The following is a 57,671-nucleotide window of genomic DNA, read 5'->3' as shown; positions in this document are numbered from 1 at the left end:
CAAGCCCAACGCACGACCCTGAAGTTTTTTATTGAAATAAATCAATACATTACGACATGAAATTAATTGAGTTTCCGAGAACACACTGTCGGTGGCCAGGCTGTGATCGGCGAAGGTCACGTTGTCGCACAGGCTCTTGTCGAAAATCGCATAACCATAGGCCGCCGTGTAGTAATCGGCGAACGACCGCTGACCACCCGCCTGTTGGTAGTTGTGAGTGTAGGCCCGTACGTTCTCCAGGGAGAAAATCCCCTGCCGCGCTTTATCCAGCGAGTGCGGGTTGATGTCGGTGGCATAGAGGATGGTGCGATCCAGCAGGCCTTCTTCGCGCAGCAGAATCGCCATCGAATAGACCTCTTCGCCAGTGCTGCAACCGGCGATCCAGACCTTGATCGACGGATAAGTCTTGAGCAGTGGCACCACTTCCTGACGTAGCGCCAGGAAATGCGAAGGGTCGCGGAACATTTCACTGACCGGAATCGTCAGCAATTGCAGCAATTGCATGAACGCGGTCGGATCATGCAGAACCTTCTCTTGCAGCGCCGAGATGGTTTTGCACTCGAACTGACTCAAGGCGTGATTGACCCGGCGTTTGATCGACGCGCTGGAGTAATCGCGAAAATCGTAGCTGTACCTGAGGTAGATCGCCTCGATCAATAAGCGCAATTCGATGTCGGTGTCGCGCTCCACTAGATTCGTTCCATCTTCGGTAACCACACACGAATCAAAGAGAACAGGCGATCCAGGTCGATAGGCTTGGCCAGGTAGTCGTTGGAACCGGCCTGCAAGCAGCGTTCCTGATCGTCCTTCATCGCCTTGGCCGTCACCGCAATGATTGGCAGCTTGCGCCAGCGCGGGTCCTTGCGGATTTCGAGGGTGGCTTCGAAACCATCCATTTCCGGCATCATCACGTCCATCAGCACCAGGTCAATGTCCTCGACTTCATTCAATTTCTCGATCGCCTCACGGCCGTTGCGACCAATGACCACGATTGCGCCTTTTTGCTCCAGCGCGCTGGTGAGGGCGAAGATGTTGCGTACATCGTCGTCCACCAACAGCACTTTGCGGCCCTCGAAAACCTTGTCGCGGCTGCGGGCGATCTTGAGCATCGTCTGACGTTCCTGGGACAAGCGGGATTCGACCTTGTGCAGAAAAAGTGTCACTTCGTCCAGCAACCGCTCGGGCGAGCGCGCGCCCTTGATGATGATCGAACGCGAATACTTGCGCAGCTCGGCCTCTTCGTCCCGGGTCAGGTTACGTCCGGTATAGACGATCACCGGCGGGAACGAGCAGATATCCTCGGTGGACATGCGTTTGAGCAAGTCGTTGCCAAGCATGTCTGGCAGCTTCAGGTCGATGATCATGCAGTCGAAAATCGTGGTGCGCAGCAAGTCCAGTGCATCCTGCGCCAGGCCGACAGCGGTGATTTCAATGTCCTCGTCGCCGATCAGCCGGGCGATGCTGTCGCGTTGCACGTCGTCGTCTTCAACCAGCAAGACCCGTTTGACCTTCTGCGTCAGTTTGGCTTCGAGGCGGGCAAATACCTCCTTGAGCTCCTCGCGGGTGGTGGGCTTGACCGCATAACCGATGGCGCCCATGTGCATGGCCGCCTCGACCCGGTCTTCGACCGAAATCACGTGTACCGGGATGTGCCGGGTTTCAGCATGTTCTTTCAGGCGCTGCAATACCGTCAGCCCGGAATGATCCGGCAGGCGCATGTCCAGCAGAATCGCATCAGGGAGGAACTGCATGGCCAGGTCATAGCCTTCGTCGGCGCCATGGGCCACCAGGCACTGATAACCCAGTTCATGGGCCAGATCGTAAAGAATGTGCGCAAAGTTGGGCTCATCCTCGACGACCAGGATGCAGCGGGTAGCGAATGGCGCCTTGTTGCGATCATCATTGAAACGCGGAATAACGGCGGCAATCAGCGGCCCAGGCGCAGCAACCATGGCGCTTTTGGGCATGACAACCGGCGTGGCTTCCATCGTCTCGACAGGCGCGTCGCCCGGCTCGACGTAATGCTGCGGCAGCACCAGGGTGAACACACTGCCCTGCCCAGGCGTACTGGTCACACTGATCGAGCCGCCCAACAAGGTGGCCAGATCACGCGAAATCGACAAACCCAGGCCGGTGCCGCCGTAACGACGATTGATGGTGCCATCGGCCTGACGGAAGGCTTCGAAAATGCTTTCCTGCTGATCCGGCGCGATACCGATGCCCGAATCGCGGATGATAAAGGCAATGCCATCGCCCGGTTGAGCAGCGACGCTCAGGCTGACAGCGCCTTTCTCGGTGAACTTCACGGCGTTGGACAGCAGGTTCTTGATCACCTGCTCCAGGCGCTGGCGGTCGGTGAACAGCATCAGGGGTGCATCGGCCAGCAATTGCACCTGGAAATCCAGGTTCTTTTGCGCAGCCAACGGCTGGAACATGCCACGCAGGCCTTCCACCAGACGCGCGACACTGGTGTTTTCCGCTCGCACCTCAAGCTTGCCGGCCTCGACCTTGGAAATGTCGAGAATGTCGTTGATCAGGTTAAGCAAATCATTGCCGGCGGAATAGATCGACTCGGCGAACTTGACCTGCTCGGCACTGAGATTTTCCTGCGGGTTTTCCGCCAACAGCCTGGCCAGAATCAACGAACTGTTCAGCGGCGTGCGCAGTTCGTGGGACATGTTGGCGAGGAATTCGGATTTGTACTTGCTGGAGCGCTGCAACTCTTCGGCGCGCGCTTCGAGTTCAATCTGGACACGATTCAGTTCAGTGTTCTTCTGGTCCATGGCATCGCGTTGCGCGGCCAGGATCTGCCCCTGCTCGGCGAGTTGTTCGTTGGTTTGCTCCAGCGCTACCTGCTGGGTTTCCAGGTGGCCCTGGGATTCCTTGAGAATCCGCGACTGCTCTTCCAGCTCCTCGTTGGCGCTCTTGAGTTCTTCTTGCTGAACCTGCAGCTCTTCGTTGAGTTGCTGGGCTTCGGCCAGCACCTCCTGCAAACGTTGACGATAGCGAGCGGCTTCGATCGAGGTGCCGATGTTGCCGGCAATCAATTCGAGCAGTTCAACATCACGATCCGTCAGCGTGCGCAGGAACCCCAGTTCGATCACACCGTTGACCCGATCGTCATCGCTGGTCGGCACCACCAATACGCTATGCGGTAAACCTTCGCCCAGGCCGGAACTGACTTTGAAGTAGTCGCCTGGTACGTCATCCAGACGAATCAAACGCGCCTGTTGCGCCACCTGGCCGACAATCCCTTCGCCACTGTAGATCTGCTGTTCAAGCGCTTCCTGTTCCCGGGAGAAACCGTAAGACGCGATACGCTTCAGGCCACCATGATCCTCACGGACATAGATCGCCGCGACAGCCGTGCCTAAATATTGCGCGCAGAACTGCAAAATGTTGCGCCCCAACACATTGAGAGATAGCTGTCCCAGGACTTGCTCGGCCAGTTCGGTCTGGCCGTTGCGTAACCAGGCTTGCTGTTCCAGGCGTCGGGCACTGGCCTGTTGTCCGGCGAGATTGGTGCTGTAACTTTGCGACAGTTTGAGCAAGTCCCGACGGCCAATGTAGGCCAGCAACCCGCTGATAGCGGCCACGAACAGCAGATAAAGGGCGATGCTCCAGATCGTGGTTTGGCGCACTTCCTCGTTGCGTGTAGCACGCAACTGCTGCTCCAGGTCGATAACGTCTTCGAATTGCTTGCGGATCTCATCGGTCAGCCGCTTGCCACGCCCGGCCTTGACGGCGCCACGGTAGTCGCCGCTGGCGCGCTGCAAATCGATCATCGCTTGCGCGTAATTGGCCCATTCCGTCTGCAAGGCCTGGAGCCGGCGCAGACGATCAGTCTGGACCGGATTGTCGGCAGTCAATTCGAGCAAGGTATTGAGCGCGACAGCGATTCTCGGCTTGGCCGTCTCGTAGGGATCGAGGAAATGTTCGTCGCCACTGAGCAGGAACCCACGCATGCCGGTTTCCAGATCGACGGTCAGCTTTATAGCCTCATTGGCATTATTGATCACCCGGTCGGTGTGCTGGACCCACTGAATCACCGACAGCAGGTAGGTGATCAGCGAAACGAAGAAAACCGCACTGATGACGCCCACACCCAATGGCAGGCTGACGTTGCGGCTCAGGAGTTTACGGAATCGTTGCTCATCAACCGAAGACGCAGAGGTCATGGGGAAGCCTTGTCGTGCTGTTGAAAAGCATCGAGTCTGCCCCAAAACGGCCGGGCTCATCCATTTTTCTGACATGTTTTTCGGCAAAAACCTGCATTTAGCTGCTCTGGGACAAAGGAGCGGTTATTCTCTGCGGCTCTTGTGCGGCTATTGTTTTTGTAGCGCGTCGGGAACCTGTCGTGATTCATCACTCAATCACGCAAGAACCCGGCGGTTTCGATTGTCCGGCAACCGCGAATTCAACCTTTGAGAGCCCCACTATGCCCGCTGACCCCTTCACCATTCTAGTCGTCGAAGACGATGCCATCGTACGCACGCTGATCGTCGATGTGCTGGAGGAGCTCGAATTCGAAGTACTCGAGGCGGATGGTAGCGAACAGGCCCTGGAGTTTCTAAATGACGAAGACCAGGACATCGACTTGCTGATGACGGATGTGGGGTTGCCGGTCATGGACGGTCGGGAACTGGCGAAGCAGGCGCGCATGCTGCGTCCCGAATTGCCAATTCTGTTCGCCAGCGGCTATGCCGAAAGCATCGAGGTGCCTGACGGCATGCATATCATTGGCAAGCCGTTTTCCATTGATCAGTTGCGGGACAAGGTCAAAGGCATGCTGGTCTGAGAAAGTTGACTGGGGTTGTGGCCCCCACCACTTCTGCATAAACCGACGTAAGGCTGCATTTTTCGGCGTTTTTCGGCTCAACCTGTCAACTCTGACAGTAGAAAAGGCCGCCCGCCTGGCGTTTGATTGGACCGGTGATTCTCACTCATAAGGAACCGGGTCCATGCCGAATCAAACCGAATGCTATGCACGTTATTTGAAAATCAGCGGATTGTTGCTAATGCTCATCGCCGGATATGGTTGCCAGTCAGCCTCTTCCGACAATCCGCAGCACTGCTTTGAACAGAACGGACAAGCGTTCAGCGAAGTATTGAACTGCTATCGCAAAGCCCAAGCGACGCAACCGCTGCACTACATCAGTAAGGGACAAGAGCAACAGCCCGGCGTCAACATCCGGCGCTTCGAACTGATGTCACAGTCCTGGGGCCAGGGCGGTCAAGTCGCCCCGGCAGACTGGACCCATGGAGTCGACCTGTACATTCCCGACAACGTCAAGGGTACGCGTGCCGTGCTGGTCGCCAACGACGGCGTCAACCAGCCTTTGCCCGGTGAGTCTCCGGGAGCACCCAACAACTTTTCGCAGCACACATTACTCAACATTGCCCGGCAAACCGGTTTGATCGTAGTGGCTGTCAGCAATGTCCCTAACCAGTATTTGACCTACAGCGATGACGGCGTGCCGCGCACAGAAGATGGCAGCGTTGCCCACAGCTGGAAACTATTCATGCAGGCGCCGGAACAACAACCCTTTATGTCGCTGCATGTGCCGATGATGGAAGCGTTGGTCAAGGCCATGGACCTGACACAAAAGGAAACGCAGCCAGGCCAGGTGGTGAGTTTTCTTGCCACCGGCGCGTCGAAACGCGGTTGGGCGGTATGGCTGTCCGCCCTTTCGGACTCACGCGTCGATAGCATCGTGCCGTTTGTCATAGACGTCTTGAACACGGACAAAGTGTTCGACCAGACGTTTCTGGCTTACGGCGGTAACTGGCCTCTGGCGTACATCGACTACTACTTGCAAGGCGTGATCGCCCAACGCAAGAGCGAGCCGTTCAAGAAGTTGCTGCAAGTCGAAGATCCGATGAACTATCGAAATCTATCCGGCTACATCGACCGCTTGAAGATCCCGAAATACATCGTCAACGCCAGTGGCGATGATTTCTTCATCCCGGATGCTTCGCGCCAGTATCTTGCGGATCTGCCGGGTGACAATACACTTCGGGTCATTCCCAATGCCGCCCACGATGTGCGGGCGTTTGTTGAAGCGAACCTGATTCCTTACATCAAGCGGCGGCAGACCGGCAATACCGCACCGAGGTTAAAGGCACAGGAACAGCACCTGGACGCCACATCAACCAAGTTGCAGCTGACCTTGTCCGAAATGCCAATCAGGATGACCCAGTGGACAGCCCACAACCCAAAGGCCCGGGACTTCAGGTATAACTGCGGCGTGCGCTACACCGCAGCACAGTTGCCGGCCTCAACGGAAGTCCATACAACTCTCCGTGCTCCCAAGGTGGGTTGGAGCGCAGAGTTCTTCGAGGCTGAGTACGCAGACGGCGTTGTCGAAACGACATTGGTCAAGATTCTTCCGGATACATATCCGGATAAGGCACCACCCGCCGATGAGGCGTTTTGCAGAACGCTACCCGCCACCCTGGGTCAGTGAATCAAGACACGACAATCTCGACCGTTTTGCTCAATGGGGTGGCTCTCAACAATTGGACGTTAGTCCACTCCTGAATCTCGCCAACGGCAAGATGTCCATGGGCCTGCCGAGTTTTCCAAATACCAACTACAACAGCTCCATGGCGTTTAAAAATGCCGACTCGTTTGCATTGACGACATCGCTGCTAAGCCAATTAAAAACCAACAAGCAAGCGTATCAGCAGAATATAGCGACCATGAAAGCGGCACTCAAAAATGCCAACCATGGATACATCAGTGGGCAGACACTGGTAAAAATCAACATCCTCCAAGTTTCAGACATACCGAGTTACCGATACCGGGCGCATGCGACCACTACTGTACTGTGGTTTAATTGCGCCCTTTTTGCCTCCTCGCTTGCTGCAAAGGATCACTATTCATGACCCACCCCCGCGCAAACAAAGTCCTGGTGATTGGTTACGTCTGGCCCGAGCCCCGCTCTTCTGCGGCCAGTGGGCATGTGATGCAGATCCTCGATATGTTCCTGCAACAAGGCTGGGACATCACCTTCAGCAGCCCGGCCGGCACCGGTGAGCACCGTGCGGACCTGACCGCGTTGGGCATCCGCGAAGTGCCGATCGAGTTGAATAACAGCAGTTTCGACACCTTTGTCAGTGAACTGGCACCGGATATCGTGTTGTTCGACCAGTTCATGATGGAAGAACAGTTCGGCTGGCGAGTAGAGAAACACTGCCCCGACGCCTTGCGCGTGCTGGAGACCTCCGACCTGCAAAGCCTGCGACATGCCCGGCATCAGCGACTCAAGGTGCGCTTGAAGGCCAGTGATGACGGCAATGATTTCAGTGAGTTGTTCGCCCCTGCATTGCGCGAAGAGTTCGAGCTCATGGCCGAAACCGATCTGGCAAAACGGGAGATCGCCGCGCTGTATCGTTGCGACTTGAACCTGATGATCTCCGAAGTGGAGATTGAATTGCTGGTCGAGCAGTTCGGGTTGCCGCAACAACTGCTGCACTGGTGTCCGTTGATGGTCGAACCGCTGACCACCGCATCGCCAGTTTTTGAAGACCGTGCGCATTTCCTCAGTATCGGTAACTTCCGCCACGCGCCCAACTGGGACGCCGTGCTCTGGATGAAAACCACGATCTGGCCGCTGATCCGTGCGCAGCTGCCAGAGGCGCAACTGCATATCTATGGCGCCTATACGCCGCCCAAAGCCACCGCCTTGCATAATGCGGCCCAAGGGTTTCACGTGATGAACTGGGCAGAAGATGCCTTGCAAGTCATGTCCGCGGCGCGGGTATGCCTGGCGCCGTTACGCTTTGGTGCCGGTATCAAAGGCAAGATTGTCGACGCCATGCTGTGTGGCACGCCCAATATCACCACCCCGATTGGCGCAGAAGCGATGCACCGCGAACAGCCGTGGCCGGGCGCCGTGACCCGAACCGCGCGCGAGTTCGCCGATTGTGCAATTCGTCTTTATAAAGACAAAGACCTCTGGATGAGCGCCCAATCCCATGGGCAGACGTTATTAGCCGAGCGTTATCAGCCGTCGATACATGGCCCGGCGCTGATCGAGAAGTTGTTGTATTGCCAGCAACACCTGGCACAACTTAGAAGGGATAACTTCACCGGCAGCATGTTGCGTCACCATCAACATAAAAGTACTCAGTATATGGCACAGTGGATCGAGGCAAAGAACCGAAATCAATAACCAGGCTTTCAACCGCCTTCAACTAAAGAACATATAAACCACATACCCTGCATCAATCCAATGCTTGACCACTTACACTTTCACATCTCATTGGTGGTTCGATCTCGCCAAACGCGATTGGGCTACCCACTGCAACATCATCAATGTCGATTTCATTGAAGAGTCAAAAATAGTTTCTTGTTGCCGAGCCGCGAGCTTGATAAAAGCGAACAACAAAATCAAACAGTCCCACTCCGACGCGCCATCAGTTAGCTATATTTGTGGAGATATTTCTATCGCTGGCAATACTGCCGAGCACTCCTATGCTGGTTTCTGAACTTGTCTTTATGACAGCCTGACAATCCGGACGCAGCCCTTCGCCGCTTCCGGTCATTAACCACTTCGCCCCACGGACGGGGCGAAATTAACGCACAAGGAATAATCATGACTCACAGTGCAGCAGGAACGCTCGACAAACAGAAATGGATGAGCAACGTACTGGATATCGATCAGTTGAAGCTGACCGACATAGTCTGGCCCGGCACGCACAATGCCGGCATGGACAAAAAAGCCCCCAACTATGAAGTGGTGGTCGGCAACTGGACAACCTGCCAGAACGATTCATTTGCCTGGCAACTGGCCAATGGCGCGCGGGCTTTCGATCTGCGGCTTGGCTACACATTCGGTCCTGTAGAGCCGGTGTTTTACTTTCATCACAATGGGTTTCAATCCCATCGGATCCTCGATGAACTGATCGATGCAGTATCAACCTTTCTCGATCGAAATCCGGATGAATTCATCGTGCTGGACTTTCATCAACTTGGACTTACGGGCAAACCCTTCGACTATCGGAAACTCAACGACGTACTGGTGCGTCGCCTTGGGCTGCGAATCATCCCGCACAGCGACGCATTGAAAACCGTGGGCGAACTCAAGCGTACCAGCTCACTGCGCCGCATCGTCATGGCGGCCCAAGGCGCGTCGGGGCTGGACAGCAAGTACTTCTGGCCGCGCATACCGCACAAGTGGCACGACCAGGCATTCACTGATACCAGCGAGCTGCGTGACCATATCGCTACAACCCTTGAAGATGCGCCCTACGAAACGTTTCTCTGGTCGCTGTCGGCGACCACCTATTCACTATTGGGCGGCCCGCAACATATAAAAAGCCAGATCAATGACTGGTTCAATACCACCCGCGACTGGGTAACCCGTTGCAGCATCATTAGTATCGATTTTTTCGACGAGTGCGAGATTGTCCGCTACTGCTGGAGCGCGTCCAGCATGAAAGCCGTGTATGGCCGCTCGTTGCATGAGCCGGCATGAGCGATCAGTGTTGCAGGCTGGCACAGAGAGCCTGGAAAGAGGCATGATCAACGGGCGATAACAATAAAAGTGTCCTGACATGAGCCGACCAGCCAGAGTTACCGATCCTTCCTACGAATTGATGGACGACCATAACGGGTTGTCCATCATCTATCGTCAGCATGGCTTCCCCTGCCCTTTGGTGCGCTGGCATTTTCACAAGGAATACGAACTGCACCTGATCATCGCCAGCTCCGGCAAGGTGTTCATCGGTGACTACATCGGCAACTTCTACCCGGAAACGCTGTTCCTGACCGGCCCCAACCTGCCCCACAACTGGATCAGCCAGGTGGCCGAAGACGAAGTGGTGCCCAAGCGCGACATGCTGGTCAATTTCACTGACGAACTGTTCGAAAGCGGCCATCAGGTGTTCGCCGAGCTCAAGACGCTTGCACCCTTGCTGGAGCGCGCGCAGTACGGCATCGAGTTTCGCTGCAAGCGCACGATTCGCCAGGCCATGACCTTGATGCAGCGCATCGCTGATACCAAGGGCATGACCCGGCTCGGGCATTTTTTCATTCTGCTGGAGTTGCTGGCAGCATCCGATGACTATCAGTTGCTGTCCGGTGCCACGACGCCGCAATTGGCCGATGAACACAATATCGACCGCACCAACCGGGCGGTGGATTACATCTTTGCCCATTACGCCCGGGAACTGCCGCTGGAAGAAGTCGCCGAGCACCTGGGTCTGAAGCCAACCTACTTCAGCCGAGTGTTCAAACAGGCCACGGGGCGCTGCTTCATCGAATTCGTCAATCGCCTGCGCATCAGCAAATCCTGCGAGCTGCTGGCCGATGGCGACAAAACGGTGACCGATGTGTGTTTCGAATCGGGCTTCAATAATATTTCCAACTTCAACCGGCGTTTCCAACAGCTCAAGGGCATGACGCCGTCGCACTACCGGCGGTTGGCGGTGCAGCGTTTGACTGAGCAAAACCACGGATAAAAGCAGGATCAAAAGATCGCAGCCTTCGGCAGCGCCTACAGGGATCGCGTGATTCTGTAGGCGCTGCCGAAGGCTGCGATCTTTTGATTTTCGGCCGTATAAACCTGTACGGATTCAATCGGGGTTAACCGCTAAAACACCGTCCTCTGTGCTTCCCGCATTGAACCCCAGTGCAAAAAAGTATCGGTCACAGTGCGATGGATGATTTGTCACCCCATCAATTGAAGGCTGTAATCAGTGCACATTCTTCCTGCGCAGGAAGACACAAAAACAATAACTGTCCTTCTGTAACCCGCCGGGTGCAGAAAAGGAGTGCACGATGCAACCTTCTGTAAAAGCTCTGCTTGCTCTCACCTGCATGACCCTCAGTAGCGTCAGCCTCGGCGCCCAGACCCTGACCATTGCCACCGTCAACAACAGCGACATGATCCGCATGCAAAAACTCTCGAAAACCTTCGAGGCCGAGCATCCGGACATCAAGCTCAATTGGGTGGTGCTCGAAGAGAACGTCCTGCGCCAACGCCTGACCACCGACATCGCCACCCAGGGCGGGCAGTTCGATGTGTTGACCATCGGCATGTACGAAGCCGCACTCTGGGGCGCCAAGGGCTGGCTGGAACCGATGAAGGACTTGCCGGCCAGTTACGCCCTCGACGACGTGTTCCCTTCAGTCCGGGAAGGCCTCTCGGTCAAGGGCACGCTCTATGCCCTACCGTTCTACGCGGAAAGCTCCATCACCTATTACCGCACCGACCTGTTCGAGGACGCCGGGCTGACCATGCCCGAACGCCCGACCTGGACCCAGATCAGCGAATTTGCCAGCAAACTCACCCATAAAGACAAAGAACAGTACGGCATCTGCCTGCGCGGCAAGGCGGGCTGGGGCGAGAACATGGCGCTGATCACCACCGTCGCCAATGCTTACGGCGCACGCTGGTTCGATGAACAGTGGAAACCGGAATTCATCGGCCCCGAATGGAAAAACGCGCTGAACTTCTACGTCGACACCATGAAGAAATCCGGCCCGCCGGGCGCCTCAAGCAATGGTTTCAACGAAAACCTGGCGCTGTTCAACAGTGGCAAGTGTGCGATCTGGGTCGATGCCAGCGTCGCCGGCTCGTTCGTCACCGACAAGACCCAAAGCAAGGTCAGCGATCACGTCGGCTTCACCTACGCACCGCATGAAACTACCGACAAAGGTTCGGCCTGGTTGTATTCCTGGGCGCTGGCCATTCCGACCAGTTCCAAGGCCAAGGACGCGGCGAAAACGTTCAGCGCCTGGGCCACTTCCAAGGAATACGGTGCGTTGGTCGCGGAAAAAGACGGCATCGCCAACGTGCCGCCAGGCACTCGTGCTTCGACTTACACCGAGGCCTATATGAGCGCCGCGCCGTTCGCCAAGGTAACGCTGGAATCGCTGAAGGCTGCGGACCCGAGTAAACCGTCCCTCAAGCCCGTGCCCTATGTCGGCATCCAGTTGGTGACCATTCCTGAGTTCCAGGCCGTGGGCACCCAGGTCGGCAAGCTGTTCTCGGCAGCGCTGATCGGCCAGACCACGGTCGACCAGGCTTTGACCGCCGCCCAGTCAACCACCGAACGTGAGATGAAGCGCGCCGGTTATCCCAAAGTAACCGCGCAATAACAACTGTGGGAACAGGCTTTTGTGGCGAGGGAGCGTGCTCCCGCTCGGCTGCGAAGCAGTCGCAAAGCTTTTGGGGCCGCTTCGCGACCCAGCGGGAGCAAGCTCCCTCGCCACACAAACCTGTTCCCACATTGGATCTTCATTTGTCTGTTCTTAATCGGTTTTAACACCATGAATATTTCAACTGTCAAAGCTCACATGGACATTGCCCAGCCGGTGCGTAAAAGCCGGTTGACCAACCCCGGCTGGTTTCTGGTCAGCCCCTCGGTGGCGCTGTTGCTGCTGTGGATGATCGTGCCGCTGGGCATGACCGTCTACTTTTCAATGATTCGCTACAACCTGCTCTACCCCGGTGAAAACCAGTTCGTGGGGTTGGAGAACTTCAGCTACTTTCTGAGCGACTCGGGCTTTCTGCCCGGCGCCACCAACACCCTGTTGCTGGTGGGCAGCGTGCTGCTGATCAGCGTGGTGTTCGGCGTGTTGATCAGCGCGTTGCTGGAGGCCAGTGAGTTTCTCGGTCGCGGCATCGTGCGGGTGATGTTGATCTCGCCGTTCTTCATCATGCCCACCGTCGGCGCGCTGATCTGGAAGAACCTGATCTTTCACCCGGTCTCGGGGATTCTCGCCTACATCTGGAAGCTGTTCGGCGCGCAGCCGGTGGACTGGCTCGCGCATTACCCGCTGCTGTCAATCATCATCATTGTCTCGTGGCAATGGCTGCCCTTCGCGATCCTGATTCTGATGACCGCCATGCAGTCCCTCGACCAGGAACAGAAAGAAGCCGCGCGCCTGGACGGTGCCGGTCCCATCGCGATCTTCTGGCACCTGACCCTGCCGCACCTGGCCCGGCCGATTGCGGTGGTGGTGATGATCGAAACCATCTTCCTGCTGTCGGTGTTCGCCGAAATCTTCACCACCACCAACGGTGGCCCCGGTTATGCCTCGACCAACCTCGCCTACCTGATCTACAACCAGGCGCTGGTGCAGTTCGACGTCGGCATGGCGTCCGCCGGTGGTTTGATCGCGGTGTTGATTGCCAACGTCGCGGCCATCGTGCTGGTGCGGATGATCGGCAAAAATCTGACAGACAAAGCCTGAGGCCTGCGCCATGACTCTTCAACAATCCCGCCGCCTGCAAAGCCTGCTGCTCGGCACTCTGGCCTGGGCCATCGCGATTCTGATCTTCTTCCCGATCTTCTGGATGGTGCTGACCAGTTTCAAAACCGAAATCGACGCGTTCGCCACACCGCCGCAATTCATCTTCACGCCGACGCTGGAGAACTACCTGCACATCAACGAGCGCAGCGACTACTTCAGCTTCGCCTGGAACTCGGTGGTGATTTCCTTCAGCGCCACGGCCCTGTGCCTGCTGATCGCGGTGCCGGCGGCCTACTCCATGGCGTTCTACGAAACCCAGCGCACCAAAGGCACGCTGTTGTGGATGCTCTCGACCAAGATGCTGCCGCCGGTGGGCGTGTTAATGCCGATCTACCTGCTGGCCAAGAGCTTCGGCCTGCTGGACACGCGCATCGCGCTGATCGTGATTTACACGCTGATCAACCTGCCGATCGTGGTCTGGATGATTTACACCTACTTCAAAGACATCCCCAAAGACATCCTCGAAGCCGCACGCCTGGACGGCGCAACGCTGTGGCAGGAAATGGTCCGGGTGTTGCTGCCGATCGCCAAGGGCGGCCTGGCTTCCACGGTTCTGCTGTCGCTGATCCTGTGCTGGAACGAGGCGTTCTGGTCGCTGAACCTGACCTCGTCCCAGGCCGCGCCACTGACCGCGTTGATCGCCTCGTACTCAAGCCCCGAAGGTTTGTTCTGGGCCAAGTTATCGGCGGTGTCGACCCTGGCCTGTGCGCCGATCCTGATCTTCGGCTGGATCAGCCAGAAACAATTGGTCCGCGGCCTGTCGTTCGGCGCCGTGAAATGAATCAAAAGCAAAAGATCGCAGCCTGCGGCAGCTCCTACAGGGGCACCGCATCGGCCGGACGTTCCGTGTAGGAGCTGCCGAAGGCTGCGATCTTTTGATCTTAAAAAACAACAATCGGAGGCCCATCATCATGGCCAACCTGAAAATCAAAAATCTGCAAAAAGGCTTCGAAGGTTTTTCCATCATCAAAGGCATCGACCTGGAAGTGAATGACAAGGAATTCGTGGTGTTCGTCGGCCCGTCGGGCTGTGGTAAATCCACCCTGCTGCGGCTGATCGCCGGCCTTGAAGAAGTCAGCGGTGGCACCATCGAACTGGATGGCCGCGACATCACCGAAGTCAGCCCGGCCAAACGCGACCTGGCGATGGTGTTCCAGACTTACGCCCTGTACCCACACATGAGCGTGCGCAAAAATATGTCGTTCGCGCTGGACCTGGCCGGTGTAGCGAAAGCCGAAGTCGAGAAGAAAGTCGGCGAAGCGGCGCGCATCCTTGAACTCGGGCCGATGCTGGAACGCAAGCCCAAGCAACTGTCCGGTGGTCAGCGTCAACGCGTGGCCATCGGCCGGGCGATCGTGCGCAACCCGAAAATCTTCCTGTTCGACGAACCGCTGTCCAACCTCGACGCCGCCCTGCGGGTGCAGATGCGCCTGGAACTGTTGCGCCTGCACAAAGAACTGCAAGCCACGATGATCTACGTGACCCACGACCAGGTCGAAGCCATGACCATGGCTGACAAAGTCGTCGTCCTCAATGGCGGCAAAGTCGAACAAGTCGGTTCGCCGCTGGACCTGTATCACCAGCCGGCCAACCTGTTTGTTGCAGGCTTCCTCGGCACGCCGAAAATGGGCTTCCTCAAGGGCAAAGTCACCCGCGTCGAAAGCCGGAGCTGCGAAGTGCTGCTGGACGCAGGAACCCGCATCACGTTGCCGCTGAGCGGCGCCAACCTGAGCGTCGGCGGCGCGGTGACCCTGGGCATTCGCCCGGAACATCTGCAGCTGGCGCAACCCGGCGACTGCACCCTGCAAGTCACTGCCGACGTCAGCGAGCGTTTGGGCAGCGACACTTTCTGCCACGTCCTGACGTCGTCCGGCGAAGCGCTGACCATGCGTGTTCGCGGCGATCTGGCCAGCCGTTATGGCGAAACCCTGAGCCTGCACCTGGATGCCGAACACTGCCATTTATTCGATGCCGACGGCATGGCGCTGACCCGCCCACTGCGCGCCGCAGCCTGATCCGAGAGCATGCGATGAAACTGAATAGACAGAACCTCAACCGCCTCGCCCCCGAGGTGGCCCTGCCCGCCTACACCCTGAGCGACACCCGCCAAGGCATCGCGCACATTGGCGTCGGCGGTTTCCACCGTGCGCATCAGGCGTACTACACCGATGCCTTGATGAATACCGGCGAAGCGCTGGACTGGGCCATTTGCGGGGTCGGCCTGCGCGCTGAAGATCGCCGCGCCCGGGACGATCTCAAAGAGCAGGATTATCTGTTTACCCTGTTCGAACTCGGCGACAGCGACGACGCTGAAGTGCGGGTGATCGGCGCCATCCGCGACATGCTGCTGGCCGAAGACAGCGCCGAAGTGCTGATCGACAAACTCGCCCATCCAGATATCCGCATCGTCTCGCTGACCATCACCGAAGGCGGCTATTGCATCGATGACAGCAACGGCGAGTTCATGGCGCACCTGCCGCAGATCCAGCACGACCTGGCTCACCCGAACGCACCGAAAACCGTGTTCGGTTTCCTCTGCGCCGCACTGGCCAAACGTCGTGCAGCCGGTACACCCGCGTTCACGCTGATGTCTTGCGATAACCTGCCGCACAACGGCGCCGTGACCCGTAAAGCCTTGCTGGCATTCGCCGCCCTGCGCGACGCCGATCTGCGCGACTGGATCGAGCACCATGTCAGTTTCCCTAATGCGATGGTTGACCGAATCACGCCGATGACCAGCACCGAGCATCGTCTGCAACTGGCCGACAAACATGCAGTGGATGACGCTTGGCCGGTGGTTTGCGAGCCGTTTGTGCAATGGGTGCTGGAAGACAAATTCGTCAACGGTCGCCCGGCCTGGGAAAAGGTCGGCGTGCAGTTCACCGACGACGTCACGCCTTACGAAGAGATGAAGATCAAACTGCTCAACGGCAGCCATCTGGCCTTGACCTACCTGGGCTTTTTGAAGGGTTACCGCTTCGTTCACGAAACCATGAACGACCCGCTGTTCGTGCGCTACATGCGCGCCTACATGGACCTGGACGTGACGCCGCAACTGGCGCCGGTGCCGGGGATCGACCTGACCGAGTACAAAAGCACCCTGGTGGCGCGCTTCTCCAATCAGGCGATTGCCGATCAGCTGGAGCGGGTATGTTCGGATGGCTCGTCGAAGTTTCCGAAATTCACTGTGCCGACGATCAATCGCTTGATTGCTGATGGCCAGGAAACCAAACGTGCGGCGCTGGTGGTGGCGGCTTGGGCGCTGTACCTCAAAGGCGTGGATGAGAATGGCCAGACCTATGCAATTCCGGATCCACGGGCGGCGTTCTGCCAGGCGCTGGTGGCCGATGATGTGTTGATCACGCAGCGGTTGTTGGAAGTGGAGGAAATTTTTGGGACGGCGATACCGCGTTCACCGGAGTTTGTCGCTGCGTTCGAGTGGTGCTGTAACAGCTTGCGCGATGTTGGGGTGACACGGACGCTGGAGCGGGTTTTGGCGTAAGTGCGGTGCCGAATTGGCTGCCGTCATCGCGAGCAGGCTCGCTCCCACAGTAGATCTTCAGCGAACACAGACTCTGTGTTCGACAACGATCCAATGTGGGAGCGAGCCTGCTCGCGATTGGCTTCACTGAGATCGACCTGACACACCAAGGATCTTCCATGGCAAACCAACAATTATTCCTGGGCATCGATTGCGGCACCCAAGGCACCAAAGCCGTGATCCTCGACGCGCACAGCGGCCAGGTCCTCGGTCAGGGCGCCGCTGCCCACAGCCTCATCAGCGGCGCCAATGGTCGTCGCGAGCAAGACACTGTCCAATGGCAGGAAGCCTTTACCCTGGCCACCCACCGTGCATTGCTCGCAGCGAATGTAGACGGTCAGGCCATCCTCGGCATCGGTGTTTCCGGCCAGCAGCATGGCCTGGTGATGCTCGACGATCGCGGCCAGGTGTTGCGCCCGGCCAAGCTCTGGTGCGACACCGAGTCCACGCCGGAGAACGACCGCTTGCTCGCCCATCTGGGCGGCGAAAAAGGTTCCCTGGAACGCCTCGGCATCGTCATCGCGCCGGGCTACACCGTGTCCAAACTGCTCTGGACCAAAGAACAACATCCGCAAGTGTTCGCCCGGATCGCCCGCATTTTGCTGCCCCATGACTACCTCAACTACTGGCTCACCGGGCGCAGTTGCAGCGAGTACGGTGATGCCTCGGGCACCGGGTATTTCAACGTGCGCACCCGCCAATGGGACTTGCAACTGCTGCGCGACATCGACCCCACCGGGCGCCTGCAAGCCGCGCTCCCGGAGCTGATCGATGCCCACCAACCGGTCGGCACAATCCTGCCGAGTATCGCCGAACACCTCGGCATCAACCCGCACGCACTGGTCTCCAGCGGCGGCGGCGACAACATGATGGGCGCCATCGGCACCGGCAATATAAAGCCTGGCGCGATCACCATGAGCCTCGGCTCCTCGGGCACGGTTTACGCCTATGCCGAACAAGCAAACGTCAGCCCGGACGCCTCGGTCGCGACGTTCTGCTCCTCCAGCGGCGGCTGGCTGCCGCTGATCTGCACGATGAACCTGACCAACGCGACCGGCGCGATTCGCGAGTTGTTCGAATTGGATATCGAGGCGTTCAACGGCTTGGTCGAGCAAGCGCCGATCGGTGCCGACGGCGTGTGCATGCTGCCGTTCCTCAATGGCGAACGCGTCCCTGCCCTGCCCCATGCCAGCGGCAGTCTGCTGGGGCTGACCATGACCAACCTGACCCGGGCCAACCTGTGCCGCGCCGTGGTAGAAGGCACCACCTTCGGTTTGCGCTACGGGCTGGACCTGCTGCGCCAGAATGGCTTACAAAGCCTGCGCATCTGCCTGATCGGCGGTGGTTCGAAGAGCCCGGTGTGGCGGCAGATCGTCGCTGACATCATGAATACACCCGTGATTTGTACTGAACAAAGCGAGGCCGCGGCCCTCGGCGCAGCGATTCAGGCGGCGTGGTGCAAATCCTGGGCAAACGGTCACGAAGACAGTCTGGCGGACTTGTGCGAGCGTTGCGTAAAGCTCGATCTGGCCAGTGAAACCTTACCGATTGCAGAAAATGTAGCGGCCTGTCAGCAGGCCTATGAACGCTATCGACAGCATGTCGCAACCCTTTAAAGAGCGAGAAACTATGTATCTGGTATGTGGCGAAGCACTGTTCGATTTCTTCAGCGAAGACGATGCCAGCGGCCTGGCATCCAAAGTGAATTTCAAGGCGATTGCCGGCGGCTCACCGTTCAATGTGGCCGTAGGTTTGCGCCGCTTGGGCGTGGACGCGGCACTGTTTGGCGGGCTATCGACCGATTACCTCGGCCGACGTTTGCAACAAGTGCTGCAGGATGAAGGTGTGCGCCCGGACTACCTCGTGGACTTTGCCGCGCCGACCACCTTGGCGATGGTCGCGGTCGGTGCCAATGGCTCGCCCCACTACAGCTTTCGTGGCGAAGGCTGCGCTGATCGGCAGTTGAGCCTGGCGCATCTGCCAGAGCTGGGGCCTGAAGTGCGCGGTTTGCATGTCGGCTCGTTTTCGCTGGTGGTTCAGCCGATTGCCGATACGTTATTGGCATTGGTGCAACGGGAAAGCGGCAAACGCCTGATCAGCCTCGATCCGAACGTGCGCCTCAATCCCGAGCCGAACATCGAGTTGTGGCGCTCGCGGATTGCCACGCTGGTGGAGCTGGCCGACCTGATCAAGGTCAGCGACGAAGACTTGAGTCTGTTGTACCCCGAGCAAGATCCTCAGCGCGTCATCGAAGGCTGGCTGGAGCATCGCTGTCAGGTGGTGTTCCTGACCCGTGGCGGCGAAGGCGCAACGGTATTCAGCCGTGCCCACGGCTCGTGGTCGGTACCGGCCTGTTCAGTGAAGATTGCCGACACTGTGGGGGCTGGCGATACGTTTCAGGCAGCGTTGATTACCTGGCTGACCGAGCAGCAGTTGGATTCGGTTGAAGGTTTACAACAGCTGAGCCGTGAACAGATCGACGGGATGCTCAGGTTTGCGGTGAGCGCAGCGGCGCTGACGTGCAGCAAGACAGGGCCGGATTTGCCGTATCGGCAGCAGTTGGAAATGCGCTGAATGTGAGGGCCTCTTCGCGGGCAAGCCTCGCTCCTACAGGTCCGGCGTTGGCATGATCAATGGCTCGCCACAAATCCTGTAGGAGAGAAGCTTGCCCGCGAAGGCGGCCTACCGGTTGCACACCGAAAAATTGTAACTCCGCAATCAACGGCACAAGCCCATATCCATTGCTCGAAACCCTCTAGACAAGGGTTTCCCCTATACAGCTTGCCCTCCATATTCGTCTTGAACATGGCACTTTAATACTGCACCATCCGCCCCTGCTTTTTCAAAGGACGGAACTCAAGGCATGCTGGACGCAAACGCAATCCATATCTCCCTCACACTCGAAGGTGTTTCCGTCGACCTGCAGGTCCTCAGCTTCGTCGGTCGCGAAGCCCTCAACCAGCCGTTCTGTTTCGACATCGAACTGGTCAGCGTCCGCCCCGACCTGAAACTCGAAGAGCTACTGCACAAGCCCGGTTGCCTGACCTTCGGCGCCACCGGCCAGGGCAAAATCCATGGTCTGGTCTACCGCATCGAGCAAGGCGACTCCGGCAAGAGCCTGACCCGCTACAGCATCAGCCTGGTGCCGCAACTGGCCTACCTGCGGCACAACCACGACCAGCAGATTTTCCAGCAGTTAACCGTACCGAAGATCATCGCCCAAGTCCTCGAGGCCCGCGGCATTCTGGCCGACGCCTACAGCTTCCAGCTCGGCGCCATCTACCCCGAGCGTGTGTACTGCGTGCAGTACGACGAATCCGACCTGCACTTCATCCAGCGCCTGTGCGAAGAGGAAGGCATTCACTTTCATTTCCAGCACTCGGCCAGCGGCCACAAACTGGTGTTCGGCGATGACCAGACGGTGTTCCGCAAACTCGCGCCGGTGAGTTACCAGCAAGACTCCGGTATGGCCACCGAGAAACCGGTGATCAAGCGCTTCAACCTGCGCCTGGAAACCCGTACCACCCGCGTCAGTCGCCGCGACTACGATTTCGAAAAACCGCGCCTGCTGCCTGAGGGCGCGGCCAAAAGCGCGTTCGCCCCGGACCTCGAAGACTACGACTACCCCGGCCGCTTCACCGACCGCGCACGTGGCAAGCAACTGGCGACCCGTGCCCTCGAACGCCATCGCAGCGACTACCAACTGGCCGAAGGCAAAGGCGACGAACCGACCCTGGTCAGCGGCCACTTCATGGCCCTGAGCGAACACCCGCGCGCCGAGTGGAACGACCTCTGGCTGCTGCTGGAAATCGTCCACGAAGGCAAGCAGCCGCAAGTACTCGGCGAGAACATCACCAGCGACGTCACCGATAACAAGGACGACTTCCACCAGGGCTACCGCAACCGCTTCCTCGCCACGCCGTGGGACGCGCATTACCGCCCGGCCCTGGAACACCCGAAACCGAAAGTGCTGGGCAGCCAGACCGCCATCGTCACCGGCCCGGCGGGTGAAGAAATTCACTGCGACGAATACGGCCGCGTCAAAGTGCAATTCCATTGGGACCGCGACGGCCAGGGCCACGACACCAGCAGCTGCTGGCTGCGCGTCGCCACCGGCTGGGCCGGCAACGCCTACGGCGGCATCGCCATCCCGCGAGTCGGCATGGAAGTGCTCGTCACCTTCCTCGAAGGCGACCCCGACCAACCGCTGATCACCGGCTGCCTGTACCACAAGGAAAACATCGTCCCCTACGACCTGCCGGCAAACAAAACCCGCAGCACTTTCAAGACCCTCAGTTCACCGGGCGGCAAGGGCTACAACGAGTTTCGCATCGAAGACAAGAAAGGCGCGGAACAGATCTACCTGCACGCCCAGCGCGACTGGGATGAAAACATCGAGCACGACCAGAAAATCCGCATCGGCAACGAACGGCATGACACGGTCGAAGCCAACGCGTTCAGCGAGTTCAAGGTGGAAGAGCACCGCCTCACCCACCTGGATCGCAAGACTGAAGCGCGGGCGGATGATCACCTGACTGTCGGCGTGACCCGGCATGTGAAAGTGGGGACGGCGCAGTTTGTTGAGGCCGGGTCGGAGATTCATTACCACGCCGGGGAGAAGGTGGTGGTTGAGGGTGGGATGGAGCTGACGGCCAAGGCTGGCGGGAGTTTTGTGAAGATTGATGCGGGTGGGGTGACGATTAGCGGGGCTGAGGTGAAGGTGAATTCCGGCGGCGCTCCCGGCGCCGGTACGGGAATCCAGATTCTCGACCCGGTAATCCCATGGGCCGCCGCCAAAGACAAGGCCGGCGCCCTGCTCGTCCCGGCCGCCGTGCAAATGGCCATGGCCAAAGCGGCCCGGGCAGCCGGTGATATCCGCTGCCCGATTTGCGAAGCCTGCCGTGAAGGAAAATGTGATTTGGGGGCAACAGCATGAGCGACGCACTGAACAACTGGCTCGGCGAGCAAGCTAAACTCAATCGCGTCCTGATCCTGGCCCTCGACAGCCTCGCCGAACCGAACCCGGTCACGTCGCTCTACAGCGCCGGCCTGATGCAGCACTCAGTGCAACTCTATCGACGCACCCAATACGCCGAGTTCGCCGCCATCAGCCCTTGGCTGACCGAACTGCACAATCCCGGCGCCGATGCCTTCCGCAAACTGCTGGACGACCCACAGCGCAACTGGGGCTGGATCGGCAGCATGGACAAGGCTGATCTCGACAGCCTGACCCTACACTGGCAAGCCCGAATGGTTATCGAGGAAGATGGCGAACGTTCGTTGTTCCGCTTTCAGGATAATCGCGTGATTGCTCGCTGCCTTGCCAACCTGAGCGAGGCCGAACGCTCCTTGCTGTTAGGTCCGATCAGCAGCGTGTTGTATTGGGATGAGGAGAAGTGGAAAAGCGCAGATAACGCCAGGCCCGGCAGGTACCCAGTACCAAACCCCGCGCCATGGTTACGAATTCCAAACTCGCCGGAGCGTACGCGCAACATCTTACGCGAGAACCTGAAACGCTGGTTGCTGGTGTACCACGTCGAGGCCGCCGCCAAACTCTCCGAAACCCGCAATGTCCGCGAATGGCTGGAAGAGCAGATGGACCTGCTTGAGGCCTGGCAATGGAACACGCCGGAACAGCGTGAGTTCATGCTCAGCCTGAGACTTGCTCCGCAGTGCGCGGACGATATGGCTTGGCAGCCTCTGCCGGGTGAGACGCCGGAGCAACATTTTGCGCGGTGCCAGCGGGTGTTTGATGCGCAATTAGGGCAGTCAGAGCGTGGGTGAGGTTGAGGTGTCTAACGCGACCTTTTCGGGATGTATGCTTTGGTTGTTCGCTGTTGCTGGTGCAATGGCGGCTTCTGGCTGTTCGGCCATCAAGTCTACTGACAGCTTTACGTTGCTGACGGAGTTGCCACCGGGGTTCAGCATTAAAGGTGAGGCGTCTTATGTGCCTAGAACGGGAGAGGCTTGTACGGTTCCTCCTCGGAAAGGCAGGAACTATCCGGGCTTGAAGTTTTTTGAGCAGAAGCTGAGTAACGATGCACAAACGGCGCGTTTCGAAGTTCCGCTGACGAGCAAGGAAGGTGGCTGTCCTTTGGTGCTGGATAGCTTTGGCTATGAGGTTGACGCAAAGTATGGAGCTGCACGGCTCGATTTAGGTAGGGATTACACGGGCATTGCCTTTCAGGATGGAACTGCAGACAGTCAAAACTCTTCCTCACCCATGACATTGCAGAAGCAGTGCGAATGGTTTTTTCGCACAATAGGGCCTGATCGTTACATCGTTAAAATTCTGCAATGTAAATCGGTGGCAACTCCCGAACAGGCAAATGGTTCTGTGGCAAAGGGTCCGTTGCAACGTGCTCAGTTGGCGGGCAAGACGTTAAAAGTAGTTTTTGATATTTCAAACGAGGAGAAACCGGCTGTTGGTGACAACTGGGTAAAATTTCCCACTGGCTGGAAACGCTGCATGGGCGATAGCCTCGAGGCCCCCTATGCATTTTGTGATGGAAACAAAACAGATTTTAAACCCTTCAAAATGCCGGATGGGCGTGATTGCACCGTTTATCCCAACTGCACTGAATAAGGACTTTATCATGGATACTCGCGACTTTTTCCGTTGCATTGCCCGCGTTGCAATCCTCAGTTTTGGAACGTTTGGGGTTACAGGTTGCTCGACGGCTCAACCTGACAGTTTCACGCTATTAACTGAACTCCCGCCTGAGTTCCGCTTGAGGGGTGAAGCGTCATATGTCCCTCGCACTGGAGAAACATGCACTGTTCCACCCCGCGAGGGAAGAAACTACCCGGGCTTAAAATTCTTTGAGCAAGAGCTTAACAAGGATGCGCAAACTGCCAACTTTGAGATCCCCCTAACCAGCAAGACTGGAGATTGTCCTTTAGTATTGGATAGTTTTAGTTTCGAGGTTCAAGGCAAATATGGCGCAAAGCGACTGGATATCGGGAGAGACTATGCAGGTCTTTCATTCCAAGATGGAATCGCAAACAGCCAATCGCTCACGTCGCCAATAGTATTTCAGAACCAGTGCCAATGGCTATTTCGTACTATCGGAAAAAAGAATTACATTACAAAGATACTTAAATGCAAAACGGCAACTGATGAAAGTCAGACAATCAGTCCAGTTGTCGGCGGATCTCTGCAACGTGACCAGCTCGCAGGAAAGACAGTAAAAGTGGTGTTTTCACTTATGAAGGAAGAGCGTCCATACATGGGTGACACATGGATTAAATTTCCCGAAGGGTGGAAACGATGCATGGGGGAAAGCATCGAAGATCCCTATGCATTCTGTCGAGGAAATACTACCAATTTCAAACCTTTTAAAATGCCGGATGGACGTGACTGCACCGTTTATCCCAACTGTACTGAATAAGGATATTTTTTATGGAGTCAAAGGCACCTTGCAAGCCACTTTTTGGCGATAAATCACAAGCCTGTCCACTTCGTGGCGACTGGATCAGTTTCCAGGTAGTAGACGAGACTGGGGATGGCAAACCTTATGCCGGACTTTCCTATGTCCTTCAGGATAGCGCACACCAAAAATACCCAGGGGTACTGGACAGTGACGGTTCAGCAAAGGTTTTCAACCATTATCAAGGACCTGTGGTTCTGACTCTAGATGCCCCTTACACAGGACCTGTTGATTTATACAGCACCCTTTCGCAAAGAGATAATTATCCGCTGCCCATCACTGAACTACAGGTCAAAGCGGAACAAACCCGCTTTGTTCGAAAAGATGGTTTACGCGTTGAAAACAATCCTGCAAAAGCGAAAGCTGATCAATTCTTTCACGTTGAGGTGCGAGATTTAGTAAAAAACAGTGCTCATCTACCGCCTGAGTCTCCAAGAAAATACCCCCCGAATCAAAACTTACTTAAAATGATGGGCGACCTCGGCTTTGGACCAGATGAGTCGGAAATGCGGGGTATTGCCTTACTTCCAAATAAACACACCGTCCTCGAAGTTCGGCCATTGCGCGCTTTCCGACCTATGTTTTCAAAAGATAACAAGTTCAGCGCCTTGAATTTGTATCAGCTTTCCTTGTTTGCCTCTTTGAGCTACTGCAACTTTGGCCAAGAACCAGCCGAAAAACCCATCGACAAGGTATCATTCCCATTAGACCCGAGCGTCGGCTATATGTTTGGCAACAGCCTTACCAGCTTTATAGAAACTTGGAAAGTCAACAAAGACCAAACAACCGCTTATTATCCGCTTTATGAAGATGTACCTTATTCGAAGCGTTTCGAGATCCTGCCATTCGACCCTTTGTTGTACAAACAAAACAAGCCAGACTTGGGTGTAAAACAAGAGCACCCCGCCAAATGGCACTTCTTCGATGATGGCAAGATCAAAGGTGGCAGTGATACCCAGGCGTTCATAACTCACCACGACGAAATCATTCTGATCGCCATCCGAGGAACCTTGGAAGGCGCGGACTTCTTACGGGACACTGACGCAGAGCAAGTTCCATTTGTGGAAGGTGTAGGTAAAGCACACCAAGGCTTTTACGACGCATTTAAAGCAATGAGCGAATTCATCAAGGTCTACCTCGATCAGTTTTACGCGGGCCAAAAGATCATCGTCTGTGGGCATAGCCTTGGTGGGGCGATCGCTACCTTACTAGCCGAAGCATTACGACGTGATCCCAACGAATACGACGTCCTTCTCTACACCTACGGCTCCCCAAGAGCCGGCGATGCCGACTTCGTCAACGGCGCTGCAGAACTGGCCCATCACCGCATGGTCAACAACAACGACCCGATCCCAAGTGTTCCGGCGCCTTGGATGAATACTCGCAAAAGTATCTGGGTGCCCGGCGTTATCATCAGTTTTGTCACCGCCCCTTTAGGCGCACTTATTTTCGCTATAGGCCTGTCGCGAACGGGCGGTTCGCCATACGAGCACCACGGTAATTTGCACCATTTCATGCCCGTCCAGTTTAAAGGACGTGAGCAATCCGCCGTTCTCTGGGATCCAGGTTGCGACTCCATCGAAGAGGCCGCCTGCACCAAGGCATTGAAAAAGTTCGGAGACTTGCCCGACCGTGCCGCTTTTGTGCAGCAACTGTTCCACATGAGTGATCACTACATGGTGCCCTCCTACATTCCGTACGCCTGGGCAACATTGCGCCGCTGGCAGCAAACCCAGGAAAGCGGAACCACGGTGGTGACCAAGACTGAGTACGATCAGGTCTACTACCAACTGCAAGAAATGCAGGACCGTTTGAAGACGAAGGAAGCCGAACTGAACAACGCCTTTCAATATGACCGTCAGGCAAACCAGCGAGAAGCAAGTTTACTGAGAGCGGAAATAGGTCGGTTGAATACAGCCCGGCAACGGCTGCATGCCTTGAGTTTCCTTAAACTGACCCCCGAAGATATTTACGGCTCTGCCACCCAGTCGCCGGAACATAAAATCAACGTCGATCGCTGGATGGCGAAAAAAGAAAACAAAGTCGAGGTCCAGCTGGCGATGATTCCTCGAACGAGTAGCAGTGAACTGAGAACGGCTTAAATTTCAGCGCGTCCCGAAAAACAAGCCAGCATCCACGAGAGACTGGCTTGTGCGCCGCTTTTCACTGGAAGGTGGCGTTCGAGGAACGGATGTATCGTTGGCATAGTCATTACTCGATTATTTGTAAGTAACCGCCAGCACCGTGACCAAAAAAGCCCGGCCTGCCAACGGTAGCGTCTCGAAGATCGCTATCGCCGGCAGGCCGGGCTCCTAAAGCAAATGCCGCTTAAATGTTTCGCATCAACAGCACTTCGGTCCCGCCTTGCTGCCGTAACGAGCTTCCTGACGTTCCCGAAAGAACACTTCATAGCTCATCAGCGGTTTGTCCGGGTGTTTGGTTTGCATATGCTCTACGTAAGTGTCGTAGTCGGGCATGCCGACCATCAGGCGTGCAGCCTGACCGAGGTATTTACCGAGGCGACTCAGGTCATTGAACATGGGCACCCTCCTCCATCAAGCATCCGGCAAAGCCTGGAACGGCGCTTCTTTATCCGTACGTTCTTTGGTGCCCCAGGCGGCTATACCGACCTTGAGTGCAAAGAACAGGATGCTGAACACCACGAGCAAAAACAGCGCGGTCAGCGTTGCGTTGGTGTAGGCGTTGTAGATGACGTGCTGCATCTGCTCGATGCTTTTGGCCGGCGCGAGGACCTGGCCGTTGGCCAAGGCGTCGCTGTACTTTTTCGCCAGCGCCAGGAAGCCGATTGCCGGGTTGGCGTCGAACAGCTTGATGAAGCCTGCCGTGGTGGTGCAGATCAGCAGCCACACCGCGGGCAGCATGGTGACCCAGACGTAGCGTTGGCGTTTCATTTTGATCAGCACCACGGTTGCCAGCATCAGCGCGATACCCGCCAGCATCTGGTTGGAGATGCCGAACAGTGGCCACAAGGTGTTGATCCCGCCCAGTGGGTCGATCACGCCTTGATACAGCAGGTAACCCCACATCGCCACGCAACCGGCGGTTGCGATCAGGTTGGCGGTCCAGGATTCGGTGCGTTTCAACGCTGGCACGAAGGAGCCGAGCAAATCCTGCAGCATGAAACGCCCGGCACGGGTACCGGCATCCACCGCCGTCAGGATGAATAGCGCTTCGAACAGGATCGCGAAGTGGTACCAGAACGCCATGGTGTTTTCACCCGGCAGAAGTTGGTGCAGGATCTGCGCGATACCGACCGCCAGGGTCGGCGCACCACCGGCCCGGGCCAGGATGGTGGTTTCACCGATGTCCTTGGCCACTGCTTGCAGCGCTTCCGGCGTGATCGCAAAACCCCAGCTGCTGACGGTCTGAGCCACCGAAACAGCATCGGAGCCTACAAGGGCTGCGGGGCTGTTCATGGCGAAGTACACGCCTGGCTCGATCACCGAAGCCGCCACCATGGCCATGATCGCCACGAAGGATTCCATCAGCATGCCGCCATAACCGATGTAACGGGCATGGCCTTCACTGGCGAGCAGCTTCGGCGTGGTGCCGGAAGCAATCAGTGCGTGGAAACCGGACACCGCGCCACAGGCAATGGTGATGAACAGGAACGGGAACAACCCACCTTTCCATACCGGCCCGGTGCCGTCGATGAACTGGGTCAATGCCGGCATTTTCAGGTCGGGCATGGTGATCAGAATGCCGATCGCCAGCGCAACGATAGTGCCGATTTTGAGGAAGGTCGACAGGTAATCACGCGGCGCCAGAATCAGCCACACCGGTAGTACTGCGGCGACGAAACCGTAGCCAATCAGCATCCAGGTGATCTGGATTCCAGTGAAGGTGAACGCCTTGGCCCACACCGGGTCAGCGGCAATCTGCCCGCCCAGCCAGATCGAACCCAGCAGCAACGCCACGCCGATCACCGAGATTTCACCGATGCGACCCGGGCGGATGTAGCGCATGTAGATGCCCATGAACATCGCGATCGGGATGGTCGCCATCACCGTGAAAATACCCCACGGGCTTTCGGCCAGGGCCTTGACCACGATCAGCGCCAGCACCGCGAGGATGATGATCATGATCAGGAAGCAACCAAACAGCGCGATGGTCCCGGGGATGCGGCCCATTTCTTCACGGACCATGTCGCCCAGGGAGCGACCGTTGCGGCGGGTGGACATGAACAGGACCATGAAGTCCTGAACCGCACCGGCCAGCACCACCCCGGCAATCAGCCACAGCGTACCGGGCAGGTAGCCCATCTGCGCCGCCAAGACCGGGCCTACCAGCGGCCCTGCGCCAGCGATCGCTGCAAAATGGTGTCCGAAGAGCACGTGTTTGTTGGTCGGCACGTAGTCCAGACCATCGTTGTTGAGTACGGCGGGAGTGGCTCGATTGGGATCGAGCTGCATCACCTTGGTGGCGATGAACAGGCTGTAATAGCGGTACGCGACCAGATAAATAGCGACTGCTGCGACTACGATCCAGAGGGCGTTGATGGCTTCGCCGCGGCGCAGGGCCACGACACTTAGCGCAAACGCTCCCAGGACAGCCACGGCAAACCAGGCGAGGTGTTTAGCCAGACGGGGCATAGCGTGTCTCCTGCCGACAGCCAGTGGCTGCGGCGGTAATTATTATAATTGTGTCCGCATTGCGGAGCGGGCCCAATATCCGCCCATGCTGTCGACAAATAAATCCGCGTTACTACGTACGCAGCATCTACGTAGTTCTACGTAGATGACGCAAAACCTGTGGGAGCGAGCCTGCTCGCGATAGCGGACTGACATTCAGCGTCGATGTTGACTGTGCCACCGCTATCGCGAGCAGGCTCGCTCCCACAAGGTTTGGCATTTCGCAGGTCATTCTGTCCAGCATTGCTACTGGAGGCGCGTATCTTTGGCATATGATGCCGGGCCTTCGCCTTCCCTCGGTCTGGCCAGGAGTAGAGATGCAGCTCAAACACAAAATCGTCGCGCTCGGGATTCTGCCGCTGGTGTTAGCGATCGCGGTCATCTGCGCGCTGGTGATTTCCCTGAACCGGCAACTGGGTGATCAACAGGCGCAACTGATCGAAGACAGCATTCTGGCCAGCAAGCGCGCAGAGCTGAAAAACTACGTCGAAATGGCCCAGAGCCTGATCGCACCGCTGTACGACAACGGCCGGGGTGACGCGCGCGCGCAGCAACAAGTGCTCGAAGAACTGCGCAAGCTCAGCTTTGGCATCAACGGCTACTTCTTCGTCTACGACCGCGAAGGCCGCAGTCTGATGCACGCGCGCCAGTCAGAGCTGGTGGGCAAATACCTGTGGGACATGACCGACCCTCACGGTCTGCCAGTGATCCAGGCGTTGCTCAAAAGTGCGCAATCGGGCGAAGGGTTTCAACGTTACGCCTGGAACAAACCCTCTTCCGGCCAAGTGACCGACAAGCTCGCTTACGTGGTGATGCTGGACCGCTGGGGCTGGATGCTCGGCACCGGCATTTACCTTGAAGACGTCGAACGCGCCACCCAACAAGCGCGTGCCGAGGTGGCTCAGGGCATCCGCAAAACCATGCTGGCGATTGCCGCGGTGGCCCTTGTGGCGGTGCTGTTTGTCTTCGCCAGCGGCATGACGCTAAACGTCAGCGAACATCGCCTGGCCGACAAAAAACTCCAGCGCCTGACTCAACGCATCGTCAGCCTGCAGGAGGAAGAACGGTCGCGGGTTTCCCGAGAGCTGCACGACGGCATCAGCCAGCTACTGGTGTCTATCAAGTTTCAGTTCGAACTGGCCAGCCATGTGCTGGAGAATGGGCAAGACAAGGGATTGAGCATTTTAAGAGATGCCACGGAGCGCCTCGGGGATGCGATTGGCGAAGTTCGCAGCCTCTCTCACGACCTGCGCTCGTCGCTGCTCGACACCCTCGGCCTGCCGGCAGCAATCGGTCAACTCGCCGCAGAATTCGAGCAGCGCAGTGGTCTTGTCGTGACTTTCAACGATAACGAATTCGACTGTCATCTGGTCGATGGCGCCGCCGTCTCGTTGTTTCGCATCGTGCAAGAAGGCCTGACCAATATCGAACGCCACGCACAAGCAAAAAACGTCATCATTACCCTGCACGGTTCTGAAAAGTCCGTACGTTTGACAGTGGTCGATGACGGTATCGGTTTCAACGTCACCCAAGTCGAACGTCGTCACGCGGGCATTGGCCTGCGCAACATCCGTGAACGTGTCGAGCATTTTGGCGGTCGATTCGACCTGACCTCGATGCCGGGAAGAAGTGAGCTGGACGTGCTGCTGCCGATGAAACTGCCCGGTACAGAACACTGACTCAACCCATAACAATTAGAGTGAATGCCTGCGATGAACCTGCCCTACCCGATCCGCGTCGCCCTGGTCGACGATCACTCCTTGGTCCGCGACGGAATCAAATCGCTGCTGGCGGTCATGACGCAGCTGGAAGTGGTGGGAGAAGCCGAGAATGGCGCCGATGCCATTGAAATGGTCGGGCGCTGCCAGCCGGACCTGTTGCTGGTCGACATCAGCCTGAAGGACATCAATGGCCTTGAGCTGACGCGGTTGTTACGCAGCCAATACCCGTCGCTCAAGGTGTTGGTGCTGAGCATGTACGACAACTATGAATACGTGAGTGAATCCGTTCGCTCGGGTGCCAGCGGCTATGTGCTGAAGAATGCGCCTTCACGGGAAATCATTGCGGCAATCGAAGCCATTGTCAGCGGCGGGACGTTCTACAGTGCCGAGATCGCACAGCGGCTCATTGCCGATAAAAGTAGCGACAACGAGCTGACTCCGCGCGAAAGCCAGGTGCTGTACAAGATGGCTCAGGGGCTGAACAACAAGGAAATGGCTCGCGAACTGGATATCAGTGTGCGGACTGTAGAAACTCATCGCCTGAGCATCCGTCGCAAGCTCAACATCGACAAACCCGCCGCACTTGTAAAGTACGCGATCGATCACGGGATCATTTCGCGTTAGAGGCGATTCACACCGCACTCGTGTTAACGACACGTGCCGTGCGAATAAACAACGCGCGTACCTTGTCCCAGAAATTCCCGCCCAGCACGAAAAAGCTGCCGATCAACATGGCATCGCCCAGCGCCTGGAGCTGCCAGATATTGGGTCTCAGCCCCGGCCAGATAGTATCTATGTAAGGTTCGAGAAATCCCGAGATCAGCGGCAGGCAAAACATCACGAGACCAATTCTATGGCGAGCCGGGCCTACTTCCACGTCTGCCGGTGCAAGTGTGGAGACGTAACCGAACATGCTGCGCTTGAGTTGCTGAAAGCCGGATTTGCCCATAATGGCAATGACGAGAATTAACAGAACCTTGTTGCTGATAAACAAAACGCCTGTCAGTGCCGCGATCTTTGAGCCGGGCACATCCACTGCGGCAGCGAGAGGCACCATCAGCCAGGAGCCCAGCATCAAACAGATAATCGCGATGCCCAGTTTGAAGCGCCAACCAGCGGAACTAGATGCATTGTCATCCTGAGGGTTGCTCATGGTCTTCTTAACCTTCATTTTTTGGCCGGGATTAATGGATCTTCAGAAGCGTAGCAGTTAGTCGATCCCGGATCATTCAACATGACCTTGTATTTGTCGCAGCTGTACTAACCTAAGCGAACCAGTAACCAACGCCATTTCAATATCAGGTATGTTCGGATGACGTTTTCCCAAGATCTACGATCAGTGCACCGATGCTGACGCGCTCCGGTCCACTGCTTCTGCTGCTCGTCCTTGGCCTTGGCGGTTGTGTCCGTCTGGGGCCGGATTTTCAGCCCCCCGGCGAGGCCTGGACAAAACTCTGGAGCAGCCCCGCGCTTGAGCAAGCCAGCCAACGAAGCCTGAATCCCGACATTCGCCAATGGTGGCAAGTGTTCGCCGACCCGGTCCTCGACGCGCTGATCGCCGAATCGGATGCGCACAATTCCAACCTGAAAATTGCCGGCCTTCGCGTCATGGAAGCCCGTGCCCGGTTGGGCATCGCGCAAAGCGGGCGTTATCCGCAGCTGCAACAGGCCAGCGCGGACAGCTTGTACTTCAACCGCAAGCAGTCCGGTGGCAGCAACCCGCAAGACAGCCACTTCTGGCAACACAGCGCGGGCTTTGATGTCGGCTGGGAACTGGACTTCTGGGGGCGTTTCAGTCGAGCCATCGAGTCCTCCGATGCCAGTTACTTCGCGGCCCAAGCCAACTATGAAGACGTTCTAGTACTGTTGCGTGCTCAGGTGGCCGATACCTACTTTTCGTTGCGCACCACCGAAGCGCGTTTGCGCGTCGCCCGAGAAAACGCCGAACAGCAAAAGCGCAACTTTGAGATCACCGAAAAACTGTTCAACAGTGGCCAGAGCGCCGAACTCGACTTGCAACAAGCCAAGACCCAATACCTGGGCACCTTGAGCAGCATTCCGGATTTTGAGGCGCAAGTAGTGCGCACCCGTAACGCGTTGGCTGTGCTGATCGGACAGCCACCCAGCGCCCTGCCCCAATTGCTTGAAAACGAGGGACTGATCCCGCTGGTGGACCAAGCCGTGCTGCAAGACGTGCCGGCCAACCTGTTGTTGCGTCGCCCGGACGTGCGCGCCGCCGAGCTCAATGTCGCGGCCCAGTCGGCACTGATCGGTGTGGCACAAACCGACTTTTATCCGTCGCTGACCTTGCTGGGCAGCATCGTCTGGACCACCGATACGTTGAGCGGCACCTCCAACAGCCTGGACCTGATCGGCGGTCCCAGTTTGCGCTGGAACTTGTTTGACCACGACCAGATCAGCAACAACGTGCGCATACAGGATGCGCGGTTGCAGCAGCTGATTGAGGTTTATCGCGACAAAGTCCGCCAGGCCGCACGGGAGGCCGATGATGCCGCCAGCAGCCTGATCAAATCCCTGGAACGCGAGCGCATCCTGGGTGAAGCACAGGTCGCCGCCGCGCGTTCGTTGAGCCTGGCCAGCACCCAATACCGGGAAGGTTACTCCGACTTCCAGCGCGTGCTGGACGCTCAACGCGCATTGCTCGAACAGCAGGACAATTACCTGCTCAGCCGCAGTAATGCCGTGAGCAACCTGATCGCCCTGTACAAAGCCCTTGGCGGCGGGTGGTACAGCGCCCAGCCGACAATCGATCAAAACACTCGCCAGCAAATGGAACAACGCACCGACTGGGGCAACCTGCTGAATGAGCCAGCCCCTTCGCAAGCCTCTTATCCCGAGCCAGAAGGTTAAAGCCGATGACTGAACCCTCGCCGCCCGTCACTGAGGCGCCCTCCCCCAAGGCATCCGAGCCTGCCGCCGATCCTGCAAAAAAGGGCATCAAGTGGGTGATGCTGCTGATCGTCCTCAGCCTGGCCTGGTACTTGTTGGCTGACCGTTTCACACCGTATACGCAACAGGCCCGGGTGGGCGCCTTTGTCATTCCGGTGGCCTCCGAAGTGGCGGGCCAGGTGATCCGTGTGAATGTGCGCAACAACCAGGACGTCAAGGCGGGCGATGTGCTGTTTGAAGTGGACCAGCAGCCCTATCAAATAGCCGTCGACCGCGCACGCGCAGACCTTGAGTCGACACGCCGGCAGATCGGTGCCAGCACGGCCGGCATTGCTTCGGCTCAAGCCAATTTGCGCGCCGCCCAGGCCAATGAACTCAAGGCGCGGCAGGACAATCAGCGCCTTGAAGGTTTGTACCGCGAAGACCCTGGCACCATTTCCGTGCGCCTGCTGGAAGTCTCTCGGGCCAGCCGTGAACAGGCTGTCAGCCAGGTCGCCGCGGCCCATGCCGAAGTCCAGCGAGCACGGGAACAGGAAGGCGGCAGCGAGGAAGACAACGCGCTGTTGCGCAGCGCCGCCACGGCGTTGTCAAAAGCTGAGCTGGACTTGTCCAACACGCAGATTCGCGCACGGTCGGCGGGACTGATCACCGATCTGCGCACCGATGTCGGACAGTTCGCCACTGCCGGCAGCCCGGTCATGACCCTGATTGCCATCCACGATGTGTGGATCAGCGCAGACATGACCGAAAACAACCTTGGCCTGGTCGAGGTCGGCACCCCTGTTTCGATCGTGCTGGATGCCCTGCCGGGGAGGGTTTTCGAGGGCCGTGTGCGCAGTGTCGGCTACGGTGTCAGCGTCGGTCAGAGTACTGCGCCCGGCAGCCTTCCCAGTGTGCAGAACAGCCGCGACTGGCTGCGTCCGGCCCAGCGTTTTCCAGTGATTATCGAGTTCTCCGAGGACTCAAGGAAAACGCTGTTCGCCAGCCGCGCCATCCGTGCCGGTGGGCAGGCTGAAGTGATGGCATTCCCGACTCAAGACAACCCATTGAACCTGCTCGGTCGTTTGTTCGTGGGGATAATGAGCTGGCTGAGCTATGCCTACTAAGGGCGTGCCTACCCAGCGCACGCCCCGGGTTCAGCGTGCGTTGCGTATGGGCACAGGCACCGCATTGTGCCTGGCGGCCAGCTTCGGCCTGGGCTTGCCGATCCCTTTTCTCGCGCCGGTGCTGGCCGTATTGCTGTTGGCTTCCCTCAATCGGCCGCTGCCATTGAAGGCCGGATTGATCCTCGCTCTGGCTGCGATGTTAACCACCGGCGTCGGCCTGTTGTTGATTCCGATCCTGCGTTACTACCCGATTACCGGCGTGCTGCTGATTGGCGTCAGTATGTTCCTGGCGTTTGGTTTTGGCCTGCGCGGCGGCAACGCCTTGATCATGACCTTCATGATCATTGGCCTGACGATGATTTCTTCGGCCGGCGTCGTCGAGTTCGATCTGGCGATGATGGTCATCGGTGCCCTGGTCAAGGGCTTGATCCTCGCCGTTCTCGTTGTGGGGATTAGTCACTGGCTGTTTCCCGACCCCGCCAATGCGCCCTCCCCACCCGCCGCCAGCGCTTTGCCGGCGCAAGAAGTTAGCAGGGTTGCACTGCGTGCAACCCTCATTGTTATACCGGCATTCTTGTTGGCCCTGATCGACCCGGCGAGCTATCTGCCGATCATTTTGAAAGCAGTCAGTCTTGGCCAACAGAGTTCGACGACAACGACGCGCAACGCAGCTCATGAATTGCTCGGTTCGACCTTCATGGGTGGCCTGTTGGCTGTTGGGTTCTGGTGCGCGCTCAGCCTGTTTGTGCACTTGTGGATGTTCTTTCTGTGGATGCTGCTGTTCGGCTTGCTGTTGGCGCGCAAGCTCTATGCCCTGAGCCCGACCCGACAAACCCCGGGGTTCTGGCTCAACAGCCTGGTCACGCTGATCATCCTGCTGGGTCAGTCGGTTCAGGACAGCCTCGCCGGGAAAGACGTCTATACCGCCTTCGCCGTGCGCATGGGATTGTTTATCGCCCTCACGCTCTATGCCTTGCTGATGGTCCACCTACTTGATCGGCGGCAGCGCAATCCACGTGTCACTCAGCTCACGGAGTGACCTGATAACCCCGCCCTTGCAGGCAGCCGTGATAGTGCTGTTTCACATCGACCTCGACCGGCTCATAAAACTCGTCATGTTGACGTCCAAGTACCTGCGTAGCATCCACCGCAGCACCCTCCGAGGCTGGCGGGCCAGAGGTGCTCTGGCTGGCCGTGACGTTGCTGCAATCGTCGATGTCCAGCTGGATTTGTTGCGAGCTCTGCCCGTTCAAGGGCACGACCGTTTCGGCCTGAACCGGCGTATAGACCATCGACATGACGGCACACAGGCTGAAAGACGTTAACCGACTCATGATGTTCTCCGACACGGTCCGTTGTGTTTGCGGGCCAGCGTTTGGCTGGGAAGTTCCTGGAACAACGCTCGATAACTGCTGGAAAATCGTCCCAAATGCCAGAACGACCAATTCATCGCCACTTGCGCGACCGTGGTTTCCCCGGCCGTTCGCCTGAGCAATTCGCGGCGCGCGCTGTTGAGCCGACGCAAGCGCAACCAATGCGTGGGTGTCATTGCGGTATACGCCTTGAACGCATGCTGCAACTGACGCAGCGAAACCCCGGCGACCTGGGACAGCTCCAGCAAATTGAGGGTTTCTTCCGGTGTATCGGCGGCCCATTCGGCGACGCGTTTCATGATCGTTCGCTCCTCCGCCCGGCGCTGCAAACCTGCGCGATCCAGGCACACACAGGCGTTATCGAGGATGTACAAACAGTCCTCCAACAGTTGCTGGGTCAACGCCTCTTTGCTCGGTGGATCCAGCGTCTGCGTCAGCCGCGTCAACGTCCCGCTCAACCAGCGGCTGAACAGTGCGTTCTGACCTGAATTGAGCGGCGACATGAACAAGCCTTCGAGCCGCGCCACGTCCAGGCCATGACGTTGAACGAATGCCGGACCGAACACCACGGCGATTTCCTGGTAGTTCTCCGGGGTGATCCAGATATTGCGGCTTTCACCGTTCAACACGTACAGCGAGTTGTCGCTGCGATCGAAACAGAACGCCAGCGAGCCTTGCGGGGCGCTGAAGTTCTGCTCGACCCGGGTGTTCATCTGTTCTTCGTAAATCTCGACGCCTTGCAAGTCCAGATAGCGCACCCGCCCGGCGAAATGCCCCGGGGACATTTGCTGATAGTGCTGCACCCAACCTGGGGTGGCGCGGATTTGCTCGGCCACGTCGGCGGTGTTGAACGCTTGAACCTGTAATGGATTGCACGCTGTCATGGGCGCCTTACGCACTCTTTTGGTGCGTTCTGTGCTTGTTCAAAGTGGATAGATGGAACGGCAAGGCTCACCCAAGATAGTCGTCAACGCGCCACAGGGGAAGTGTTCGGTGGATGAAGCCGCCCTCCCCGGCGTCAATCAAACCAACAATGAGGTTTTTATGAATGCCCCTTTCGATCAGCTGTTCACGTGGCTGAAAGATCACAAGATTACCGAGGTCGAGTGTGTGGTCAGCGACCTGACCGGCATTGCTCGCGGCAAGATTGCACCCACCAACAAATTCCTGCATGAGCGAGGCATGCGCCTGCCGGAAAGTGTGCTACTGCAAACGGTAACCGGGGACTTTGTCGACGACGACATCTACTACGACCTGCTCGACCCGGCGGACATCGACATGGTCTGCAAGCCCGTCGCCGATGCGGTTTACGTCATTCCATGGGCCATCGAACCCACCGCCATCGTGATCCATGACACGTTCGACAAGTTCGGCAATCCCATCGAACTGTCGCCGCGCAACGTGCTGAAGAAAGTGCTGCAGCTCTACACCGACAAAGGCTGGAAGCCGATTGTCGCGCCGGAAATGGAGTTCTACCTGACCCAGCGCTGCGAAGACCCGGACTTGCCACTCAAGGCGCCACTGGGACGCTCCGGCCGAGCGGAAAGCGGTCGTCAGTCGTTTTCCATCGACGCTGCCAACGAATTCGATCCACTGTTTGAAGACGTTTATGACTGGTGTGAACTCCAGGGCCTGGACCTCGACACGCTGATCCACGAAGACGGCCCGGCGCAGATGGAAATCAATTTCCGTCACGGCGATGCGCTGGATCTGGCGGACCAGATCACCGTGTTCAAACGCACCCTGCGCGAAGCGGCACTCAAGCACAACGTCACCGCGACCTTCATGGCCAAACCGATCGGCGACGAGCCCGGCAGTGCCATGCACCTGCACCAGAGCGTGGTGGACATTGCCACCGGCCAGCCGATTTTCGCCGATGCCGACGGGCAGATGAGCGAACTGTTCCTGCACCACATCGGCGGCTTGCAAAAGTACATTCCCAAAGTGCTGCCGATGTTTGCGCCCAACGTCAATTCGTTCCGCCGCTTCCTGCCCGACACCTCGGCGCCGGTCAACGTTGAATGGGGCGAAGAAAACCGCACCGTCGGCCTGCGCGTACCGACCTCCAGCCCGGACGCCATGCGCGTGGAAAACCGCTTGCCGGGTGCCGATGCCAATCCTTATCTGGCGATTGCCGCGAGCTTGTTGTGCGGTTATCTGGGCATGGTCGAAAAGGTCGAACCGAGCGCCGCGGTGCAGGGTCGCGCCTATGAGCGACGCAATCTGCGCCTGCCGATCACCATCGAGGACGCGCTGACGCGCATGGAAGAGTGCGAAACCATCGAGCGTTATCTGGGCAGCAAATTCGTCCGGGGTTACGTCGCGGTCAAACGGGCCGAACACGAAAACTTCAAGCGCGTGATCAGCTCCTGGGAGCGCGAGTTTTTGCTGCTTAGCGTCTAGTCCGTAACGGCCCCATCGCGAGCAGGCTCGCTCCCACATTTGAAATGCATTCCCCTGTGGGAGCGAGCCTGCTCGCGATGACGGCTTACCAAACACCAAAGAAACGCCTGAAGAATCCAATAACTCCAAGAGGTGTCGATATGCGTCTATTGAAATCCGTGGTTCCGGCCTCGCTGGCCTTGCTGTTCAGCGCCACTGCGCAAGCTCAATCAAGTGTGAGCGTCTACAACTGGACCGATTACATTGGCGAGACCACCCTCGCCGACTTCCAGGCAAAAACCGGGACCAAAGTGATCTACGACGTATTCGATTCCAACGAAACCCTGGAGGGCAAACTCCTCGCCGGCCGCACGGGTTATGACGTGGTGGTGCCCTCCAACCATTTCCTCGCACGCCAGGTGAAGGCCGGCGCGTTCCTCAAACTGGATCGCTCGCAGCTGCCCAACTGGAAAAACCTCGACCCGAAACTGCTGGCCTTGCTGGAAAAAAACGATCCGGGTAACGAACATTCGGTGCCGTACCTGTGGGGCACCAACGGCATTGGCTACAACGTCGACAAGGTCAAGCAAGTGCTTGGCATCGATCGCATCGATTCCTGGGCGGTGTTTTTCGAGCCAGAGAACCTGAAAAAGCTCAGTCAGTGCGGCGTGTCGATGATGGATTCGGCCGATGAAGTGTTCCCGGCGGTCCTGAACTACATGGGCATGGATCCACGCAGCGAAAACCCCGAGGACTTTAAAAAGGCCGAAGCCAAACTGCTGACCATCCGGCCTTACATCACCTATTTCCATTCGTCCAAGTACGTGTCGGACCTGGCCAATGGCGACATTTGCGTTGCGTTCGGCTATTCGGGCGATGTGTTCCAGGCGGCGAACCGCGCCAAGGAAGCGAAGAACGGCGTGAATATCGCCTACTCGATCCCCAAGGAAGGCAGTAACCTCTGGTTCGACCTGCTGGCGATTCCTGCCGACGCCAGCAACCCGAAAGAGGCTCACTCGTTCGTCAACAACCTGCTGGATCCGCAGGTAATCGCCAAGGTCAGCGCGTCGGTCGGTTACGCCAATCCAAACCCGGCGGCCAAACAATACATGGACGCCGAGTTGGTCAATAATCCAGAGGTCTATCCTCCTCAGGAAGTGCTCGACAAACTCTACATCTCCACCACCCCGCCCCAGCCGATCATGCGTCTGATGACCCGCTCCTGGAGCAAAGTGAAGTCCAACCAATGAATCAGTACGACAACGAACACGCTCATTCCTATTACGCTGCATCGGCCAAGGGCATGACACCTTACCCCACGCTGGCCTCGGATCTTGAGGCCGATGTCTGCGTGGTGGGCGGCGGCTTTACCGGGGTTAACACCGCGATCGAACTGGCGCAGCGCGGGCTCTCGGTGATTCTGCTGGAAGGCCGGCGGATCGGCTGGGGCGCCAGTGGGCGTAATGGCGGGCAGTTGATCCGCGGCATCGGTCATGACGTCGAAGGTTTCGCCCGTTATGTCGGCCAGGACGGTGTGCGCTATTTAGAGCGTGCAGGCATCGAATCAGTGGAACTGGTGGGCAATCGCATCCGTGAGCATGGGATCGATTGCGACCTGCGCTGGGGCTTCTGCGAGCTGGCCAACACCCCGGCGCAGTACGAGGCGTTCAAGGCGGAACTGCAAAACCTTGCCGAACTGGGTTACCGCCATGAAACCCGACTTGTCGGCCCCGAGCAGATCCGCCAGCAAGTGGTGGGCTCCGATGTTTATGCCGGCGGCCTGATCGACATGGGTTCGGGTCATCTGCATCCGCTGAACCTGGTGCTTGGCGAAGCGCGCGTTGCCGAATCCCTCGGGGTGCGAATATTCGAACAAAGCCCGGTGCTGGAGTTGATCCATGGCAGCACCGTTCAGTTTCGTTGCGCGGGCGGCACGGTGCGCGCCGGCAGTCTGGTGCTGGGTTGTAATGCGCACCTGGAAGAACTCGAACCACGCCTGAGCGGCAAGGTGCTACCGGCCGGCAGTTACATCATCGCCACCGAGCCTTTGGCACCTGAGGTTGCCGCGCAATTGATCCCGCAGAACCTGGCGCTGTGCGACCAGAAAGTCGGCCTCGATTACTACCGGCTCTCGGCGGATCGACGCTTGTTGTTCGGCGGTGCCTGCCATTATTCCGGGCGCGATCCGGAGGATATCGGCGCTTATATGCGGCCAAAAATGCTCAAGGTCTTCCCACAGCTGGCGGACGTGCGCATCGACTATCAATGGGGCGGCATGATCGGCATCACCGCCAACCGCTTTCCCCAGGCCGGACGCTTGAGCCAGTACCCGAACGTGTTCTACGCCCAGGGTTACTCCGGTCATGGCCTGAACGTGACCCATTGGTGCGCACGGTTGCTGGCTGAAGCGATTCATGCCGGGCACAGCAAGGGCCTCGATGTTTTCAGCGCCGTCCCGCACATGACCTTTCCCGGTGGAAAAGCTCTGCGTTCACCGCTGCTGGCCCTCGGCATGTTCTGGTATCGCCTGCGCGAATTGCTCGGCTGACTGCCCTTACAGGCGCTACCGAAAATTCCCCGGTTGACTACCTTCCCGTAGGAGCTGCCGCAGGCTGCGATCTTTTGATCTTGATCTTCGGCAGCCTTGAAATAGCCAAAAGATCGCAGGCTTCGCCAGCTCCTACAGGGAATTCATCGTCCGCCCTGATCAGTCTTTTATTTGCTCAATCGCAAGTCACTTCTATATTGAGGGGGTGCTCTGACTTTCCTGCCTCCTGGCGAGTGCGGCCTATGGCTACGACTGACCAACTGATCATCTGCGAGCACTGCGACTGCGTGTATGAAAAAGTCACGCTCGCCAAACATCAGAAAGCCCTGTGTACCTGCTGCGGCGGCGTGCTGCAGCGTTATAACGGACTGTCGGTGGAGCAGCGTCTGGCCTTGGCCTTCACGGCAACGGTGCTGTGGATTTTCGCCAACTTCTATCCCGTCATGAGCATCAGCCTCAAGGGCCTGAAAAACAGTGCGACGCTGTGGGATTCGGTATTGGCGTTGAGCCAGGGGCCGATCACCTTTATTGCGCTGGTGGCGGCGATATCGATCATCATCGCGCCGCTTTTTCAGCTGGTGTTGCTGATCTGGGTCCTGAGCTTCGCCCTCGTGCATCGGCGCTCGCCAGGCTTCAAGCTGTGCATGCGCTGGCTGGAAACCCTCAGGCCCTGGAGCATGCTCGAGGTTTGTCTGCTGGGGGCAATGGTGGCGGTGTTCAAACTGGCAGGTATGCTCGATGTAATACCCGGCCTCGGCCTGTTTGCCCTGGCTGTCCTCAGCCTGCTGCTGATCCGCATCGCCGGGCGCGATGTACGTGATTTGTGGGACACCCTATGAACAGGCCACCGCTCGCCAGCGAACTCAACCTGTGCCTGTGCCATAGCTGCGGCCTGGCCTGCGACATCACCGATAACCCTCACGAATGCTCACGCTGCGGCGCGCCCCTGCATGCTCGCAAAACCAATTCATTGACCCGCACATGGGCCTACTTGCTGACCTCGCTGGTGTTCTATGTCCCGGCCAATCTGCTCCCGGTCATGAACACCAGTCTGTTCGGCAACGGCTCCGACAGCACCATCATGAGCGGTGTGCTGGAGTTCTGGGCACACGGTGCGTGGGACATTGCCCTGATTATTTTCATCGCCAGCATCGCGGTGCCAGGCATCAAGTTCGTTGCTCTCTCTCTGCTGCTGATCACCGTGCAACGCCGCAGCCATTGGGCACGCAAGGAGCGTTCGAAGCTTTACCGTTTCGTCGAGCTGATCGGCTACTGGTCGATGCTCGATGTGATTGTTGTCGCGCTAGTCGCCGCGCTGGTGAAATTCCAGGCGCTGGGCGATATTCAACCGCGCCTGGGTATTCTGTTTTTTGGTCTGGTGGTTGTATTCACCATGCTGTCTGCCATGAGTTTCGATCCGCGGCTGATCTGGGATAACGAGCGGGATGAAGAGCGGGATAACAAGCGGGATAACCCACCCAACGAGGAGGTCATGGATGAAGTCGCAAGCCACTGATGGGCCGCAAGACCCCGGCCAGGCCAATATCAAGACCCGTCGCTTCAGCGTTTCGCTGGTGTGGATTGTGCCGATCGTTGCGGTGCTGGTGGGGATCTCCCTGGTGATACACAGCATGATGCAGGAAGGCCCGACCATCACCGTCACGTTCAAGACCGGTAGCGGTCTTACGGCCAACAAGACCGAGGTCAAATACCGCAACGTGGTCATCGGCCATGTCTCTGAAGTGAAGCTGAGCAACGATCAGAAAAGCGTTAACGCCACGATCAAACTCGACAAACAGGCTGAAAACTTCACCCGCGAAGATTCGCAATTCTGGGTCGTGCGACCGCGCATTGGTGCCGGCGGCGTCTCGGGCATCGATACCCTGCTGTCAGGCGATTACATTGGCGCCGACATCGGCGTGGCCAATGCCCGTTCCAAACACTTCATTGGTCTGGAAAACCCGCCGCCCATTACCTATGGCGAGCCGGGCAAGCGCTTCATGCTGCGCACCCAGGACCTGGGCTCGCTGGACATCGGCTCCCCCGTCTATTACCGCAAGATTCCAGTCGGGCAAGTGGTGGCGTATGCGCTGGATGCCGACGGCAAAGGGGTGAACATCGAAATTTTCGTGCATTCGCCCAATGACGCCTTCGTCACGCAGAACACCCGGTTCTGGAATGCCAGTGGTATTGATGTGAGCGTCGGTGCCAACGGTTTTGCGGTGAGTACCGAATCCCTGTCTTCGTTGTTGGTGGGCGGCATCGCGTTTCGCGCGCCGGAATACAGCCCCAATGATCAGCCGGCCAGCGAGAATAAAGCCTTCGACCTGTTCGAAGACCAGCAAACCGCCCTCGCGCCCCCCTTTGGCAAGGGGCAGTTCCTGAGTTTGCGCTTCGATCAGGCCTTGCGCGGGCTGAAGATCGACGCGCCGGTGGAGTTCCTCGGCATCGAATTTGGCAGAGTCGTCTCGGTCAATCTGGATTTCGACGCGAAAAAGCGCAGCTTCCCGGTCAATGTCGGCATCGTGATCTACCCGCAACGCCTTGGTCAGGCCCATATCAAAATGCTCGAGGCCTTGAAGCATGACCCTAATGATGAAGCCGCTAGTGTGCGGCTGATGGGCAGCTTCATCGAAAACGGCCTGCGAGCCCAGGCCCGTAGCGGCAATCTGTTGACCGGCCAGCTCTACATCGCGCTCGACTTCTACCCCGACGCAGAGAAAGTCGTGTTCGATCCAACCGCCCGCCCCGTCACCATCCCCACCGTTCCTGGCAGCCTCGAGCAGTTGCAGGAAAAACTGGAAAACATGGTCAACAAGATCAACCAGCTACCCATCGATCGCATTGCCGGCAATCTCGACAGCAACCTCGTCGAACTGCGCAAGGGCCTCGTACAGTTCAACGCCAGGACCCTGCCCGGCGTGCAGACCACCTTGGGGGACGTCAGCAAGGCCTTGCAATCGGCCAGCTCGACCTTGGCCGATGATTCGCCGCAACGGGAGCAGTTGACCCAGACCCTGGACGAACTCGGACGCATGTCACGCTCCTTGCGTGAACTCTCGGATTACCTGGGCCGGCATCCGGAATCACTGATTCGCGGTCGTCCCGACAACGCCGCACCGATGGACATGAAAGCGCCACCGCGCAACTGACCACAGGAGCAATACCCATGGCTTTCCCGCTGAAGATCACGCTGGTCACTGCACTGTTACTGCTCACCGCTTGCCGCAGCGATCCGATTCAGTTCCATACCCTGACCCCGACCCAACTGAGCGGCGCAAGCGGCGGCGCGGAGATTCAGATTGAAGGCATCACGGTGCCGCCCCAGGTCGATCGGCCGCAGATTGTCATTCGCCAAGGTAACAGTGGCCTGGCGATCCTCGAAACCGAATGGTGGGCGGCGAGTCTGGTGGATGAATTGCGCAGCGCCTTGGTCGATCAACTGGTCACCAGCAATCTGCAACGCAGAGTGTCGCTGCGACTGGACGTGCAGCGCTTTGATTCGATCCCCGGTCAATACGCGCTGATCGACGTCAAATGGCGTCTGCGCAGTCTCGGCCCCGGCGATGCTGCGCTGATCACCTGTCGCAGCACGTTGCAGACCCCTGCCGGCCCGAGCATCGATGAGCTGGTGGTTGCCCATCAGAACAATGTGAAACGGTTAGCTGCCGCCATCAGTCAGGCCGCAGCCGGATCACAAAAAGGTTGCCCCGCGATGCCCTGAACAGGTTGCGGGGCCCGGCGCCAAGCCTGGCCTCTTGCCCTCAGTTCAGGCGTACAGGCAGTCCAGTGGAATAGCCACCACCGGCAGCGCCGGGTCGAATGCATGCCGGGTGGTCTTGTAGGGGAAAATTTCCCCTCGTGCGATGGTCGTAAAAATCCGCGCCACCTCGAACGCCTGCCCAGTCTGCCAATGCCGTACGCACACCCGTGGGTCTGCGTAATCGAGCTGAATGCACGGCACCCGTTTCAAGCCCAATTGCAGCGCGGCGTTGAGCCGATGATTGCCATCCATCACGATGCCTTTCGAGCGTTCCACGATGATCGGCTCCAGCCAATGCCCGGCGCGGATGATCGCTTCGCTGAGCCGTTTCACGTTGGCCGGATCGACCTGCTCCGATTGCAATACATCACACAATGGACGCAGGGCAATCTGGTAGCTGTTGAACGAATCTGGCCGTGCGGCAAGAGCAGCTTGTGGGTGTCCCATGATTCATCTCCTGATTCAACGGCCGGGTTCAACAGGCATCGGCTTTGGCCGCAATCGCGTACTGACTGGCCACCGCGCGCAGGCGCTGAGCGTGCTCGATCAGCGGCAGGTCGACCATCTCGCCGTCCACTTGAACCGCGTGGCTGCCACCAGCCACGGCAGTCAATACCCGATCCGCCCAGGCCAGTTGCCCCGCGTCGGGCAGGAATGCGCGCTGAACGGTGGTCAACTGCGCGGGATGAATGCACAGCTTGGCGCCAAAGCCCAGGGAGCGGGCGTAGTGTGATTCCTGCGCCACCACGGTCATGTCGCTGATCGCCGGCGTGACGCCATCGATCGGTGCCGGCAGCTCCGCGGTGCGCGAGGCCAGCACGATTCGATTGCGGGCAAAGAGAAAGGCCTCCGGTATCTGGCTGCAGTTGATGTCCAGGGAAAAGTCCAGCGAACCGAATGCCAACCGCGCCAGCCCGGGAATGGCGGCAATCGCTTCGACCTGCTGCAAGCCTTTTGCGGTTTCGATGATGGCGACGATCTGCAGCGAAGGATTCCACGCCAGCAAACGCTCCACGACCTCGGACAATGTCTCGGGGCATTCTGCCTTGGGCAGGAAAATACCCGCGCATCGCTCGGGGTAACGCATGTCGCTCAACCATGTCTGGTCCTGACGAAACAACGTGCTGCTGACGCTGTTCAAGCGAATATAACGCTGGCACCGCGTGGTCGGCGTGCTCTCCTGCCAGGCCCAGATCGCGGCCCGCGCCGCCGCTTTACTGTTGGGGTGCACGGAGTCTTCCAGGTCAAGGATGATCGCATCCGGATTGGCTTCAACCGCTTTGGCGAAACGTTCGGGGCGATTACCCGGGACGAACAAGTAGCTGATGGGAAGCGTGGCGGTGGTGCTGAGACGATCAGTTGTCATTGAATCTCTCCTGGGCATGCATCAATCGGGGATATTCGAAAGGCGCTTCGAAAATTTCTGGCACACATTTCTGGCTCCGGGGCATGGGGTGAATTTCGACCCGGTGCCAGCTTGCTGCATCAATCCTCAACTCCTTATTGATCAAGGCATTAAGCATTTTTTTATAGAGTCTTGATTGCTTACTCCAACGTGAAGATAAACAGGCTCTGAACTCTCCTCTCTCGGGTGGATATTCAAAATATGTGAAAACCTTACTTGATAATCGTTCGCGTTAGCAATAAGGTTCTCCCCGTTCCGTAGGTTTTTTCCCAAATACAAGTAAGTAATATTTCAAGGGACATAGCGCAGTGATGTCATTTAAATGTCAGGTACTGGCATATTAAAACGATAGGCGATGCCATTAATCAGTGGCTGATCGCCATATCCGCATACACCACAGGGAATAGGGTCCTCATGCAAGCCATTACTATCGTCACGGTCATTTGCCTGCCTTTAAATGCAATGTGGCACCCACCTCCAGAGTTTTAACCCCTCGTGACTGACGAGAAGCAACATCTCACCTATCGATAACCGTTAGTTATCGAAATATAAATGGCGACGTTTTCGATGCCAGGGGGTAACTATGCTTAATACAATTGCATCGCCACCCGAAGAGCGAATTGAAGTTCATGATCCTCAACGACTTAAACCACTGCTTGACCCAATCGTTGACCGATTGATTCATAACTTTCCGCAGACACTTCTGGAACTTGTGTCCCAAAACGGTTCTCCGCTGAATCTGGTATGGCCACATGCTTTTCACATCAACGCGACAGCCCTGCAAAGCGTGCTGAATCAATACGGCGTACGTCATGCCATTTTCTACGGTGCCAAGGCCAATAAGTCCCAGAGCTTGCTTGGCGCCGCCGCGACTGCGGGCATCGGTATCGATGTTTCCAGCGTCCATGAGCTGGATGCGGCGCTGCGTGCCGGCACCGCGCCGGAGCGTTTGTGCGCAACGGGCCCGGCCAAAACAACGGTGTTCCACCAGGCGCTGGTGCGTCATGGTTCGTTGATTTGCGTGGATTCGCTGGAAGAATTCGATCACCTGAAAGCCGTCGTAGATTTTCGTTCAACAGCCGCAAAAGCCAGGGTTTTACTGCGTTACAGGCCGCAGAGCTGCCCGGCAAGCCGATTTGGAATGGGGGCAAATGACCTCCTGCAGTGCCTGCAGTACCTGACCGAACATACCGACGCGTTCCATTTCGAAGGCTTTCATTTTCACCTCGGCGGCTATGGATTCGAGAGCCGCGCGCAGGCCTTTCGAGAGCTCAGCGGGTTTGTCGATGCCGCACGCGAAATGGGATTGACCCCGAGCATGATCGACATCGGCGGCGGCTTGCCGATGCGCTATATCGACCCTCAGGCTTATGCCGATTTCCTGGAGAACGACAATAAGCCCAGTGACTATTACAACCACTCAGTCCCGGACTCTTTTTATCCTTATGGCAGTAGCCTGACGGCTTGCCAATGGCTGGCATTGTTTCTGGAAGCCAATCATTCACCAGGACTTTCCATCGCGGCTTATTTGAAATCGCAAAACATCACCCTGGCGCTGGAGCCCGGCCGAAGTCTGGTTGATCAGGCGGCCATTTCATTGTTTCGTGTGACCCGCACCAAACAACTGGCCAACAACAAAACGGTCATATTCGTTGAAGGCAGCAGTTTTAGCGCCTGCGAAACATGGTTCGCGTCTGAATATCTGATCGATCCAATCCTGATCAGCACTCAAGTATCAGATCACATCCCCATACAGGTCTATATCGCAGGGCATAGTTGCCTGGATGACGATGTCATCACTTATCGATTAATCCATTTCAATACCTCACCCCCAGCCCGGCGATCTATTGATCTATGTCAATACTGCGGGCTATCAAATGGACTTGCTGGAGAACGAGTTTCATCGCCATCCCCTGCCCCGGCGGCTGATGGCGACCTGTTGTACGGAAGGTAACTACGCGTTTTCACCTGACTACTAAAGGGAATACTTGAAATGATATTGAATAAAGTTTCGGACCTTATTGGCAATACGCCCATGTTGGGAATTGTTGTTCCGGATACCCATGCCAGACTGTTGCTCAAGATTGAAAAGAACAACCCAGGCGGCAGCATAAAAGACCGCATGGCGCGCAACATGGTGCTGGCCGCCCTCAAGTCCGGGCGCCTCAAACCGGGTGGCGTGGTGGTCGAGTCTTCCTCCGGCAATACCGGCATCGGCCTGGCCATGGCGGCTGTCGAGTTCGGCCTGCATTTCATCGCCGTGGTCGATCACCATGCCGCCCAGGACAAGATCGCCGTGATGAAAGCGCTTGGCGCCGAGGTGCGCTTCGTCGCGGGCAACTATCGCGAGGATGAAGTCGCGGTGGTCGAACGCCAGCGACTGGCCGCCGAACTGGCCAATCAGATCCCCGGCGCCGTGTTCATGAACCAGTCCGACAACGCCGCGAATGCCGGCGGCTACAGCGATTTCGTGCGCGAGACCATTGCTCAGGCCGAAGGCAACATCGGTGCCTACGTCGGTTGCGTCGGTACCGGCGGCTCGATGACTGGCATCGCTCGCGGGCTGAAACTGCACAACCCGGACACCGTTACCGTGGCAGTGGAACCCGCCGGGTCGATCGTCTTTGGCCATCCCGGCTATCCATATTATCAGTCCGGCACCGGTACTCCCGCCGGCGACACCGTAGGGCTGGTGCTCGACTACAGCTGCATCGATCTGGGTGTGCAAGTCTCCGATTCCCAGGCGTTCGAAACCGCACGCTACATCGCTCGCCACATGGCGTTGCTGGTCGGCGGCTCCACCGGCGGCGCGATCTTCAAGGCCCTGGAGCTGATCCACAAAGGCGTACTCACCGGCAACGTGGTGGTGCCGATTGCCGATGGCGGTGAAAGGTACCTGCATACCGTGTTCGATGACAAATGGCTGGAGGAACGCGACCTGCTGGACCCGGACGTTGCGCCGCAGCTGGACATCTGGCTGGGCAAGACCCAATGGCTGGACGCGACCTCCACCCCGCTGCAACTGAGCGTTGCATGACCCCTTCCCCACTCAGGAACGCTCCAATGGAACCACTGAAAATCGCCATTTGTGGCGGTGGCAGGACCGGTCATCTCAACGCCATCCTGTTCAAGCAGCTGCACAATGTTCAGGTCTCGATGCTCACCAGCAACCCGGAGGTGATCGACCAGCACGCCCGCCATACGCCGATGCAAGCGCTGCTGCCGGACGGTTCGACGCTGAGCGCCCGGCTGGATCGGGTGACCATCGATGCGCGAGTCGCCGTAGAGGACGCCGATATCGTGATCATTACCGTGCCGGCCCATGCCCGACCGCAAATGCTGCAAGCCATCGCACCGCATCTGAGTGCGGATAAACCGGTCTACATCGGTGCGATTCCAGGCTTCTGCGGTTTCGACTGGCTAGCCGAAGCCGCACTGGCCGAACGGCCGAACCTGGTGATCTGGGGCATGAAAGATGTGCCGCACACCGCCTTCGATCTGAAACCCGGGCTCTCGATCAAAATGGGCGGCAGCAAAAGCCAGCTCTACGTCGCCACCCATGCCCGCGAATCGGACGCCTCCCGCCAACAGCTGCACACACTGCTCACCGTGTTGTATGGCCCGTGTGTGACGCTGCTGGACAACTACCTGGAAATCACCCTGACGCCGGGTAATCCGATCATGCACAGCTCGGTGATCTACGGGCTGATCGGGCCCTATGGCCAGTGGCATAGCAAGATCTTCCCGCAACGCATGTGTTGGTGGACCGAGTGCCCGGAGCTGGGCGCCTATTTCCTGGAACGTATGGATCAGGAAAGCCAGGATTTGTGCGCGGTGATCAGCCAGCGGCTGGGCGTCGATCTGTCTTCGGTCAAATCCTTGAAGCAGGAAATTGTCGAGGCTTACGGCGAGCAGATCCGCGACCAGAGCAGCATGTTGTCGATCCTGCGGACCAACCAGGCCTACAACGACATCCTCGCGCCCATGGTGCCCGCCGACAACAACCGCCCCGGCTACGTGATCGAACGGGAAAGCCGCGCCTTCAATGAAGACGTCGCCTACGGTTTGGTGTTGCTGGTGGAAATGGCCAGGCGTTTCGAGCTCAAGGTCCCCTACATCGAGGAAGTCCTGAACTGGAGCGTGGTCTACATGCAGGGCTTGCGCGATTCGGCGCTGGACTACTTCCCAAGCCATTGGCCGCGCACGGCATGAGTGGCGAGCCAACCCCTTCCTTTATTTCCCGACGAGCAGATAGCCGATATGGATGACCTCAAGACACTGATCGCCTTCTCCCGCAAAAACGCCCTGCGACGGTTGATCCGTTGCCTGTTTGCCGAAAACATTCTCGACCGCACGGCCCTGAGTTTTACCGCAGATGGCAAACAAGCCACCTTCGCGCTGAAGAGTGCACGCGCGCATTTATTCTTCTCCGACATCGCAATGGGGCCCGCCGATACGCTGGTCAATGACGGCGACGTGGTGCTGCTGACGGATGAAGGCGTACGCCAAGTGATCCACAGCCATCAGGACTTGCTGGATGTGCTGCGCGACAACTTCGACTTTGAGCCCAGTGACGAGGGTGTCGCGGGATTGAAATCCGACATGGAAAACAGCCTGCTGAATGATGCCCATGCTCGCCAGCATCGTCAGCAATGGAATGCCCGACTGGCCGAGCAAACCAAAGACAACGGGCTCGACAGTTTTACCGATTATCTTCGCCAGCACGCCAGCACCAAGGATGCGGCCATCCTGCTGGACCAATGGGGTTCGCTGGAAGGCCATCCGTATTACCCGACCTGGAAGTCCCGACCGGGCCTGAGCGATGCCGAAGTTACGCAATTGTCCCCGGAGTTCAACGCTCAGGTGCCGCTGCGCATTGCATCGCTGCGAGCCGACATGGCGAAAAGCGAAAGCATGCCCCACGTGACCAGTTATCACGCCTGGTTCGCCAGCAACTTTCCGGCGCAATGGGAACAATGGAAGGCTTCGCTCAACGCCAAAGGCCTGAACGAACTTCAGTGGTTGCCGTTGCCGATTCACGCCTGGCATTTGCAGGCATACGTACTCAAGACCTTCGCCGCGGAAATCGAAGAAGGCATCCTGATTACTGAAGGTCCGGACATTGCGACGCTGCCAACCATGTCGTACCGCACGATGATGCCGGCGCTCAACGAAAGCGCGCCGCTGATCAAATTGCCGATCGCACTATGGATGACCAGCGAGCTGCGCAGCCTGCAAGCCAAGTCGATTCACATGGGGCCGCGCATCAGCACGGTGATCACGCAGATTCTCGCCGCGGAAAACGGTTTCGATCAGCAACTGGAAATCTTCCCGGAAGAAATAGGCGTGCGGTACAAAAACGCCATCACCCAGGACGATGCGCCAGGTCGGCACTTGTCAGTGGTTTATCGCGCCAGTCAGCAAGCGTTCGAGCGCAGCGACAATTGCCTGCCGATCACCGTGGCCTCGCTGTTCACCCGCTTGCCCGGTAGCGGTCGACCGTTGTTCACCGACCTGATCGAGCGTGATGGGGTTCGGGCCAGCGCCGACAGTGTCGAACGCTGGTTCCGCCAATACGCCAAAGTCGTCACCCGGCCCGTGGTTGCGATCTATCTGTTGTACGGCATCGGGCTCGAAGCCCACCAGCAAAACACCATGGTGCTGTTTTCTCCGGATGGCAAAGCACGTAGTCTGCTGATCCGCGATTTCGGCGATGGCAGAACCTACGCACCGCTGCTTGAAGAGCGCGGCTACTCCCTGCAACCGCACGTGCAGCCGGGAATCCTGCCGACGGTTTTCGTCGACGATATCGAGCCGGTACGCATGTTTGTGCTGGACGCGGCGTTCCTCACGCACCTGCACGAAATGGCCCTGTGGCTGACGAAGGAGTACGCGTTGAACAACACACGGATGTGGGAGGTATTGTGTGAAGAAACCGAGCAGGCATTCGCCGCCGTGCGCGATCGTGTCTCGCCGGCACTGTGGGAAGTCGAACGCAAAGCGTTCATTCAGGACCCGTGGCCAACCCGATCGTTGTTGCGTATGCACTTGATGCAGTACTCCAACTATCGCTTGCAGCACACGCTGACCAACCCGCTTGATGCCGTTTAACCACCGAGGCTGACTCATGTCCCATGCAGGTGCCATCCAGGGTTCGAGCGTAAGAATCCTGATTTATCTTCTGTTCGCGATCCAGCTCATCTCCATGGGCGCGATGGAAATGAGCGGGCCGTTCTGGCCCGTCCACCTGCGTGGGCTGACGTCGTCGGAGTCGGTGATCAGCTTCGCCAGCATCGCCGTCTACGTCGGACCGATGCTGGGGATTATTCTGACCAGTGCATTCTGGGGTCGTATCGGCGACCGGTATGGCCACAAGTTGATGATGATCCGCGCCCTGGCCGGTTTGTCATTGACCCAGCTTGGGCTGGCCCTCTTCAGCGATATCTGGGTGATCCTGCTCCTGCGTTTTTTGCAGGGCGCGTTCGCCGGCTACATCGCCCCGGCCCAGGCTTACGGCGTCAGCATCGAAGCGCCTTCACGCCGGGCGCGGCTGTTTGCAATCCTGCAAATATCCACCAACGTCGGTTCGTTGCTCGGTGCCGTGGTCGGCGGGCTGATCCTCGATTACGCGACCTTCTTCTGGATCAACATCATTGCCGCGGCCCTCTGTGCGATCTGCACCGTGGTGGCGGCCGTGACCTTGCCGGATGTGCCACCGGTGAAGAAAGCCCCGGTGGTGGATGCCGCGGCACCGGTCAGCCGTTCAAGCAGCCTATGGCAAGGTTCACCACTGCTGTCGTTGCTCGGCGTGATGGGGATTCTGTTGCTGGCGCGAATGCTGCCGCAGACTTCGTTCTCGCTGTATGTCAGCTCGGTGTTCGAGGTCAGCAACTCGGTGGTCGGGCTGTGCTATGGCTTGCTGGCCTTGGGTTTCATCATCTCGGCTACGCCGTGGTCGCGCTACTTCGAACACCGTAGCCAGCAGGACACCCTGCACCGCATCACCTACATTGTCATCGGTTGCATAGGCCTGACCGCCGTGGCCGGCATCACCCGCAACCCGGTGGTGTTTGTCATTGCCTACTTCGTGTGGGGCGTGCTGCTGGGGGCGACGACGCCGGTGCTGATGGCGCTGATCTCGAAAACCGCCGACCGCTCACAGCAGGGTTACGTGCTGGGGATTGCCCAAAGTACCGCGCAGTTCGCCTCCATCGCAGGCATCTGCGCCGGTGGTTTGCTCAGCCAGGTCTACGGTTTGCAATACACCTACCTGTTTGTTTGCCTGGCCTATGTGGTCGCGCTGCTTCCGATTGTCGCCCTGCGCTATTGGCCGGTGGTGATGCAGCCGAGTCAGGTCCCGCCCGGCGACTGATCAAGGAGAATCCCGTTTGAACATTGAACAATTGCGTGCCGACACTCCGGGTGTCGAGCAACTGATCCACTTCAATAATGCCGGCGCGGCATTGATGCCCGATCCGGTCATCGATGTCATGACCCGTCACCTGCAACTCGAAGCAAGCCTGGGCGGTTACGAGGCAGCCGGACAACGGGCGTTTGAGCTGGAAAACGTTTATGGGTCCATTGGCCGCCTGATCAACGCCCGCCCGGACGAAATCGCGGTGATCGAAAACGCCACCCGAGCCTGGGACATGGCGTTCTATTCGTTGCCGTTGGGGCCGGGGGATGTGGTGCTGACGTCGACCACCGAATACGCCGGCAATTACATTCCCTATCTGCAACTGAAAAAGCTGCGCGGCATCGAGATCCGGATCATCCCCAATGATGAACAGGGCCAGGTATCGCTGCCAGCCTTGCAAGACATGCTCGGCGATGATCGCGTGGCGTTGGTGTCGTTGCCGGTGATCGCCACCAACGGCGGGCCGGTCCAGCCCATCGAGGAAATCGGCGCACTGGCACGTGCTGCGGGCGTACTGTTTTTGCTCGACGCTTGCCAGGGAGTCGGGCAAATGCCCATCGATGTGCAGAAAATCGGTTGCCACCTGCTCGCCGCCACCAGCCGCAAATACCTTCGCGGGCCACGGGGCATGGGTTTTCTCTATATCGAAAAGTCTCTATGCGAACGTCTGGAGCCGGCATTTCTGGACCTGCATTCGGCCGCCCTGTTGTCACCCGACAGCTACGAGATTCGTGCCGATGCCCGACGCTTCGAAAACTGGGAATGCAACGTCGCCGCGAAACTGGGGCTCGGCGCTGCGGTGGATTACGCCCTGACCCAAGGCATCGAGCCGATGTGGCAACGCATTCAACACTTGGCGAGCTACCTGCGCCACCGACTGGCCAACCTGCCCGGCGTCACCCCGCAGGATTCTGGCTCAGCCAAATCAGGCATCGTCACCTTTACCCATCAGGGGCACGGCGCGGCACAGGTGCAGCAATGGCTGGCGGGACAAGACAAACGGATCAACGTCACCACCTCGACGTTCCGCTCGACCCTGCTCGACATGCAGCAACGGGGCTTGCAGGAAGTCAGCCGCGCCTCGGTCCATGCCTACAACACCGAGGCCGAAATCGACGCGATGATTCACGCATTGGAACGCATGCCGCGAAGGTAAGCCACCGATTCCCCTCTTGCGTCGCAGGGTCACCGTCCATTAGGATTGGGAATACTTCTCAATCGCAAAAAATTATCATCCATGAGCGATACCCTGCCCGCGACCCACTACAATCATCTGCGCACAATCGAGGCCCTGTACAGCGGGCATCATGGCTGGCTGTACGCCACTCTGCGCAAAAAACTGGGCAACGCCATGGATGCGGCCGATCTTGCACAGGACACCTTTACTCGCATACTCGCTTCCCGGGTCGCGGTCATTGAGCAGCCTCGGGCTTACCTGAGCTGCGTGGCCAAGGGCATTCTGGTCAATTGGTATCAGCGCAAGGCGCTCGAACGCGCCTACCTGGATGCCTTGGCGTTGCTGCCCGCGCCCGAAGCGCCCTCCCCCGAACTGCGTTTCATGGTGCTGGAAACCCTGCACGAAATCGACGCGATGCTCGACTCCCTGCCCCCGCTGGTGAAGCGTACGTTTTTGCTGTCGCAGATCGGCGGGTTGAAGTACGAAGACATCGCCGCGCAACTGGGCGTCTCGCTGATTACCGTCAAGCGCTACATGAAGCAGGCTTTCGTGCAATGCCTGATGCTGGTGGAATGAATGTCGACTCGCCACAGTGACGCGCAAATCGATCCGCGAATTCTCGAAGAAGCCGCCGAGTGGCTGATGCGTCTGAGCGAAAGCGACTTCAATGAAACCCAGCGAGCCGAATGGGAATGCTGGCGCGTCAGCAGCCCCGAGCGTCATCGCGCCTGGGCTCGTGCGCAATTGCTGCAAAGCAAGCTCGGTGGGCTGCCACCGTCGCTGGCGATGTCAGCGCTGGATCGCCCAAGCAATCCTGAGCGACGCACCGCACTGGCAAAACTGGCGACCATCCTCGCGGTACTGCCCGCCGGCTGGGGCAGCTGGAAACTGGTGGAATCGCAGCAATGGACGGCCGACTACCGGACTGCCGTCGGCCAACGTCGTGAAATGACCTTGGCCGACGGTTCGCGCATCACCCTGAACACCGACACCGCCATCGATGTGCTGTTCGACGCTCACCAGCGACTGATCAACTTGCGCGAAGGCGAAATTCTGGTGCAGACCGCGCCGGATGTATTGCCCCTGGCCAGACCTTTTTTGGTCAGCACCCGTCAGGGGCGCATGCAGGCCTTGGGCACACGGTTTACCGTTCGCGAATGGCAGACCCGCACCCACCTTGCCGTGCTGGACGGCGCGGTCAGAGTCGAGTTACCCCGTGACAGTCACGTCGCCCCATTGATCGTCAATGCCGGGCAACGCACCGATTTTTCCGCGCAAGCCTTTGGCCGGTTGAACCCGGTGGACAGCGCCGTCAGCGCCTGGGCTCAAGGCATGTTGATGGCTGACAACGTACGTCTGGCCGACTTCCTCGCCGAACTGGCGCGCTATCGCAAAGGTTTCGTACGCTGCGACCCGGCCATTGCCGATCTGCGCATTTCCGGCGCCTTCCCCATCAGCGACACCCAACGCACCCTGAACATGCTCGTGCAAACGTACCCGGTGATCGCCACCGGGCATTTAAACGGCTATTGGGTCACGCTTTCTCCCGCCTGAGCTCGCAAAAAAAATATTGCGGCCCAGGTGATACTTTTTTTGATCTCGACTGGCTAGGGAAGGAAGAACTTCTCAACCTCGTCGAAAGGGTCATCACTCCATGTTCGTTGCACGCCCTCAGTGTTCGGATCGCTCGTTGAAACTGGCTGTCCGTAGCGCGTTGCTAAGCCTTGCCCTGACCGGTGCCGTCTGCTCGTCTGCCTCGGACGCCGCGCCGGTACAGCTGGATGCCGCCGCCACCCGCGCCTACAACATCGCGCCGGGGCCATTGGGTGCAACGTTGTCGAGATTTGCCGTGGACGCCGGCATTGCCCTGTCGTTTCAACCCTCGATGACCGAAGGCCTGACCAGCCCGGGCCTGTCGGGCACTTACTCGACGCAGGAAGCGCTGAGCCGATTGCTGGCCGGCAGCGGGCTGGAAATCGTCTCGCGCAATGACGGCAGCTATACCCTGGCACCGCGTCCGGCCGACAGTGCAGGCGGATTGACCCTTGACGAAACCACGGTCAATGGCATCGACGCTCGCACCAATAGCCTGCCGCCGGCTTATCCGGGCGGTCAGGTCGCTCGTGGTGGGCGCCTCGGCATGCTGGGCAACAAAGATGTGATGGACGCGCCCTTCAGCGTCAGCAACTACACCTCGGCACTGATGAAGGATCAGCAGGCGGTCACCGTGGCCGATGTACTGGAGCGTGACTCCTCGGTGCGCTCCACGGGCCAGACCGGTGGCATCGTCGACTCGTTCTTCATCCGTGGCTTCCCGGTGGGAGAAGGCAACCTCGGTGAGTTGGCGTTCGACGGCGTGTACGGCGTGGCCCCCAACTATCGGGTGTTCACCGAGTACGCCGAACGCATCGAAGTGATCAAAGGCCCTGGCGCCCTGCTCTACGGCATGTCACCCAACAGCAGCGTCGGTGGCGTGATCAACGTGGTGCCCAAGCGCTCTCTCGATGAAGACCTGACCCGGTTCACTGCCAGCTATGCCATGGACTCGCAGATCGGTGGGCACATCGACGTCAGTCGGCGCTTTGGTGAGGAACGCCAGTTCGGTGTGCGCATCAACGGCAGTACCCAGCAAGGCGACACCGCCATCGACGATCAATCCCGTGACGTCGATATCGGTTCGATCTCGCTGGATTATCAGGGTGACCGCCTGCGCACCACCCTGGACCTGATCAGCCAGAAGGAACAATTCGACGCCGCGTCACGACCGTTCCTCATTGCTTCCGGCGTGGACGTTCCATCCGCAGCCAATGGCCGTACCAACGTCAGCCAGGAATGGGGTTGGTCTGAAACCCGTGACAAATCCGCCTTGCTCGGTGCCGAGTACGACCTCAACGACGCCCTGACCGTGTTCGCCCACGCCGGCGGCGGCAAATCGGATGTCGCGCGAATGTCCGACCAGACCCCGACCATCCTCAACAG

General features: G+C 58.1%; 48 protein-coding genes and 1 pseudogene (2 of these 49 cut by a window edge). 40 read left to right on the top strand and 9 right to left on the bottom strand.

Features of this window, described 5'->3' with window-relative positions:
• Both ACZ89R_RS01765 and ACZ89R_RS01760 read right to left on the bottom strand, forming a co-directional pair.
• Positions 1-690: the 5' portion of a CheR family methyltransferase gene (locus ACZ89R_RS01765; protein ID WP_429546930.1), read on the bottom strand. It extends 126 nt beyond the left edge of the window; only the first 690 of its 816 coding nucleotides appear in the window; its start codon is at positions 688-690; the stop codon falls past the left edge of the window.
• Positions 690-4,178 (bottom strand): response regulator, encoded by a 3,489-nt coding sequence (locus ACZ89R_RS01760; protein WP_429546931.1) that lies wholly within the window; start codon positions 4,176-4,178, stop codon positions 690-692. Before ACZ89R_RS01760 ends, ACZ89R_RS01765 begins: the two co-directional genes overlap by 1 nt.
• A gap of 260 nt (positions 4,179-4,438) precedes the next feature.
• Here ACZ89R_RS01760 and ACZ89R_RS01755 point away from each other — a divergent pair, with 260 nt between their 5' ends.
• The 19 genes and pseudogenes from ACZ89R_RS01755 (at position 4,439) to ACZ89R_RS01665 (ending at position 26,340) form a co-directional block, all read left to right on the top strand.
• A complete protein-coding gene (locus ACZ89R_RS01755) occupies positions 4,439-4,798 on the top strand; it encodes a response regulator (RefSeq protein ID WP_429546932.1) in 360 nt (119 codons plus the stop codon).
• Between the two features lie 163 nt (positions 4,799-4,961).
• The gene (locus tag ACZ89R_RS01750; RefSeq protein ID WP_429546933.1) at positions 4,962-6,467 is read left to right on the top strand and encodes a PhoPQ-activated protein PqaA family protein; all 1,506 of its coding nucleotides are present in this window, start codon (positions 4,962-4,964) and stop codon (positions 6,465-6,467) included.
• The gene (locus ACZ89R_RS01745; protein WP_429546934.1) at positions 6,424-6,888 is read left to right on the top strand and encodes a hypothetical protein; all 465 of its coding nucleotides are present in this window, start codon (positions 6,424-6,426) and stop codon (positions 6,886-6,888) included. Before ACZ89R_RS01750 ends, ACZ89R_RS01745 begins: the two co-directional genes overlap by 44 nt.
• Positions 6,885-8,177, top strand: coding sequence for a glycosyltransferase (locus tag ACZ89R_RS01740; RefSeq protein ID WP_429546935.1), 1,293 nt, complete (start codon positions 6,885-6,887; stop codon positions 8,175-8,177). Before ACZ89R_RS01745 ends, ACZ89R_RS01740 begins: the two co-directional genes overlap by 4 nt.
• Positions 8,178-8,271: 94 nt before the next feature.
• A pseudogene (locus ACZ89R_RS01735) lies at positions 8,272-8,385 on the top strand (phospholipase); the annotation flags it as partial.
• Between the two features lie 215 nt (positions 8,386-8,600).
• Positions 8,601-9,482, top strand: coding sequence for a phosphatidylinositol-specific phospholipase C domain-containing protein (locus ACZ89R_RS01730; RefSeq protein ID WP_429546936.1), 882 nt, complete (start codon positions 8,601-8,603; stop codon positions 9,480-9,482).
• A gap of 79 nt (positions 9,483-9,561) precedes the next feature.
• Positions 9,562-10,467 carry an AraC family transcriptional regulator gene (locus ACZ89R_RS01725; RefSeq protein WP_429546937.1) on the top strand — a complete coding sequence of 302 codons (906 nt, stop codon included), beginning with the start codon at positions 9,562-9,564 and terminating at the stop codon, positions 10,465-10,467.
• 319 nt (positions 10,468-10,786) lie between these two features.
• Complete coding sequence (locus ACZ89R_RS01720) at positions 10,787-12,109, top strand: ABC transporter substrate-binding protein (RefSeq protein ID WP_429546938.1); 1,323 nt, start codon at positions 10,787-10,789, stop codon at positions 12,107-12,109.
• Positions 12,110-12,280: 171 nt separating this feature from the next.
• Complete coding sequence (locus tag ACZ89R_RS01715) at positions 12,281-13,207, top strand: carbohydrate ABC transporter permease (RefSeq protein WP_123496945.1); 927 nt, start codon at positions 12,281-12,283, stop codon at positions 13,205-13,207.
• 10 nt (positions 13,208-13,217) lie between these two features.
• Positions 13,218-14,048, top strand: coding sequence for a carbohydrate ABC transporter permease (locus ACZ89R_RS01710; RefSeq protein WP_007905617.1), 831 nt, complete (start codon positions 13,218-13,220; stop codon positions 14,046-14,048).
• A 130-nt stretch (positions 14,049-14,178) separates the two neighbouring features.
• Positions 14,179-15,282, top strand: a complete 1,104-nt coding sequence (locus tag ACZ89R_RS01705) for an ABC transporter ATP-binding protein (protein ID WP_429546939.1) — start codon at positions 14,179-14,181, stop codon at positions 15,280-15,282.
• Positions 15,283-15,296: 14 nt separating this feature from the next.
• Positions 15,297-16,769: a mannitol dehydrogenase family protein gene (locus ACZ89R_RS01700; RefSeq protein WP_429546940.1), complete on the top strand. Its 1,473-nt coding sequence runs from the start codon at positions 15,297-15,299 to the stop codon at positions 16,767-16,769.
• 158 nt (positions 16,770-16,927) lie between these two features.
• The gene (gene xylB, locus ACZ89R_RS01695; RefSeq protein ID WP_429546941.1) at positions 16,928-18,424 is read left to right on the top strand and encodes a xylulokinase; all 1,497 of its coding nucleotides are present in this window, start codon (positions 16,928-16,930) and stop codon (positions 18,422-18,424) included.
• Between the two features lie 13 nt (positions 18,425-18,437).
• Positions 18,438-19,382, top strand: coding sequence for a carbohydrate kinase family protein (locus ACZ89R_RS01690; protein WP_429546942.1), 945 nt, complete (start codon positions 18,438-18,440; stop codon positions 19,380-19,382).
• 289 nt (positions 19,383-19,671) lie between these two features.
• Entirely contained in the window at positions 19,672-21,744 is a 2,073-nt protein-coding gene (locus tag ACZ89R_RS01685) for a type VI secretion system Vgr family protein (RefSeq protein WP_429546943.1), read from the top strand.
• Positions 21,741-22,592 carry a DUF4123 domain-containing protein gene (locus ACZ89R_RS01680; RefSeq protein ID WP_429546944.1) on the top strand — a complete coding sequence of 284 codons (852 nt, stop codon included), beginning with the start codon at positions 21,741-21,743 and terminating at the stop codon, positions 22,590-22,592. The genes ACZ89R_RS01685 and ACZ89R_RS01680 overlap by 4 nt, the downstream gene beginning before the upstream one ends.
• Before the next feature lie 7 nt (positions 22,593-22,599).
• Positions 22,600-23,394 carry a hypothetical protein gene (locus ACZ89R_RS01675; RefSeq protein ID WP_429546945.1) on the top strand — a complete coding sequence of 265 codons (795 nt, stop codon included), beginning with the start codon at positions 22,600-22,602 and terminating at the stop codon, positions 23,392-23,394.
• A 10-nt stretch (positions 23,395-23,404) separates the two neighbouring features.
• A complete protein-coding gene (locus ACZ89R_RS01670) occupies positions 23,405-24,199 on the top strand; it encodes a hypothetical protein (RefSeq protein ID WP_429546946.1) in 795 nt (264 codons plus the stop codon).
• Between the two features lie 11 nt (positions 24,200-24,210).
• Positions 24,211-26,340, top strand: coding sequence for a lipase family protein (locus ACZ89R_RS01665; protein ID WP_429546947.1), 2,130 nt, complete (start codon positions 24,211-24,213; stop codon positions 26,338-26,340).
• A 240-nt stretch (positions 26,341-26,580) separates the two neighbouring features.
• On the opposite strand, the gene ACZ89R_RS01660 is transcribed toward ACZ89R_RS01665, so the two are convergent.
• Both ACZ89R_RS01660 and ACZ89R_RS01655 read right to left on the bottom strand, forming a co-directional pair.
• On the bottom strand, positions 26,581-26,778 hold the full coding sequence (locus tag ACZ89R_RS01660; protein ID WP_008069978.1) for a YbdD/YjiX family protein: 198 nt from the start codon (positions 26,776-26,778) through the stop codon (positions 26,581-26,583).
• A 15-nt stretch (positions 26,779-26,793) separates the two neighbouring features.
• Positions 26,794-28,851: a carbon starvation CstA family protein gene (locus ACZ89R_RS01655; RefSeq protein ID WP_429546948.1), complete on the bottom strand. Its 2,058-nt coding sequence runs from the start codon at positions 28,849-28,851 to the stop codon at positions 26,794-26,796.
• A 356-nt stretch (positions 28,852-29,207) separates the two neighbouring features.
• Here ACZ89R_RS01655 and ACZ89R_RS01650 point away from each other — a divergent pair, with 356 nt between their 5' ends.
• Together ACZ89R_RS01650 and ACZ89R_RS01645 are read left to right on the top strand one after the other, a co-directional pair.
• Positions 29,208-30,569 carry a cache domain-containing protein gene (locus ACZ89R_RS01650; protein ID WP_429546949.1) on the top strand — a complete coding sequence of 454 codons (1,362 nt, stop codon included), beginning with the start codon at positions 29,208-29,210 and terminating at the stop codon, positions 30,567-30,569.
• 33 nt (positions 30,570-30,602) lie between these two features.
• On the top strand, positions 30,603-31,235 hold the full coding sequence (locus tag ACZ89R_RS01645) for a response regulator (RefSeq protein ID WP_429376558.1): 633 nt from the start codon (positions 30,603-30,605) through the stop codon (positions 31,233-31,235).
• Positions 31,236-31,242: 7 nt separating this feature from the next.
• On the opposite strand, the gene ACZ89R_RS01640 is transcribed toward ACZ89R_RS01645, so the two are convergent.
• Entirely contained in the window at positions 31,243-31,764 is a 522-nt protein-coding gene (locus ACZ89R_RS01640; RefSeq protein ID WP_429546950.1) for a transporter suffix domain-containing protein, read from the bottom strand.
• A gap of 194 nt (positions 31,765-31,958) precedes the next feature.
• On the opposite strand from ACZ89R_RS01640, the gene ACZ89R_RS01635 reads away from it, so the two are divergent.
• From ACZ89R_RS01635 to ACZ89R_RS01625, 3 genes are read left to right on the top strand one after another with little or no spacing between them, the layout of a single operon-like run.
• Positions 31,959-33,482 (top strand): efflux transporter outer membrane subunit, encoded by a 1,524-nt coding sequence (locus ACZ89R_RS01635; RefSeq protein WP_429546951.1) that lies wholly within the window; start codon positions 31,959-31,961, stop codon positions 33,480-33,482.
• A gap of 5 nt (positions 33,483-33,487) precedes the next feature.
• Complete coding sequence (locus tag ACZ89R_RS01630) at positions 33,488-34,627, top strand: HlyD family secretion protein (protein ID WP_429546952.1); 1,140 nt, start codon at positions 33,488-33,490, stop codon at positions 34,625-34,627.
• Complete coding sequence (locus tag ACZ89R_RS01625; protein ID WP_429546953.1) at positions 34,617-35,666, top strand: DUF2955 domain-containing protein; 1,050 nt, start codon at positions 34,617-34,619, stop codon at positions 35,664-35,666. The genes ACZ89R_RS01630 and ACZ89R_RS01625 overlap by 11 nt, the downstream gene beginning before the upstream one ends.
• Here the strand turns inward: ACZ89R_RS01625 and ACZ89R_RS01620 are convergent.
• Both ACZ89R_RS01620 and ACZ89R_RS01615 read right to left on the bottom strand, forming a co-directional pair.
• Complete coding sequence (locus tag ACZ89R_RS01620) at positions 35,656-35,961, bottom strand: hypothetical protein (RefSeq protein WP_218394827.1); 306 nt, start codon at positions 35,959-35,961, stop codon at positions 35,656-35,658. The genes ACZ89R_RS01625 and ACZ89R_RS01620 overlap by 11 nt on opposite strands.
• The gene (locus ACZ89R_RS01615; RefSeq protein WP_429546954.1) at positions 35,958-36,884 is read right to left on the bottom strand and encodes a helix-turn-helix domain-containing protein; all 927 of its coding nucleotides are present in this window, start codon (positions 36,882-36,884) and stop codon (positions 35,958-35,960) included. The genes ACZ89R_RS01620 and ACZ89R_RS01615 overlap by 4 nt, the downstream gene beginning before the upstream one ends.
• A 160-nt stretch (positions 36,885-37,044) precedes the next feature.
• On the opposite strand from ACZ89R_RS01615, the gene ACZ89R_RS01610 reads away from it, so the two are divergent.
• The 7 genes from ACZ89R_RS01610 to ACZ89R_RS01580 all read left to right on the top strand — a co-directional run bounded on the left by ACZ89R_RS01610 (position 37,045) and on the right by ACZ89R_RS01580 (position 44,654).
• A complete protein-coding gene (locus ACZ89R_RS01610) occupies positions 37,045-38,403 on the top strand; it encodes a glutamine synthetase family protein (RefSeq protein ID WP_007900282.1) in 1,359 nt (452 codons plus the stop codon).
• 140 nt (positions 38,404-38,543) lie between these two features.
• Positions 38,544-39,632, top strand: coding sequence for a polyamine ABC transporter substrate-binding protein (locus tag ACZ89R_RS01605; protein WP_429546955.1), 1,089 nt, complete (start codon positions 38,544-38,546; stop codon positions 39,630-39,632).
• On the top strand, positions 39,629-40,930 hold the full coding sequence (locus tag ACZ89R_RS01600; protein ID WP_429546956.1) for an NAD(P)/FAD-dependent oxidoreductase: 1,302 nt from the start codon (positions 39,629-39,631) through the stop codon (positions 40,928-40,930). Before ACZ89R_RS01605 ends, ACZ89R_RS01600 begins: the two co-directional genes overlap by 4 nt.
• A gap of 242 nt (positions 40,931-41,172) precedes the next feature.
• Positions 41,173-41,769, top strand: a complete 597-nt coding sequence (locus ACZ89R_RS01595; protein WP_429546957.1) for a paraquat-inducible protein A — start codon at positions 41,173-41,175, stop codon at positions 41,767-41,769.
• A complete protein-coding gene (locus ACZ89R_RS01590) occupies positions 41,766-42,446 on the top strand; it encodes a paraquat-inducible protein A (RefSeq protein WP_429546958.1) in 681 nt (226 codons plus the stop codon). Before ACZ89R_RS01595 ends, ACZ89R_RS01590 begins: the two co-directional genes overlap by 4 nt.
• Positions 42,427-44,082: a PqiB family protein gene (locus ACZ89R_RS01585; protein WP_429546959.1), complete on the top strand. Its 1,656-nt coding sequence runs from the start codon at positions 42,427-42,429 to the stop codon at positions 44,080-44,082. The genes ACZ89R_RS01590 and ACZ89R_RS01585 overlap by 20 nt, the downstream gene beginning before the upstream one ends.
• Positions 44,083-44,099: 17 nt before the next feature.
• A complete protein-coding gene (locus tag ACZ89R_RS01580; protein WP_429546960.1) occupies positions 44,100-44,654 on the top strand; it encodes a PqiC family protein in 555 nt (184 codons plus the stop codon).
• 45 nt (positions 44,655-44,699) lie between these two features.
• On the opposite strand, the gene ACZ89R_RS01575 is transcribed toward ACZ89R_RS01580, so the two are convergent.
• Together ACZ89R_RS01575 and ACZ89R_RS01570 are read right to left on the bottom strand one after the other, a co-directional pair.
• On the bottom strand, positions 44,700-45,140 hold the full coding sequence (locus tag ACZ89R_RS01575; RefSeq protein ID WP_429546961.1) for a ParB N-terminal domain-containing protein: 441 nt from the start codon (positions 45,138-45,140) through the stop codon (positions 44,700-44,702).
• 28 nt (positions 45,141-45,168) lie between these two features.
• Positions 45,169-46,059 (bottom strand): HpcH/HpaI aldolase/citrate lyase family protein, encoded by an 891-nt coding sequence (locus tag ACZ89R_RS01570; protein WP_429546962.1) that lies wholly within the window; start codon positions 46,057-46,059, stop codon positions 45,169-45,171.
• A 622-nt stretch (positions 46,060-46,681) separates the two neighbouring features.
• Here ACZ89R_RS01570 and ACZ89R_RS01565 point away from each other — a divergent pair.
• The 9 genes from ACZ89R_RS01565 to ACZ89R_RS01525 all read left to right on the top strand — a co-directional run.
• A complete protein-coding gene (locus tag ACZ89R_RS01565) occupies positions 46,682-48,052 on the top strand; it encodes a type III PLP-dependent enzyme domain-containing protein (RefSeq protein WP_429546963.1) in 1,371 nt (456 codons plus the stop codon).
• A 39-nt stretch (positions 48,053-48,091) separates the two neighbouring features.
• A complete protein-coding gene (locus ACZ89R_RS01560; RefSeq protein WP_429546964.1) occupies positions 48,092-49,135 on the top strand; it encodes a PLP-dependent cysteine synthase family protein in 1,044 nt (347 codons plus the stop codon).
• A gap of 26 nt (positions 49,136-49,161) precedes the next feature.
• Positions 49,162-50,310 (top strand): NAD/NADP octopine/nopaline dehydrogenase family protein, encoded by a 1,149-nt coding sequence (locus tag ACZ89R_RS01555; RefSeq protein ID WP_429546965.1) that lies wholly within the window; start codon positions 49,162-49,164, stop codon positions 50,308-50,310.
• Between the two features lie 48 nt (positions 50,311-50,358).
• Complete coding sequence (locus tag ACZ89R_RS01550; RefSeq protein ID WP_429546966.1) at positions 50,359-52,209, top strand: IucA/IucC family protein; 1,851 nt, start codon at positions 50,359-50,361, stop codon at positions 52,207-52,209.
• Between the two features lie 16 nt (positions 52,210-52,225).
• The gene (locus tag ACZ89R_RS01545) at positions 52,226-53,470 is read left to right on the top strand and encodes an MFS transporter (protein WP_429546967.1); all 1,245 of its coding nucleotides are present in this window, start codon (positions 52,226-52,228) and stop codon (positions 53,468-53,470) included.
• Between the two features lie 16 nt (positions 53,471-53,486).
• Entirely contained in the window at positions 53,487-54,671 is a 1,185-nt protein-coding gene (locus ACZ89R_RS01540; protein WP_429546968.1) for an aminotransferase class V-fold PLP-dependent enzyme, read from the top strand.
• Between the two features lie 81 nt (positions 54,672-54,752).
• The gene (locus ACZ89R_RS01535) at positions 54,753-55,268 is read left to right on the top strand and encodes a sigma-70 family RNA polymerase sigma factor (RefSeq protein WP_429546969.1); all 516 of its coding nucleotides are present in this window, start codon (positions 54,753-54,755) and stop codon (positions 55,266-55,268) included.
• The gene (locus ACZ89R_RS01530; RefSeq protein ID WP_429546970.1) at positions 55,269-56,246 is read left to right on the top strand and encodes a FecR domain-containing protein; all 978 of its coding nucleotides are present in this window, start codon (positions 55,269-55,271) and stop codon (positions 56,244-56,246) included. It begins immediately after the preceding gene.
• 100 nt (positions 56,247-56,346) lie between these two features.
• Positions 56,347-57,671 carry the 5' portion of a TonB-dependent siderophore receptor gene (locus ACZ89R_RS01525; RefSeq protein ID WP_429546971.1) on the top strand. The gene runs 1,108 nt beyond the window's last position, so 1,325 of the gene's 2,433 nt are visible here — the first part of the coding sequence; the start codon lies at positions 56,347-56,349; the stop codon falls past the right edge of the window.

Source organism: Pseudomonas sp. TE3728, assembly GCF_056279145.1.
The sequence above is the reverse complement of the archived record's forward strand: the minus strand, read 5'-3'. Positions and strand labels throughout refer to the sequence as shown.

Coding starts and splice junctions, on each gene's coding strand:
- ACZ89R_RS01760 (WP_429546931.1), bottom strand. CDS start 4,178: ATGACCTCTGCGTCTTCGGTTGATGAGCAACGATTCCGTAAACTCCTG.
- ACZ89R_RS01755 (WP_429546932.1), top strand. CDS start 4,439: ATGCCCGCTGACCCCTTCACCATTCTAGTCGTCGAAGACGATGCCATC.
- ACZ89R_RS01750 (WP_429546933.1), top strand. CDS start 4,962: ATGCCGAATCAAACCGAATGCTATGCACGTTATTTGAAAATCAGCGGA.
- ACZ89R_RS01745 (WP_429546934.1), top strand. CDS start 6,424: ATGAGGCGTTTTGCAGAACGCTACCCGCCACCCTGGGTCAGTGAATCA.
- ACZ89R_RS01740 (WP_429546935.1), top strand. CDS start 6,885: ATGACCCACCCCCGCGCAAACAAAGTCCTGGTGATTGGTTACGTCTGG.
- ACZ89R_RS01730 (WP_429546936.1), top strand. CDS start 8,601: ATGACTCACAGTGCAGCAGGAACGCTCGACAAACAGAAATGGATGAGC.
- ACZ89R_RS01725 (WP_429546937.1), top strand. CDS start 9,562: ATGAGCCGACCAGCCAGAGTTACCGATCCTTCCTACGAATTGATGGAC.
- ACZ89R_RS01720 (WP_429546938.1), top strand. CDS start 10,787: ATGCAACCTTCTGTAAAAGCTCTGCTTGCTCTCACCTGCATGACCCTC.
- ACZ89R_RS01715 (WP_123496945.1), top strand. CDS start 12,281: ATGAATATTTCAACTGTCAAAGCTCACATGGACATTGCCCAGCCGGTG.
- ACZ89R_RS01710 (WP_007905617.1), top strand. CDS start 13,218: ATGACTCTTCAACAATCCCGCCGCCTGCAAAGCCTGCTGCTCGGCACT.
- ACZ89R_RS01705 (WP_429546939.1), top strand. CDS start 14,179: ATGGCCAACCTGAAAATCAAAAATCTGCAAAAAGGCTTCGAAGGTTTT.
- ACZ89R_RS01700 (WP_429546940.1), top strand. CDS start 15,297: ATGAAACTGAATAGACAGAACCTCAACCGCCTCGCCCCCGAGGTGGCC.
- xylB (WP_429546941.1), top strand. CDS start 16,928: ATGGCAAACCAACAATTATTCCTGGGCATCGATTGCGGCACCCAAGGC.
- ACZ89R_RS01690 (WP_429546942.1), top strand. CDS start 18,438: ATGTATCTGGTATGTGGCGAAGCACTGTTCGATTTCTTCAGCGAAGAC.
- ACZ89R_RS01685 (WP_429546943.1), top strand. CDS start 19,672: ATGCTGGACGCAAACGCAATCCATATCTCCCTCACACTCGAAGGTGTT.
- ACZ89R_RS01680 (WP_429546944.1), top strand. CDS start 21,741: ATGAGCGACGCACTGAACAACTGGCTCGGCGAGCAAGCTAAACTCAAT.
- ACZ89R_RS01670 (WP_429546946.1), top strand. CDS start 23,405: ATGGATACTCGCGACTTTTTCCGTTGCATTGCCCGCGTTGCAATCCTC.
- ACZ89R_RS01665 (WP_429546947.1), top strand. CDS start 24,211: ATGGAGTCAAAGGCACCTTGCAAGCCACTTTTTGGCGATAAATCACAA.
- ACZ89R_RS01660 (WP_008069978.1), bottom strand. CDS start 26,778: ATGTTCAATGACCTGAGTCGCCTCGGTAAATACCTCGGTCAGGCTGCA.
- ACZ89R_RS01655 (WP_429546948.1), bottom strand. CDS start 28,851: ATGCCCCGTCTGGCTAAACACCTCGCCTGGTTTGCCGTGGCTGTCCTG.
- ACZ89R_RS01650 (WP_429546949.1), top strand. CDS start 29,208: ATGCAGCTCAAACACAAAATCGTCGCGCTCGGGATTCTGCCGCTGGTG.
- ACZ89R_RS01645 (WP_429376558.1), top strand. CDS start 30,603: ATGAACCTGCCCTACCCGATCCGCGTCGCCCTGGTCGACGATCACTCC.
- ACZ89R_RS01640 (WP_429546950.1), bottom strand. CDS start 31,764: ATGAGCAACCCTCAGGATGACAATGCATCTAGTTCCGCTGGTTGGCGC.
- ACZ89R_RS01635 (WP_429546951.1), top strand. CDS start 31,959: ATGCTGACGCGCTCCGGTCCACTGCTTCTGCTGCTCGTCCTTGGCCTT.
- ACZ89R_RS01630 (WP_429546952.1), top strand. CDS start 33,488: ATGACTGAACCCTCGCCGCCCGTCACTGAGGCGCCCTCCCCCAAGGCA.
- ACZ89R_RS01625 (WP_429546953.1), top strand. CDS start 34,617: ATGCCTACTAAGGGCGTGCCTACCCAGCGCACGCCCCGGGTTCAGCGT.
- ACZ89R_RS01620 (WP_218394827.1), bottom strand. CDS start 35,961: ATGAGTCGGTTAACGTCTTTCAGCCTGTGTGCCGTCATGTCGATGGTC.
- ACZ89R_RS01615 (WP_429546954.1), bottom strand. CDS start 36,884: ATGACAGCGTGCAATCCATTACAGGTTCAAGCGTTCAACACCGCCGAC.
- ACZ89R_RS01610 (WP_007900282.1), top strand. CDS start 37,045: ATGAATGCCCCTTTCGATCAGCTGTTCACGTGGCTGAAAGATCACAAG.
- ACZ89R_RS01605 (WP_429546955.1), top strand. CDS start 38,544: ATGCGTCTATTGAAATCCGTGGTTCCGGCCTCGCTGGCCTTGCTGTTC.
- ACZ89R_RS01600 (WP_429546956.1), top strand. CDS start 39,629: ATGAATCAGTACGACAACGAACACGCTCATTCCTATTACGCTGCATCG.
- ACZ89R_RS01595 (WP_429546957.1), top strand. CDS start 41,173: ATGGCTACGACTGACCAACTGATCATCTGCGAGCACTGCGACTGCGTG.
- ACZ89R_RS01590 (WP_429546958.1), top strand. CDS start 41,766: ATGAACAGGCCACCGCTCGCCAGCGAACTCAACCTGTGCCTGTGCCAT.
- ACZ89R_RS01585 (WP_429546959.1), top strand. CDS start 42,427: ATGAAGTCGCAAGCCACTGATGGGCCGCAAGACCCCGGCCAGGCCAAT.
- ACZ89R_RS01580 (WP_429546960.1), top strand. CDS start 44,100: ATGGCTTTCCCGCTGAAGATCACGCTGGTCACTGCACTGTTACTGCTC.
- ACZ89R_RS01575 (WP_429546961.1), bottom strand. CDS start 45,140: ATGGGACACCCACAAGCTGCTCTTGCCGCACGGCCAGATTCGTTCAAC.
- ACZ89R_RS01570 (WP_429546962.1), bottom strand. CDS start 46,059: ATGACAACTGATCGTCTCAGCACCACCGCCACGCTTCCCATCAGCTAC.
- ACZ89R_RS01565 (WP_429546963.1), top strand. CDS start 46,682: ATGCTTAATACAATTGCATCGCCACCCGAAGAGCGAATTGAAGTTCAT.
- ACZ89R_RS01560 (WP_429546964.1), top strand. CDS start 48,092: ATGATATTGAATAAAGTTTCGGACCTTATTGGCAATACGCCCATGTTG.
- ACZ89R_RS01555 (WP_429546965.1), top strand. CDS start 49,162: ATGGAACCACTGAAAATCGCCATTTGTGGCGGTGGCAGGACCGGTCAT.
- ACZ89R_RS01550 (WP_429546966.1), top strand. CDS start 50,359: ATGGATGACCTCAAGACACTGATCGCCTTCTCCCGCAAAAACGCCCTG.
- ACZ89R_RS01545 (WP_429546967.1), top strand. CDS start 52,226: ATGTCCCATGCAGGTGCCATCCAGGGTTCGAGCGTAAGAATCCTGATT.
- ACZ89R_RS01535 (WP_429546969.1), top strand. CDS start 54,753: ATGAGCGATACCCTGCCCGCGACCCACTACAATCATCTGCGCACAATC.
- ACZ89R_RS01530 (WP_429546970.1), top strand. CDS start 55,269: ATGTCGACTCGCCACAGTGACGCGCAAATCGATCCGCGAATTCTCGAA.